Consider the following 54468-nt stretch of genomic DNA (forward strand, 5'->3'; position numbering starts at 1 on the left):
ACCAGCTCGGTGACGTACAGGGTGTCCGGCAGGGCCGGGTCCTTGACGCCGGTCGAGGCCCAGAGCGGGCGCTGCGGCTTGGCGCCGGCGGCCTCCAGGGCCTTCCAGCGGTCGGTGCCGGCGGCCTTGCCGTCGACGCTGCCGAAGACCTCCTCGTACGCCTGGTAGGCGAGGCGGGCGTTGGCCAGGGCGGCCTTGGACCGCAGCTGACGGGCGTCGCCGCCGACCTTGTCCAGGCGCTTGTCGATCTCGGTGTCCACGCGGGACACGAAGAAGGAGGCGACCGACTCGATCTGGGAGAGGTCCAGGCCCTTGGCCTTGGCGGACTCCAGACCGGTCAGGTAGGCGTCGATGACCGCGCGGTAGCGCTCCAGCGAGAAGATCAGCGTGACGTTGACGCTGATGCCCTTGCCGATGACCTCGCTGATCGCGGGCAGGCCGGCCTTGGTGGCGGGGATCTTGATGAAGACGTTCGGGCGGTCGACCAGCCACCACAGCTGCTTGGCCTCGGCGATGGTGGCGGCCGTCTCGTGGGCCAGGCGCGGGTCGACCTCGATGGAGACCCGGCCGTCGCGGCCGTTGGAGGCGTCGTAGACCGGGCGCAGCACGTCGGCCGCGTCGCGCACGTCCGAGGTGGTGATCATGCGGACGGCCTCGTCGGTGGTGACCTTGCGGACGGCGAGGTCGCGCAGCTGGCCGTCGTACGAGCTGTGCCCGCCGCCGATCGCCTTCTGGAAGATGGTCGGGTTGGTGGTGACGCCGACCACGTGCTTGTTCTGCACCAGCTCGGCGAGGTTGCCGGTGTTCAGCCGCTCGCGGCTGAGGTCGTCCAGCCAGATCGCCACGCCTTCGTCGCTGAGGCGCTTCAGTGCGTCAGTCATGGTGCTTCAGTCCTTTTTTATCTTGGCAGTCTGTCTGTGGGGTCGTCAGACCGGGCCGCGCGCCCGACGTGCGGGCCGGGCGCGCGGCCCACGGTGTCAGCGGTTGACGGCTTCGAGCGAGCGAAGCGCGTTGTGGGCCTCGGCGACGACCCGCTCGGAGGTCAGGCCGAACTCCTCGTAGAGCACCTTGAAGTCGGCGGAGGCGCCGAAGTGCTCCAGGGAGACGATCCGGCCGTGGTCGCCGACCAGCTCGCGCCAGCCCTGGGCGATGCCGGCCTCGACCGAGACCCGGGCCTTGACGGTGGGCGGCAGCACGCTGTCGCGGTACGCCTGGTCCTGCTCCTGGAACCACTCGAAGGACGGCAGCGAGACCACCCGGGTGGCGATGCCCTCGGCCTCCAGGACCTCGCGGGCCTTGACGGCCAGCTGGACCTCGGAGCCGGTGCCGAGCAGGATCACCTGCGGGACGCCGTTGGACGCCTCGGCCAGGATGTAGCCGCCCTTGGCGGTGCCCTCGGCGGAGCCGAAGGTCTCGCGGTCGAAGGTCGGGACGTTCTGGCGGGTGAGCGCCAGGCCGACCGGGCCCGGGTGGGTGGTCTGCCGCTCGATCACGGTGCGCCAGGCGACGGCCGTCTCGTTGGCGTCGGCCGGGCGGACCATGGACAGGCCGGGGATGGCGCGCAGCGAGGCCAGGTGCTCGACCGGCTGGTGCGTCGGGCCGTCCTCGCCGAGGCCGATCGAGTCGTGCGTCCAGACGTAGGTGACCGGCAGCTTCATCAGCGCGGCCAGGCGGACGGCCGGGCGCATGTAGTCGGCGAAGACCAGGAAGGTGCCGCCGAAGACGCGGGTCTTCCCGTGCAGGGCGATGCCGTTCATGGTCGAGCCCATGGCGTGCTCGCGGATGCCGAAGTGGATCGTGCGGCCGTACGGGCTCGCACTCTTCAGCGGGTTGCCCTCGGGGAGGAAGGAGCTGTCCTCGTCGATGGTGGTGAGGTTGGACTCCGCGAGGTCGGCCGAGCCGCCCCACAGCTCCGGGATCACCGCGCCGAGCGCCTTGAGGGTCTCGCCGCTGGCCTTGCGGGTGGCGATCTCCTTGCCGGCCTCGAACGCGGGGACGGCCTTCTTCCAGCCCTCGGGCAGCTCGCCGGCCTGGATGCGGTCGAACTCGGCCGCGCGGTGCGGGTTGGCGGAGCGCCACGCGGTGAAGGACTGCTCCCAGTCGGAGCGGTCGGCCTTGCCGCGCTTGATCACCAGGCGGGCGTGCTCGATCACCTTGTCGCTGACCTCGAAGGTCTTCTCCGGGTCGAAGCCCAGGACCTTCTTGGTGGCGGCGATCTCGGCGCCGCCGAGCGCGGAGCCGTGCGCCTTGGCGGTGTTCTGCGCGTCCGGGGCCGGCCAGGCGATGATCGTGCGCATCGCGATCATCGAGGGGCGGGCGGTCTCGGCCTTGGCCGCGGCCAGGGCGTCGGCGAGGGCGGCCACGTCGATGTCGCCGTTGGACTTCGGGGCGACCCGCTGCACGTGCCAGCCGTAGGCCTCGTAGCGCTTGAGGACGTCCTCGGAGAAGGCGGTCTCGGTGTCGCCCTCGATGGAGATGTGGTTGTCGTCGTACAGGGCGACGAGGTTGCCCAGCTTCTGGTGCCCGGCGAGCGAGGAGGCCTCGGCGGAGATGCCCTCCTCCAGGTCGCCGTCGGAGACGATGGCCCAGATGGTGTGGTCGAAGGGGGACTCGCCGGCCGCGGCGTCCGGGTCGAACAGGCCGCGCTCGTAGCGGGCGGCCATCGCCATGCCCACCGCGTTGGCGATGCCCTGGCCGAGCGGGCCGGTGGTGGTCTCGACGCCTGCGGTGTGGCCGTGCTCCGGGTGGCCCGGGGTGCGGCTGCCGGCGACCCGGAAGGCCTTGAGGTCGTCCAGCTCCAGTCCGTAGCCGGACAGGTAGAGCTGGGTGTAGAGGGTCAGGCTGGTGTGCCCGGGGGAGAGGACGAACCGGTCGCGCCCCGCCCAGGCCGGGTCGGTCGGGTCGTGGCGCAGGAAGCGCTGGAAGATCAGGTACGCCGCGGGGGCCAGCGACATGGCCGTCCCGGGGTGTCCGTTGCCGACCTTCTGGACCGCGTCCATGGCCAGGACCCGGGCGGTGTCCACCGTCCGTTCGTCCAGCTCGGACCACTCGAATGCATTCGTCGGCGTCGTGCTCACCCTGTCTCAGGGCTCCTTCCGTATTGAAGAGTGACCCCGTGAAGGGGACCGGGTCGGCCACGTCGCTGTGGTCCGGACGCTTGGGTGGTGCCGGTCACGGAGGGTAGATCCCGCTTCTTCGGGCGAGCCTACCGTCCGGGCCGTGGCTCACCCTCCGTGCTGAGACAACGGGGAATTCCGTATGGCGATTCCCACGAGGGTTCGATGGGCGGTTTTGTCCCAGGCTCTCCCGGTTTCCCGGTGTCTGCCCGCCCGATGGTCAGGACGGGGGACCGGTGCCGCACGGGGCCGGGTTCGTCGGTTCACCCAGGGGTGTGCGTTCCGCCCCGCCGGGGGACCCCGGAGCCGGTGGGGAGATATGGAGCGTCTAAGGTGGCGTGGTACGCGCAGAGCGGACGATTCGGGAACTTCGTTCCCAGGGACGCCTGCGAAGCTTCATCTTCAGTTGGGGTGTTAGTGACCGCCGTCGAATCCCGTCCCGCCGGGGTCACCGGGGCGAAGCCTGCGCACCGGCCGTTCGGGGCCCGTGTCGGTGCGTTCGTCGCACTGACCAAGCCTCGGATCATCGAGCTGCTGCTGATCACCACCGTGCCGGTGATGTTCCTGGCGCAGCGCGGTGTCCCGGATCCGTTGCTGGTCCTGGAGGTGGTCGTCGGCGGCTACCTGTCGGCCGGCGGTGCCAACGCCCTCAACATGTACATCGACCGGGACATCGACGCGGTGATGTCGCGGACCGAGCGGCGGCCGATCGTCACCGGCATGGTCTCGCCGCGCGAGGCGCTGGTCTTCGGCATCACGCTGGCGATCGCCTCGACCGTCTGGCTGGGCGTCCTGGTCAACCCGCTCGCCTCGATGCTGGCGCTGGCCGCACTCCTCTTCTACGTCTTCGTCTACACGCTCGGGCTGAAGCGGCGCACCGCGCAGAACATCGTCTGGGGCGGCATCGCCGGCTGCATGCCGGTGTTCGTCGGCTGGGCGGCCGTCACCAACACGGTGTCCTGGTCCGCGCTGGTGCTCTTCCTGGTCATCTTCTTCTGGACGCCGCCGCACTACTGGCCGCTGTCGATGAAGGTGCGCGAGGACTACGAGCGGGCCGGCGTGCCGATGCTGCCGGTGGTCAAGGGCAACCTGGCGGTCGCCAAGCAGATCGTCATCTACTCCTGGGTGATGGTCGCCGTCTCGATGGCGCTCTGGCCGCTGGCCGAGACCAGCTGGCTGTACCCGGTCTCGGCGCTGGTGCTGGGCGCGGCCTGGCTGAAGGAGGCGCACGGGCTGTACGCCCGGGCGAAGGCCGGGGTGGTGGGCGCGAAGCTGAAGGAGATGCGGCTGTTCCACTGGTCGATCACCTATCTGACGTTGCTCTTCGTGGTGATCGCGGTGGACCCGTTCGTGAAGTAGTCGTCACCCGCAGTGTTCGCGAGGGGCCCCGGTCGGTGACCGGGGCCCCTCGGCGTTCCTCCGGGCCGGTGCTCAGCGGGGCGGTGCTCAGCGGGACGGCAGCTCGCTGGGCCCGACGTGGCCGTCCAGCCAGTCCTTGAGGGGTTGGGAGACCCGCAGGAAGCCGGTGATCCGGTCGTAGGCGGCGGGGGTGCCGAGCCAGGCCTCGGGCGGCCACTCCTGCCAGGCGACCAGGCCCTTGTGGCGCAGCAGCCCGATCCGCGGGTGGTCCTTGGGGTAGCCGCGCGGGGCGGTCTTCAGCGAGTCCCGGCCGACCACCTGCGGGCCGGCCCCGCTCACCCGGGCGATCACCCGCTCCAGCTCGGCGCCCGCGACGTCCTCGGCGACGGCGGACCGGTAGCGGTCCAGCTGGTCGGGGGCGAGCTGGTAGAGGCCGTTGCCGCAGGCCAGGCCGTCGGCGGAGAGCTGGATGTAGCCGCCCGCCTGGAGGTGGGCGCCGATGTGCGTCTTGTACGGGGACTTGTCGGCGCTGAACCGGACGTCGCGGTTGGGCCGGAAGACCTTGCCCGGTCCGAACTCCGGCTCCAGCCGGGCCAGCAGCTGCTCCATCGGCTCGCGGACGTCCTGCTCGTACCGGGCCTTGTGGTCCTGCCAGAAGGTCTTGGAGTTGTCGGCCTCCAGGTGCGCGTAGAAGTCGAGCGCCTCGGCGGGCCAGCCTTGAAAGGTCACCCCTCCAGTATGTGGTCCGGTGCACACGCCGCTCCCGTCGCCAGTCGCGCTACCGGTCGGTAGCATGCGGCTATGAGCAGCGCAGAGACCGCCACCACCGCCGCGCCGGACGCCCGCGTCGAGCGCCGCGCCAAGCGCATCGCCAAGCACCTCACCGCCTTCGCCAAGCAGCACGGGGGCAGCGCCGACGGCGTCGTCGAGTACGTCGGCGCCGTGGCCACCCGGATCGTCCTGGTCGGTGCCGACGGCGCCTGGGGCGACCAGGTCGCCCCGAGCTACGCCGTGGGCCGGCGGGCCGCCGAGCTGGCCGGGCTGACCCTGCACGACGACTTCGAGGGCGAGCTCGGGCTCCGGGTGAAGACCGGTGCGTACGAGTGGAAGCGGATGGCCGGTATCCAGATCGGCGGCTGACCCCGTCACGACGACGGCCCGGTTCCCCCGCGCGGGGGAACCGGGCCGTCGTGTGTGCCGTCGGGTGCCGTCCGGCGGGCCGGCCGGTCAGGCGGTGGCGGCCGCCGGGACGGGCAGGGCCTGGGCCGGGAGGGACTCCTGCTCCCTGGTCCGCAGCGCCAGCGGGATCCGCAGGGCGGCGATCCAGGTGAGCGTGGCGCCCAGCATGTGCAGGCCGACCAGGATCTCCGGGACGTCCGTGAAGTACTGGACGAAGCCGAGCACCCCCTGGACCAGCAGGACCAGGAACAGCTCGCGGGCCCGGGCACGGGCGGCCGGCGGCGCCTTCACCGCGGCGAAGACGAAGACCACCGCGATCGCCAGGCCGACCGAGACGAACGCCAGGTCGGCGTGCACCTGGGCGAGGCGGTCGTAGTCGAGCGGGATCCGGGGCACCAGCTTGTTGTCCTTGGGCGTGCCCGGGTGGTGGCCGGCGCCGGTCACCAGCGTCCCGGCGGCGACCAGCAGGCCGATCACGGTGACCAGGACGTAGGACAGCTGGACGATCGGGCGGGCCACCGCGGGCCGCGGCGGACCGTCGCCCTCCTTCGACCGCTCCCACATCTGCAGCGCGACCCAGACCAGGGCCATGGCGGCGATCAGGTGCAGCGCCACGGTGTAGGGGTTGAGCCCGGTCAGTACGGTGATGCCGCCGAGCACGGCGTTGCTCATCACCAGCCAGAACTGGGCCCAGCCGAGCCGGGTGAGGCCGCGCCGCCGCGGGCGGTGGCATCGGGCGGCGAGGATGGCCCAGCCGACCGCGGCGCTCAGGACGTAGGTGAGCATCCGGTTGGTGAACTCGACGACACCGTGGAAGCCCATCTCGGGCGTCGGCGTCAGGCTCTCGCCGGTGCAGCGGGGCCAGGTGGTGCAGCCGAGGCCGGAGGCGGTGAGCCGGACGGCGCCGCCGGTGACCACGATGACCACGCTCATCACCAGCGCGGTGAACGCGGCACGCCGGACCATGGCGGCGGAGGGCTGCCAGCGATCGGCGAGCAGGGAGAAGGGGGTACGCACGGGGTCAATCGTAGGCGGCCTTACAGCCGATCTTGGGGCGGGGCGGGCGGGTGCGCCGCGCCGCCCGGTGGGCCGGGGTCGTAGGCCGGCCCCTGTGGGTAAACGGGACTGTTCGGTCATATCGGATATTGGTCTTGACCAATCACAGGTCTGGCCGAGAGAGTGCGCTTGGTCCATACCATTTTCGGGCCGCCCCCACCCCCGCACGTCAAGCGGAGATCCTGCACATGCGCATACCCATGCCCGCCGCTGCGCTCGCACTCGGCGGATCCCTCGCACTGGCCGGTCTGGTCGCCCCGGTCGCCGCCCAGGCCGCCGAGCCCGGCCAGCAGTGCCTCAACCTCGGGGTCGCCAACCTCTACGGCGAGTTCATCGAGGGTGACGACACCCACACGCCGGACGCCGAGGGTGCGGTGGCGGTCGGCGGCAACGCCGACTTCACCGGCGGATTCTCGGTCGGCCAGGAGCTCACCGCCGCGCAGGTGGCGGCGCTTCCGGGCGGCAACGCGCTGGTCGTGGCCGGCAAGCTCACCGGGCACAACACCCAGGTGATGAAGGGCAACGGCGTCTACGGCTCGAAGGCCGAGGGCGCCGTGGTCGAGGCGCACCAGGGCAAGATCTCCCAGGGTGCCTCGCCGATCGACTTCGGTGCGGAGTTCGCCCGCCAGCGCGCGGTCTCCACCACGCTGGCCGCCCAGGCGCAGACGGCCGCCGCCAAGGTCGAGGCCAAGGGTGCGGACCTGTACCTGAGCAGCTCGGACGCCGGGATCAACAGCTTCACGGTGAGCGCCGCCACGCTGCAGGGCGCCACCAACGTCTTCCTCAAGGTGCCGGTCGGCTCGGTCACGGTGGTCACCGTCACCGGCGACGTGTACGACATGGCCGCCGCCAGGACCACCGGCTTCCACCTGTGGGACGAGGCCAAGAAGGCGTACGTCCTGGACGACAAGCTGCAGAGCGCGGCGGGCGGGGCCGTCCGCTCCAAGCTGCTCTGGAACCTCCCGACCGCCACCAAGGTGGTCAAGAACGGCGCGGCCGCCTGGCCCGGCACCGTGCTGGCGCCGAACGCCGCCTTCGACCTCGGCAGCGGCGGTCCGGTCAACGGCTCGGTGATCGCCAAGTCGCTGACCGGCAAGGGCGGCGCGGAGACGCACCACTACCCGTTCACCGGCTGCCTGACGGTCGAGGTGCCGCCGACCGCACCGCCGACGGTGCCGCCCACCGTGCCGCCGACCGTTCCGCCGGTGGCGCCGACCGGCACACCGTCCGCGAGCGTCACGCCGAGCGCCCCCGGTACGCCGGGCGGCTCGGCGAGCCCGAGCGGCTCCGCCAGGCCCAGCGGCTCCGCCTCGGCCAGTGCGTCGGTCTCCGCCTCGGTTGCCGCCTCGGCCTCCGCGTCGGCTTCGGCGGGCGTGCCCGCCGCCTCGGCCTCGGCGAGCCCGTCGGCGTCGGCCAGCGGCGGGGGCAACCTCGCGCACACCGGATCCGGTCCGGTCGTCCCGCTGGCGATCGGCGGTGCGGTGGTGATCGCCGCCGGTGCCGCGATCGTGGTGGCCACCCGCCGTCGGGCGGCCGGGAAGGCCTGACCGTCGCCCGCTGATCGTTTCGGCGCCCCCGGTGATTGAACCCAATCGCCGGGGGCGCCGTTCTTCATGTCGGTGTGACGAAGTCCGGTCAACCTTGCCCGATCCGCATCCTGCGAGGTGGCGGGTGTGATGGGCTGGCTCGTGCACCTCCTAGACAGGACGGACAGACGGATTCCGGTCTTACAGCGGGTGTGGAGAGGCGCGGGAGTGCCGGTAGAGTCCCCGGGACACTCGTAGCGGGCCTACCGCGAAGCACTCAAGATGCCTGCTGCACAAGACCGTTCGGAGGGACAACGAAATGGCGCGACAGCAGCGGCAACTCGGAATCAGGAAGACGGCACTCGTCGGGGCGGCGGCCGCGGCCGTCCTTCTGCCGGTGGCCCTGGCCACCAACGCCTCGGCCCACGCGCCGACTTGGCAGGTGACCTGTGACAAGGTCACGATCGATCTGACCAACTACAGCGACTCGAACGGCATAAAGAACTCGGTCAGCCTCACCATCGCCGGTGAGAAGGTGCTCGACCAGAAGCAGTTCGGCAAGGAGTACCACGGGAGCTTCCCGGTGAAGGACCACGCGGAGCCGGTCACCGCGACCTTCGTGGTGACCACCACCGAGGACCCGAAGAACGGCGACTGGAACAAGACGGAGAGCAAGACGATCCCGGTCTGCCACACGCCGTCCCCGACGCCGACCCCCACCAAGACCCAGACCCCGACCCCGACGCCCACCCCGACCCAGACCCCGACCCCGACGCCGACTCCCACGAAGTCGTCGACCCCGTCCCCGTCCCCGACGGTGGTGCCGAGCCCGAGCGCGTCGGCCACGCCGAGCCCGAGCGTGTCGCCCACCGCGGCCAAGACGCCCTCCCCGGTGGCCACCTCCGCGGGCCCGGTGCTCGCCCAGACCGGTAGCAGCGACTCCACCCCCGTCCTCGCGGCGGCCGGCGCCGGCGTCCTCCTGGTCGGCGGCGCCCTCGTCCTGCTCGCCCGCAAGCGTCGCAGCGGCAACCAGAGCTGACCCGTTCGCCTGGTGACGACGGCGGCCCCCTGCTCGGTCGAGCGGGGGGCCGCTTCGCTGTGCGGGCCCGGGGTCAGCGGTGCTTGAACTCCTCGATGGCCTCCCGGACGGTCCTGACCATCGCGTCGCTTCCGACGTGTCCCGAGTCCTCGAAGATGTGCAGCCGCGCGTCCGGCCAGGCCTTCGCCAGCTCCCACGCCGTCTGCACCGGGCTGCCCATGTCGTGCCGGCCGTGCACCAGCACCCCCGGGATCCCGGCCAGCCGGTGGGCGTCGCGCAGCAGTTGGTCCTCCTCCAGCCAGGCGCCGTTGCTGAAGTAGTGGGCGCAGATCCGGACGAACGCGATCCGCGCGTCGAGCTCCCGGTCGCTGTACATGCCGGGGATGCCGTTGGGCTCGTCGGAGACGACCGCGTCCTCCCAGGCGAGCCAGTCGTCGGCGGCCTTCTGCCGGACCGCCCGGTCGGGGTGCTCCATCAGCCGGGCGTAGGCCGCGAGCAGGTCGCCGTCCCGCTCGTCCGCGGGGACGCCCTCGCGGAACCGGTCCCAGGCCTCGGGGTGGAACCGCCCGGCGCCGCGGTAGAGCCAGTGGGTCTCCTCGGCCCGGGTCATCGTCACCGCCTGGATGATGATCTCGCTGACCCGCTCGGGGTGCTGCTGGGCGTAGGCCAGCAGGAGCGTCGAGCCCCAGGAGGCGCCGTTCAGCAGCCACTTCCCGATGCCGAGGTGGTCGCGCAGCCGCTCCATGTCGTCGATCAGGTGCTGGGTGGTGTTGAGCGCCATGTCCGCCGCGGGGTCGCTGGCGTGCGGGGTGCTGCGGCCGCAGTTGCGCTGGTCGAAGCGGATGACGCGGTAGCGCTCCGGATCCCAGGCCCTGGTCGGCCGCTGCGGGGTGCCCGCGCCCGGGCCGCCGTGGACCTGCAGGACGGGCTTGCCCTCGGGGTGGCCGAGCTGCTCGTAGTAGACGCGGTTGCCGTCTCCGGTGTCGAGCATGCCGTGGTCGTAGGGATGGGTCGGGGGATAGAGATCAACCATGGTCGTCGATCCTAGGCCGCGACCGCGGCCGGGTTCTCGGATTTTCGCCCCAAGTCGCCGTGCTACTGAGGAGTTTGACCGGGAGTGGGAAGTCGGCTGGTTCGACTTCCCACTCCTGGGAGGTGCTACGGGGCGGCGGTCGCGAAGACGCCCCGCACGGCCGTGCCGTCCGGCTGGACCCACCCGGCGACGAGGTCCACGGACGGGCCCTGCGCGGGCTCCGCCGGCCGCAGCACGCGGTTGAGCCGAACGTCGGGCGCGTCGCCGAGCCCGGTTCCGTGCACGGTGACGGTCGGGTCGGGGGTGCCGCTCGTGCTCTGGTGCTGCGGTACCGCCTCGCCGCGCAGCAGCGCCTGCAACTGCGCCGTCACCACCGGGTCGTGGGCGCCGTCGTAGATCCACCGGGTGCCGAGCACCCCGTGCTCGGAGGTGCCGATCAGGGCCTCGTCGTCGGCGCCCTCCAGCGCCGCACCGCGGTAGGCCAGCGGCACCAGGTACGCCACCGGCTGCGGACCGGCGGAGTCCACCACGACCATGAACTCGATCCCGACCGCACCCTCCGGATCGTCCAGGCGGAAGCCTCCGGCCCGTACCAGCTCAGGGGCCCCGGCGTCGCCCGCGTACCAGCTCTGCTTCGGCAGCCAGCCGGTGAGCAGCTCCAGCTTGGTGGGTGTCATCGTGGTGCGGTGGATGGTGGCCATGAGCTCCCCAATTGCGTTGGTCCGGGCCCGTCGTGCCACGGGATGTGCTCGAACCTATCGGACGCGCCCGCGCCGCCCGCGCAGCGGCGGAGGGACACCTGGCGGAGGAGCGGAAAGAAGGTGCCTCGTCCGCACGACATCCCGCCGACTCGCGTAGTCATGAAGGGTATGCACGGGGATCACGAAGCAAGCGAACAGGCGGGGACCGAGTGAAGTCAGCACAGGAGGATGCGTACCTGGAGTTCGTGGCCGCGCGGACGAAGCCGCTGTACCGCTCGGCGTACGTGCTCGCGGTCGGCGACGCGCACCTCGCCGAGGACCTGGTCCAGGAGACCCTCAGCCGGGTGTACGTGCACTGGAACCGGGTGTCCGGCGCGCAGAACCCGGCGGCCTACGCCCAGACGGTCCTGGTCCGCACCTTCCTCAGCCTGCGGCGGCGGCGAAGCACCGGCGAGCGCCCCACCGGGACCATGCCCGACGGCGCGGCGACCGCCCCGGACACCGCCCTGCGGCTCACCCTGCTGGACGCGCTCGGCCAACTGCCGCCCCGTGACCGGGCGGTGCTGCTGCTGCGCTACTGGGAGGACCGCAGCATCGAGGAGACCGCCGAGATGCTCAGGCTGAGCAGGAGCGCGGTCCGCTCCCAGGGCACCCGGGCGCTCGCCAGGGTGCGCGCGCTGCTCGGCGACAGCATCTCCGACCTGGTCCCGCACTGAGCACCGGTGTGCACCGGCCCGCACCGGTGCGCGGGCCACAACCGCCGCAAGGCCCTCCATCAGCGACCGAACAGCGACAGAACAAGGTGACGCCAGCATGCCGTTCGAAGCAGACCTCGCCCATGCCCTGGACCGCACGACCGACTCCCTCGAACCCGATCTGACCGCGCTCATGGGCCGGGCCGTCGAGCGCGGCCGCAGCCGACGGCGCCGGCGCACCGTCGGGATCGTCGCGGGTGTCGGCGCCTGCGCCGTGATCGCGGCCACCGTCGTGGCGCTGCCCGGCGTGCTTGCCGCAGGCCGCTCCGCCGGATCCGACTTCGAGCCGGCGGCGCTGGCGCTGCCCCGCTCCGCGATCACCGACACCCAGATGATCGAGGCCCTGGAACGGACCTTCCCCGGGGGCCGGTTCAGCCAGGTGACCGGTCAGAGCAACAACCCCTCGGACCCGTCCGGCGGGCTCGTCGCCAACGCCGGGCTCGTCCTCGACGACGGCCAGGGCGCGGCCTTCGTCGGCGTCTCGACGGTGCGGCTCAAGATGCCGCTCGGGGACGGCGGCGGGCTGAGCTGCAAGCAGACGCCCGCCCGCGCCGCGGGTGACACCTGCACCCTGCGTGAACTGCCGAGCAGCGCCGGGATTCCCGGCGGGGCCGTGGTGATGTCGGAGAAGAACGCGGCCGAGCACCCCGTCCGCGCCGACACCGCCCACCGCTGGACGGTGACGGTGACCCTGAAGTCCACCGGCGCGCAGCTCCAGCTGGTGGAGTGGAACAGCATCGGCGGCGGCACCGGCAGCGAGACGCCGAAGCCGACCCGCCCCGCTCCGCCGCTCTCCGAGCAGCAGGTGGTGGACGCACTCACCGGCGCCGTCTGGGCGCCCATCCTCGCGGCCGTCGCCTAGGCCCGGACAGGGCCTGGCCTGCCGAGGCCCCTGCTCAGGGAGTGGGCACCTGCTACCTCGTTCACCGTAACGCCGATGCGGCGATGCGGCGGTGCGGCGGTGCGGCGCGGGGTGTTCCCGGTGGGGCCGACCTGCCGTTCCGGCCGGTGGGGTGGGGGGAGCGGGGGCCGTGGCGGGGTGCGGTGTGAGACCCTTCGGTCGCGATCGGCGGGGGGCGCCGCGCAGGGCAACGATGGGGGAGACGTGGAAGCCGACGGGTCCGGGCGCGTGGGGCCGACACCGGTGGAGACCGCCGGGCACCTTCTGGAGCGGATCCGGGAGGGAAACCTCCACGTCCGGAGGAAGAAGCGGACCTTCCGCCTGGCCTCCTCGGCCCTGAAGGTGCTGACGCTCCTGCTGTCCGCCGCCTCGACGATCATCCTCGGCCTGCAGAACCTGGACTTCTGGGCAGGCCTGGGCTTCGCCCTCGTGGCCGTGGTGACCCTGCTGGGAGCCGTCGAGTCGTTCTTCAACTGGCGGTCGCGCTGGGTGCTGATGGAGGAGTCGCAGTACCGGTTCCAGCGTCTCGCCGCCGAGTTGGAGTACCTCATCGCCTCGACGCCCGCCGACGACCTCACCCAGGACCGGCTGCGCCCGCTCTTCGACGAGTACCAGGGAGTGTGGGCGCGGCAGAGCGAGCGCTGGCTCCAGGACCGCCGCACGCAGGACTCCCGGCCCGGCGGCGGTTGAGCCGGGAGCGGCTGGGCCGCCGGGCCGTTCAGGGCCTGCTGTTCCGCCATTTCTCCAGTCTCCGGAGGTGTGTCTCCTCGTCCACCGTCTGGGTGCTGTGCTGGATCAGGTCCTCGGAGGTCGGGGGAATTCTGGAGGCCAAGGTGTATGTCCGGGTTCTGGTTTCGGCAAAGACGTGCACGCCGATGACCTTTCCGTCCTCCTGGGACACGATGGCCGCACCGGAGTCCCCGTCCAGACCGTTACCGCCTTCGATCTGTATGCACGGGCCGAGGCTGATGTACCCCCGCCGGTCGTCTCCTCGGAACGCCGATGCGACGGTGCGGCGCGGGGCGTTCCCGGTGGGCCGTGTGCACCGTACGGGGGCGTGGTTCGGTCGCGCGCACACCGCCGGCGGGCCGCCGGAACGGTTCACCGCGTGCCGCCGTCGTGGCGGTCGCGCCGCACACCACGGGCCCGGGCCACCGCGAGGTGGACCGGGCCCGTGGTGCTGCGTCAGGCCGGGACCGGCTCAACCCTGCTGGGAGCCGTCGGAGGCGTCCCAGGGCTCCGTGTCGCGCGGGTCGCAGTCGATCCGGATCTCCAGGCAGTGCTCCTGCTCCACGTTCTGCGCGTGGTCGTCCGAGCGGTACTCGACCTCGTGGCGGCCGTCGCCACTCACCGTGAACGGCTCGGTGTAGCGCGTCCACTCGCCGCCGTCGACCCGGTAGTCGGTCATCGCGACGCCACTGATGTCGTCGGTGGCGTCGAGGGTGACCAGGACGTCCGAGTGGTAGACACCGTGCCGGTCGGGCCCGGGGTCGGTGCGCGCGGTGGTGACCGGCGGCAGGGTGTCGAGCGGCAGCTCCATGGCGGCCTCCTCCAGGGTGATCTCGTTCTCCTCGGTCGGTGCCGGAACCCCGGCCGCGCCCGAGTGTGCGATCGAGCCGCCGCGCAGCTGGATGTTGTCCCAGTCGCCGTGGCCGGGCAGCGTGGTCTGGGCCCCGTCGTTGTTGGTGTCGAACGCGACGGTGTTCGGGCTGATCATGCCGTCACAGTTCCAGTCGACCTGGGCGGCGCTCGCCTGGACGGTGACGAACCGGGAGCCCTGCTTGGTGTTCGGGCACCAGTGCATGACGTCGTAGCCGGCGGAGCTGGCCGGGAACTGGCGCTCGTTCAGCGTCGGCTCGGTCAGCGAGCCCACCGCCCGCGAGTAGTCCATGACCCCGGTGGTGGTGCCGATCGACAGGCCGCCCAGCTGGTAGGAGTAGTTCATCACGCTGAAGTACTGCGGCTGGTGGTTGGGCGTGTCGGTGCTTCCGCCGTGCTTCAGGCCCAGGTCGTGCCCCAGCTCGTGCATCAGCGTGCCGGCCTGCTGGTTGGTGTTGCCGACCTTGTTGTCGAAGCTCCCCAGGCTGATGATGAAGTCGCTGCCCGGCACGCCGGCGGCGATGCCGCTGTACGTGACGCCGGGCTGGAGGTTGTGCGCCGCGATGGCGTAGTGGAAGAGCGAGCTCCGCCCGGTGCTGATGAAGCCGTCCTTGGCCGTCTTGATCTTGTTGAAGTCGTTCCACAGGTAGCGCCCGTTGGCATCCACCGTGCCGAGGTTGGCCGCCTCGGTCTGCTTCTTCGCCTTGCTGAGCGTCCCCCAGGTGGTGTTCTTGGAGTAGTCGAGGAAGCTGTCCGGCCCGGCGTCGACGTGCAGGTTGATCCCCGTGGTGGGGCTGTGCCGGTTGAACGGGGAGTTCTTGAAGGCGTCGACGACCTTCCTGATCGCGTCGTTGGTGAGCGCGTGGCTGTGGGTGTCGTCGGCCATCCAGTCGACCTGGACGAAGATGTCCGGCTTGTTCACGTCGGCGCCCATCGCCTTGAGGTCGATGAACTGGTCGGGGCTGCCGTCACTGGGCTTGATCGTGACGCCGTTGCGCTTCCAGTCGTCCGGGATCCCGTCGCAGGTGGTGGAGTTGCAGTCGACGGTGAAGGTGACGGGGGTGAAGGCGTCGGTGCCGCCGGTGTGGCTCGCCACGTAGCCCGTGGGCACGGTCTCGGTGAAGGTGTTCGGCTGGTCGAGCGGGGCCGGGACGTTCCAGCCGAGCGTGATCAGGGTGCCCTGGCTCTCGCCGCCCACCTGGTAGCTGACGGTGCCCGAGGCGCCGTTGGAGCCCTCGCACACGCCGACGTTGAACTGCCCGGTGCCGCCGAGGGCGGCGAGTCGCGCCGGCGGGTTGGTGTAGGCGCAGCCGTCGGTGACCTGGAGGGTGGTGAAGGTCAGGTCGCGGTCGCTGCTGTTGACGAGGTTCACCCCGAGCAGGCCGCCCACCCGGCGCGCGGCCGCGGCGGGGGTGATGGTGGCGACGAGGGTGAGCAGGGCCAGGGCCAGCACGAACAGTGGCGCGAGGCCGGGGTGCCGGACGATCCGCGGGGGCGCGGCGGCACCGGAAGGATGATCTGCGGTCATTCCGTCACGCTAAGTGCCCACCCGTCGCGAACCTGTCACGACCCGTCGAACAGTCACCCCGTCGGCGGCCCCTTGCGAGCAGCAAGGGGCCGCCGGAGCGGCTCGCTACATGGGGGAGGAGTGGTGGTCGAACTCGCCGGCCTTGATGCCCTGAATGAAGGCGGCGAACTTGGCGGGGGTGGTGCGGACGATGATGTCGCCGTCGTCGGACTCGCGGAGCTCGACCAGCCCGTCGGTGGTCCGCACCTCGACGCAGTTGTCACCGGCACTGCTAAAGGACGACTTCTGCCAGTTGGCATCAGGCATTGTGGTTCTCCCATAGGTCTCGTGCTGCTGGTCCTCAGGCGCTGCGGCCGGCGTGGTGGTCGAACTTGCCGGTCTTGGCGTGGTGGAGGAAAGCGGCGAACTTGGCGGGGGTGGTGCGGATGATGACATCGGGGTCGTCGGACTCGCGGAGCTCTACCAGGCTGCTTGTGGTGCGGATCTCGACGCAGTCACCGCCTGAACCGCTGAACGACGACTTTTGCCAGTTGGTATCAGGCATCCTGGGCCTCTCAGAGGGCTCGTGCGATCTTGTGGATCAGCTCGCGGGAGTCGCTCTCACTCAGCGCTGACTTCTCGGTTCGGCTGAAGATAGTCCGGTAGCTTGTCAGCTCGCTCACAGCATCGAGGTAGATGGAGCCTCGTGACGACTCAAGCTCGACGGTGTCCAACTCTGCTATGGCGCCGAACGCGTAGGTGAGGTTTTCGACCGCTCCGGGAAACGTGCTGACGTCGAACGGCACCACTCTGATCGTCATCCACGGCTGTTCGGTGTCCTCAAGGAGCGACTGAAGCTGCTCCTTGAGGACCGGGGAGCCGCCGAATCTTGTCCACAGCGCCGACTCGTAGATAAAGGCGGTCAGGGGCTTCTGGTCCCGCCGGAGGTCGTTCTTCCGCTGCACTCTGAAGGCCGTTCGGGCCTCCAGCTCGTGGCGGGGTAGTGGTGGAATCAAGCGACCAAAGACCGCAGAGGCGTAGCCGATGGTCTGGCATGGCCCGGGGATGTGGGTGAGGACCCAGATCATGAGTTCGCGCGAACTCTTCTCCAGCTCGGCGTTTTCGAGGAAGCCGTCAGGGATGGTTCCCCGGTAGTCCTCCCACCATCCTTTTGATCGGTCCTGGAGCATTTCTTCAAGTGCATCGATAAGCGGTGCGTTCATGCACTTGCACGCGGCGGCGAACGACTTCAATCGTTCGGGACTCACGCCAACCTTGCCGGACTCCATCTGGCTGACCTGAGTCCTGTCGATGCCCAGCGCTTTGCAGAGTTGCGGTGCGGTGAGTCCGGCAGCCTCACGCATTCTCCGCAGCTCGGCACCAATGCGGCGCTGACGGAGGGTCGGGTTGCGTCGGGGCGGCATGGGTTCCTTCCTTGCCTCGGGTGATCCAAGTGTGCCGCGCGGCCTGCGGACGGGTCCACCTGCACCTCAAGAGTGAACCTAGCCCAAATCTGTATCACGGGTGATTCGGTTGCTGTAGCGTCATCTCATCGACTCACCGACGGTGCGTCAGTAACGCCTGTTTCCAAGGCAGTAGGCGCCTGCTGCCCTCGCACCGCAGAGCAGCCATGTCCTGGCCTGGCTCACGGTGGCGTATCCGCCGGTGATCGACGAACCCCACTCCACTGACCTCATCCGGAGGTTCCCCATGTGCGCCCTCAACCCCCCTGACTGGTCCGCCGCCCGGGAGGCGTTGCGCGACGTCCTCGCCGCCGTCGGCTGGCCGGACGACCTCATCCGCGACGCCGAACTCGCCCTGCATGAGTTGTTCGTCAACGCCTGGCGCCACGCGGGCAGCCCCGCGCCGACCGTGGTCGTCTCCCTCCTCGCGGACCGCACCGTCCGCGTCTCGGTCGCGGACGACAGCCCCGTCCTGCCCGAACCGCGCACGTCCGCCGACCCCTACGAGCTCTCCGGTCGGGGCCTGCACCTCGTCCGCTCGCTGACCGACCGCTTCGGCGCGGCGCCGCTCAAGCGCGGCAAGGGCAAGTTCGTCTGGTTCGAGCTGGACGCCGCCGCGTGAACGACAACCGCTCCCCGATCGCGCCCGACGACCCCCGGATCCGCGACTACACCGAGGCCCAGGTCACCGAACTCCTCCGTGAACTCCACGCCAAGGGATCCGAGTTCGGCATCCGGTGGGGCTCCGCCACCACCCACCACGGCCCCGTGGACGGCCGCATCCTGATCAACTTCGGCCACGCCCCCCTCGCCACCCTCGTCAACCTCCTCCAGCTGCTCCGCGACACCGGGAGGGGCGAGCCGTGGGAGTCGTGATCCCGATGGTGACGGCCTCCAGCCACACCGAGCGCACCACCGTCGCCTACCTCACCGTCGAAACCGTCCCCGACGCCGCCGTCCAGCTCCGGCTGGCCGTCGACCTCGACGTCCACGCCGGGCCCGGCGAGCAGCTCGCCCTCCCGCTCACCCGCGACCAGGCCGAGGAACTCCTCCACTCGCTCGCCGCCCACCTCGGGCGCCGCGTCATCGGGATCCGCCGATGAGGACCGGCACCGCGAGCTTCCTGGTCGGCGCGGCCCTCCTCACCCTCCTCGCGCTGGCCCTGGCCACCGTCGCCCTCGGCGTCGTCACCGCCCTCAGGGTCAACGACGACTCCCAGCCCCTCGCCCCGAAACCGATCACCCGCCACGGCCGCTGGGAACTGCGCCAACTCCCCGACGGCACCACCGAGTACGCCTGGATCGCCCGCCAGGCCGGCCACTACGGCCCCGAAACCCACCACCGCAACACCACCGCCAACACCAACCCCCAGGGCCGCCACCGCATACCCACCTGAGCGCGACACGAAGGCCCCCGCCCGCCCGGGCGGGGGCCTCGCCGCACCCCGCCGCCCTCGCGCGCCGGGCGTGCCGCCTACGCGGGTGGACCGGTACGGCCGCGTCACGAGCGCCCGCCGCGGGCCGGGCGGGCTACGCTCACAGCCAGGACAGGACCTCGGGGATCCAAGGAGCGCATGACGGCCCAGACCAGCCGCGAACGCGTCATCAGAACGCTGACGTTCTGGCTGCGTCCGGCCTTCGCCCTCCGTTGCTTCAGCCGCTTCCAGAGGCTCGTGGGCTTCGACCGCTCGATGGCCCTGGCCGCCGGGGCGCTGGCCGCGACGGTCCCGCTCTCGATCCTCGTCGGCAGCATCCTGACGCACACGGGACACCAGGACGCGGCGGACCGGATCATCAACCGCTACCAGCTCACCGGGGAAGGCGCCGAGGCCGTCCGGGAGGTCCTCTCGCTGTCGTCCGACACCAGTACGACCGTCGGCATCTTCGGGGCGGTGTTCCTCGTGATCTCGGTGCTGAGCTTCGCGCGTGCGGTCCAGCGCCTGTTCGAACAGACCTGGGAGCTCAGGCCGCTCAGTGTGCGCAACACGCTGAACGACCTGTTGTGGGTGGCCGGCCTCGCGGGCTACGGGACGGTCACCGGCCTGGTCTACGGGTTCCTCGGCCACGGGCGCCTGGGGGTGGCCGCGGCCGCGGTCGAGGCGCCGGTGACCGCGGCCTTCCTCGTCTGGAGCGGTTGGATCCTCACCGCGCGGCGGATCGCCTGGCGCGCCCTGATCCCGTTCGGAGCCGTCGGGGGCGTCCTGGTGGCGGTGTACTCGGTGGGCGCGACGGTCTACCTGCCGCACCTGTTCAGTTCCTCGGCCACCCGCTACGGCGCGGTGGGCGCCGTCTTCGCGACGCTCTCGGCACTCTTCGGCGTCATGGTCGTCATCGTCGGATCGGCCGCACTCGGGCGGGAGGTGCGCGAGGAGCTCGTCGGCATCGCCAGGGGCGAGCGCCCGCCCGACGACGAGATCCGCCGCGAATGGCACACCGTGATCGACCAGGCGCGCTCACGGTGGCACAGCACCCGGCAGCAGATCGCCCGCTACCGCCGGCCCAAGGAGCCCGACGGACCCTGAGCCGTAGATCGTGATCACGGATGGGAAGGTCAGGCCCGGGACGCTCCGAGGAACCGCAGCACGGCCAGGACGCGGCGGTGGTCCGCGTCGACCACGGGCAGGTCAAGCTTGGCGAAGATGTTGTTGATGTGCTTCGCCACGGCACTCTCGCCGACCACCAGCGCCTGCGCGATGCCGGCATTGGAGCGCCCCTCGGCCATCAGGCCGAGCACCTCCCGTTCGCGGGGGGTCAGCCGCGCGAGCGGGTCGCTGTCGCGCCGCAGCAGCAACTGGGCGACGACCTGAGGGTCCAGGGCCGTGCCCCCGTCCGCCACTCGCCGGACCGCCGCCACGAAGTCGGCGACATCGGCAATCCGCTGCTTGAGCAGGTAGCCCACACCGCTGGTGTTCGCAGACAGCAGGTCAGCCGCGTACCGCTCCTCCACGTACTGAGAGAGCAGCACCACCGGCGTCCCCGGCCAGCGCCGACGGATCTCCAGCGCCGCCCGCACCCCCTCGTCGGTAAACCCGGGCGGCATCCGGACGTCGATCAGGGCAAGTTCGGGCCGGTGCTCCTCCACCGCCGCCAACAGCCCCTCCGCGTCGCCGGCCTCCGCGGCGACCTGGAACCCGCCCATCTCCAGCACCTTGATCAGGCCGACCCGCAACAGCACCGAGTCCTCGGCGATCACCGCGCGCACGGCAGCTCCGCGGTGATGGTGGTCGGCCCGCCAACGGGGCTGCTGACATGGAAGGTCCCGTCGAGGGAGCCGACCCGCTTGGCCAGCCCGGTCAGCCCCGTGCCGGCGGCGGCGTCGGCACCGCCCAACCCGTCGTCGGTAACGCGCACGCGCAGCACCTCGCCGACCCGACGGACATTGACCTCTGCACGCATCGCCTTGGCGTGCTTCGTCGCATTGGTCAGCGCCTCCGAGATCACGAAGTACGCGACCGACTCCACGCTGGGCGCCAACCGCTCCTCCAGATCGACCCGCAGCCGCACCGGCAGGGGCGCGCGGGCGGCCAGTCCGGACAACGCCGCGTCCAGACCCCGGTCCTCGAGCACGGCCGGGTGCAGCCCCCGCACCAGGTCATTGAGTTCGGCGATCGCCTCCTTCGCCTCCAGGTGCGCTCTCGCGATCACCTCGCGGGCATCATCCGGCAGGTCCGGGCGGGTGGCGATGGCCAGACCCAGGTTGACCGCGAGAGACACCAACCGCTGCTGGGTGCCGTCGTGCAGGTCGCGCTCGATCCGGCGGCGCTCCGCGTCTCCGGCCTCGATCAAGTCGGTCCGGTTCACGGCCAGCTGATCGACCCGCTCCTGGAGCCGCTGCGCCCGGCTGGGCCCGAGCAGGCCCAACGCCAGCCGCGTCTCCACCCGGGCCACAGCCCGCGCGGTCCAGGGCAGGGCGCACAGCAGGAGGAGTCCAGCCGCTGTGTACGCCGGCAGCCGGGTCAGGTAGCCGAACCAGTCCTGGCGGACTCCGGTCGGCAGCGCCCATGACCAGGCACAGGCGACGACGCCCGCCAGGCCCGCCGCCGCGACCGCGAGCACCAGCAGCTCCAGCAGCGCGAACAGCGGGCCCAGCAGGAGGTGGTAGCCGATCTTGCGCCAGGGCCGCGCCGCCGCGAGCCTCCGGGCGGTCGAGGCCCACGTCCACTGTTCCGGTGCGACGGGGGCGAGCCGGGGGACGTCCACACCGATGAGCACCCGGTAGCGAGCCCGCTGAACGGCCGTCAGCACCGGGGATCCGAACAGGACCAGCGCGGCCGACACGGAAACCGTGAGGAGCCAGTTCCCCGTCCTGGCGGTGGTCGTCGCCGCCCAGGCCCACACGGGCACCAGCGCCAGGTGCGGCAGCACACCAGTGGCAAGAAAGCCGGTGTCCCGCTGCGCCCGGAGGACCGTGCGTCTCAGTCCAGCTGGAATCGTCATGGCACGACGCTAGGGCACCGCAGGAGGACGGTGCCATGAAACCTGTACCCGATCTCACGGTGAACCTAGTACCAGCTGCAGATCTTGATCCTGGCCTGTGGGCGGACGGCATCTCGGGTCGGGGTTCGTCGTTGGCCTCCAGGGCCCCAACTGTGTCCTCCGGTGAGGACATCACCCACCAGGCTCCGAGATTCGATCTCCCTGGCCCGATAAGGTCGTTGACGGGTGTGCCGGAGGGAGACGAGTGGTGTATCGAATGCGTGAGGGGACGTCTGCGGATGTCCAGGCCATCGCGGCGATGGTGCGGTCCCGGTCGGCCTGGTTGTCTGCGCGGGGCCTGGGCGAGTGCGCGAGCATGGCGCAGGAGTACGGTTCGCAGGCCGCGAGCCCGGACTTCCCGGTGTGGGTGCTGGAGCACGACACCGAGGGAGTCTTGGGGTGTACGACTCACTTCGGGAACGAGTCCCTTCCGCCCTGGGGGTTCACCGACGAGGAGCGGACCGAGTCGACTCTCTTCCTGGCGACGACGTTCACCGTTCCGAACCCGCACCGGCTTGGCCGACTGATCGCCTGGTGGTCGCTGGACCGGGCTGCCGAGCTGGGCTTGAAGTGGGTTCGGCGGGGGACCGGCCAGGAGCAGCTGGCCAGGTACTACCAAGAGACCCAGGGTTGGGACCTCGTACGGGTCGCCGAGCGTCACGGGACGAAGGTGTTCATGCTGCAGCGTGAAGCCGAGCGGATGCCATCAGTGGCCGACATGATGGCCGGCGAGGGTCTGTAGCCAACAGGCGGTGGTCACCGGCAGGGTGTTCCCGCTGGTGACCACCGCGTTCTCAACGCCGGGTGAGCGCGGAGTCCGCGAGGAGCGCGAACACGACCTCGTGGTCACCGTCCGCCGTGGTACCGGCCTCCAGTCGGCCCGCGACGGCGCCGAGGCCGTCCGGGTCGAGGAGCCCGACTTCGATCAGCGGTGATCCCTCGGCGAGGATCTGTCGGAGGCGGGGTACCCCATGGCGGCGCATCGCGAGTGTGATGACCTGTTGGAAGTTCTCGGCGAGCGGCGGGTGGGCGACCTGCGCGGGCAGGCCGGTGCGGGCGATGACCTCGCGAAGGAGGCGCTTTCTCTCCCGCCATTCCAGCGGCATCCACTCGCACAGCCGAACGAGTACCGGGTCGGTGAGCGGATGGATCGGCCAGATGCCGCGTCGCAGGAACGCGGGCCCGCATACGGTCTTGGCCATGAGCGCGGTCTCGGGAACGACGGCAGCCGGGGTGATCGCGGTGTCGATCTCCAGGAGGGAAGCGAGGGCGGCGGGGCCGAGCCACGGCGGCGTGTCTGCGGGTTCGAACCCGCCCCAGCCGCCTACGTCCTCGGCGGCGGTCGTCGCCATCAGCTCGTCGCCGCCGATCCCGGTGAACACGGCATTGATGCCACGGTCGGTGAACCGCCCGGAGAGTGAGCCGAGGGCATCGGCGTAGATGTCATCGTACGGGGAGGTCCACTGGGGACGGCTGTAGCGGGAGGCCGGCCCGTATGGCAGCTGGTCGAGGGCGTTGACGGTCACGCTCGACCAGCCGGAGGCGATGTACTCCAGGATCAGTCTTCGACGTTCGGCCTGTTGGAGTCCTCGCTCGGCGTCCAGCAGTACGGTTCCGGCGGTTACTCCGATGCGCTGTGGGGTTGTCCGCAGGGCTAGAGCGACGACGGTGGAGTCCATGCCGCCCGACAACTGCACGGCGGTTCTGGAGCCCGTCCAGGGCAGCCGGGCGACGGACCGGCTGAGGAGGTCAAGGAACAGCGGGACGGGATCCCTGCCCTTCTGAAGGGAGCGTGCACGGGAGTGGGTCGCAGGCCGTGGGAACTGGATGACGAGTGAACCGTCCCGCCCGAAGCGAGCGGTGGCCCGCTCGGTGAGGAGCCGGATGCCCTGCCAGAAGGTGGCGGCCGTGTATCGCGCGCGCAGGGCGAGGTGGCGGGTGACGGCCAGGTGGTCGAGGCGGTCCGGCCTTTGGTGATCGCGCAGGTGCGCGAGGTCCCACGAGCCGTGCAGCACGCCGTCGGCGGCAGCGAGGTACTGCGGTGCTGTGCACTCGGTGCCGGTCCTGACCCGGACCTCCTGGCCTGGCCTGGTTTCAACTGTCACCCAGTCGTTCCAGGTTGTTCGGAGATCGCAGAGCCTGTTGTCGTATGCGCTGGTGGACATGCGCGCGATTTCGGGGCGGCCGGGGCCGGTACCGGTTCTCCTGGCGGCGGAGATGAAGACGGTGCGGAGCCCGTCGGTCAATGCGGCCTGGTGGGTCAGCTCGTGGCGGTACGGCTCGATCCAGGACGACTTGCACCGCCAGTGGTCGCCCGCCCACGTCCAGGTATCGCCGAGCGTGAGGTCATCGTGGGAGATGCGCAGGTGGAGCATCGGCAGCCTGCCCTTCGTGCGTCTGGGGTATGGGACGCGTACCGGCCGCAGCAGCCGAGGCTGCTGCGGCCGGTACGAGGGCTGTCAGACGGCCGTGGTGTCGTACGTCTGGACGGAGTCACTGGACCCGGCGATCTTCTTGTACGAGTACCGGTCGGTGGTGTCCATGACCTCGTACGCCGGCTCGTCACCGAAGATCCGGTCGGCGGCCTCGATGAGCATCGCTTCGTCGGTGACGTTCACTGGGTTGTTCCCTTCGTCTGCGATCGGATGGCCTCCCCTTAGTTGCGGGGGAGGCCCGGCGTCGGCGGGACTGCCGGTGCCGGCTCGGCCCAAGGGTGTGCCTGTCTGCTCGGGCCTTACGGGAACAGACAACTGCCGGGTGGGTGCGCTCGGTAACTGCCTGGTTGTGATCAGGAGTTGAAAGCGCTGAACCATCGGGCAGAATGCCCGACATGTCGACTATGGATCGTCAGAACAGTGCGCTTGCAGGGCTGTTGTATGAGTCGGGCTGGCAACACGGCCAGTTCGCCAGGGCCATCAATGCGGCCGGCACCCGAGTCGGCCTTGCACTCAAGTGCGACGCCTCGTCGGTCAGTCACTGGTTGATCGACGGCACCAGTCCGCGTGTGAGGACGCAGGAGCTGATCCTCCAGGTGCTGTCCGCGCGGTTGAAACGGCCGGTGACATCGATGGAGGCGGGGTTCGGTGGCCCGAGGCTTGACGCGGGCGGTGGGAATCCGGTTACTGGGCTGATGGATCTCGCACGTGCGGACATGGACCCGTCCCGGCGCGCGGTGCTCGGCGCCGGCCTCTACTCGGCGGTGCTGGCGATCCCCGGCTGGCAGGACGTCATCGGGCGGATCGACATGATCCAGACCGATCCGAACCTGCGTATCGGTCGCGGAGAGGTCGAGTCGGTCATCGCGATGACCGACCTCATCAGCGGCATCGACGACCGGCAGGGGGGTCGGTATGCACGACCCATGGCGGCGTCCTACCTGGTCAATGCGATTGGGCCGTTTCTGCGGGCCGAAGCTCCGGACGATGTTCGGAGGGCGATGCTGTCCGCTGCGGCCGACCACTGCTACCTGACCGGTTACATGGCCATGGACGAACGCCTTGACGGCCTTGCCAATCAGTACTACGTCAAGGCCCTGGAGCTGGCCCGGCTCGCGGGCGACGAACTGACGTACTGCACGACACTGCGTGGCATGAGCGTCATGCACGGCGACCTTGGTGACGGCGCCACAGCCATGAGACTGGCCGAGGGGGCATCCGCTGCGTCGCCCCAGGCCGGACCTCGGATGCGGGCGTTCCTGGCGGGACAGGAAGCCCACGCGGCAGCCCTGGTCGGAGACCGGCCGCTCGCACTTCTGCGAATCCAGCAGGCTGAGACGGCGATGGAGAAGGCCGAGTCGCAGGCCAAGGCCATCGGTTCCTACGACCCATCGGCCCTGCACTATCACCTTTCCCAAGTCCATTATGAGCTAGGTGACTTGAAAGGCGCCATCGAGTCGATGCAGGAGTCCCACCGGATTCGCGAGCCCGTCTACCGGAGGACGAGGGTTCGGTACGGGGCCATGCTCGCCGAGCGGAAGTTCACGGCCGGCCGCGTCGAGGAAGCCTGCGCGGACTGGCACCTGGTCCTCGATGAGTACCCGCTGGTTCAGTCCGGTCGAGCCGACGACCGATTCCGCCGGATGCAGGCGATGATCAAGCCGTACCTCGGTAGCCCTCACGTCCGCGAGCTCGACGACCGGGCCCGGTCCATGGCCAGGTGAGCCCTGGCGGCCCGAAGGAGGATCGTGGTGGCCGGTGTGCGCGGCCGCCGGGGTCACTCCCAGCGGAAGAAACGGGCCGCTGCGGCCAGGCCGAGTACCGACCAGCCGGTCAGGATGCCGAGGTCGGCCCACGGCACGCCCGCGCCGGTCTGGAGGACGGACCGCAGGCCGTCGGACAGCGCCGCGATCGGGGTCAGCTCCAGCACCGACTGGACCGCCGCGGGGAACCTGCTCAGCGGCACGACCACGCCGCCGGCCAGCAGCAGCAGGATGAAGACCAGGTTGGCCGCGGCCAGCGTGGCCTCCGCCTTGAGCGTCCCGGCCATCAGCAGCCCGAGGCCCGAGAACGCGGCCGTCCCGAGCGCCAGCAGGGCGACGACGCTGAACGGATCCCCCTGCGGGGACCAGCCGAGCGCCAGCGCGATCACGCTCAGCAGCGCCACCTGCAGCGCCTCCGTCACCAGCACGCAGCCCGTCTTCGCGGTCAGCAGCGCCCAGCGCGGCAGCGGGCTGGCGCCGAGCCGCTTCAGCACGCCGTACCGCCGCTCGAAGCCGGTGGCGATGGCCTGCCCGGTGAAGGCGGTGGACATCACGGCCAGCGCGAGCAGGCCCGGCGCCAGGAAGTCGACCCGCTTGCCGGGGCCCTCCACCGCGACGATGTCGACGGAAGAAAAGAGGACGAGCAGCACCGTCGGGATGATCACCGTGAGCAGCAGCTGTTCGCCGTTGCGCAGCAGCATCCTCGTCTCGAAGGCGGTCTGCGCGAGCAGCATCCGGCCGACGGACGCGGCGCCCGGCTTCGGGGAGTAGTCCACGGAGGTCATGAGCGGAGGTCCCGTCCGGTCAGGTCGAGGAAGACGTCCTCGAGGCTGCGGCGCTGCACGGAGAGCCGCTCGGGGAGGATGCCGGAGGCCGCGCACCAGCCGGTGACGGTGGCCAGCAGCTGCGGGTCCACGGGCGCCCCGATCAGGTAGCCGCCGGGGGTGGGCTCGGTGGCGGTGGCGCCCTCGGGCAGTTCCTTGAGCAGCGGGCCGAGGTCCAGCCCGGGCGGCCCGTCGAAGCGCAGCGTGGACTCGGCGCCGCCGCGGCAGAGCTCCTCGGGGGTGCCCTCGGTGACCACCCGGCCGCGGTCGACGATGGCGACCCGGTCGGCGAGCTGCTCGGCCTCGTCCATGTGGTGGGTGGTGACGACCACGGTGACGCCGTCCCGGCGCAGGTCGCGGACCAGCTCCCAGGTGGCGTGCCGGGCCTGCGGGTCGAGCCCGGCGGTGGGCTCGTCCAGGAAGACCAGCTCCGGGCGGCCGACCACGGCCATCGCGAGGGCGAGCCGCTGCTGCTGGCCGCCGGAGAGCCGCCGGTAGGTGGTGCGGCCGCAGGAGCCGAGCCCGAGCCGCTCGACCAGGGCGTCCACGTCCAGCGGGTGGGCGTGCAGCTTCGCGGTGTGCCGCAGCATCTCGACGGCGCGCGCGCCCGCGTACACGCCGCCCGACTGCAACATCACGCCGATCCGCGGGCGCAGCTCGGCGCCCTGGGCGACCGGGTCGAGGCCGAGGACGCGGACGGTGCCGGCGTCGGGGCGGCGATAGCCCTCGCAGACCTCGATGGTGGTGGTCTTCCCGGCGCCGTTGGGGCCGAGGACGGCGGTGACGGCGCCGCGCGCGATGACGAGGTCGAGACCGTCCACCGCGGTCTTCTCGCCGTAGCGCTTGACCAGCCCGGTGATCTGGACCGCGGGTTCGGAGTGCATACCGGCGAGTCTAAGAGGACCGAACACGGCGGCCGGACGGGAGGCCGGGCCGCGGCGACGGCCCGGGGCGGCGGGGGTTTGCGGAGGGGCGGATTCCAGATGGGTGGGCTTCCCGCAGACGGGCCCGGGACGGCCGAAGTGACCGGCGGGGAACCGGCGGGGAACCGGGCGGGGAACGGCCTCCATTGATCGTTTTCGCAGGTCAGGTAAGCCTTACCTGCGTGACAGATGCCACGGATGAGGCGTGGGTCACGGCTTGTCCTCCCGGAAGTAATTACGCAACACTGGTGTTGTGAAAAACATGCGCGAGCACGCCACGCACCAGGAGGCCGAGTCGGCCCCCGGCTGCGCCGTGCCCGCGACGGCGGCCGAGGTGCTGCTGGACGGCCACCGCGCCACCCGGGACCGGGTCGCCCGATCGATCCTGGACCACGGCCCGTCCTCCGCCACCGACCTGGCCAACCGGCTCGGTCTGACCAGCGCGGCGGTCCGCCGCCACCTGGACGGACTGGCCGCCGCCGGGCTGGTCGACGCCCGCGAGCAGCGGGTGTACGGCAGCCGGGGCCGGGGCCGCCCGGCCAAGGTCTTCGCCCTCACCGACGCCGGTCGGGACGCCTTCTACCAGGCGTACGACCAGCTCGCCGCCGACGCCCTGCGCTGGATCTCCGACGCGGTCGGCGGCGGCAAGGCCGGCGAGGAGGCGGTCGCCGCCTTCGCGCGGGCCCGCTTCGGCAAGCAGGGCGAGCGGTACCTCGACGCGCTGGACCAGGTCGAGGCCGCAGAGCGCACCGAGGCGCTCGCCCAGGCGCTGAGCGCCGACGGGTACGCTGCCACGGTGCGCAGAGTCCCGTCGGCCGCGGCGAAAGCCCCGGCGGGCGCCCAGCTCTGCCAGCACCACTGCCCGGTCGCGCACATCGCCGAGCAGTTCCCGCAGCTCTGCGAGGCGGAGACCGAGGTCTTCTCCCAGCTGCTGGGCACCCATGTGCAACGGCTGGCCACGATCGCCCACGGCGACGGGGTCTGCACCACCTATGTGCCGGCACCCGGTGCCGCATCGTCGCCCGCCCTGCGCTCCGCAGGCGGCTCCGATGCAGTGCCGACTGCCGGTACGTCCACCGATGATTCAGCCTCCGCGCGTTAGGAAGCTCGCATGACTGACACCGTTTCGCACCCGGAGCTCGAAGGCCTGGGCACCTACGAGTACGGCTGGGCGGACCCGGACACCGCCGGTGCCACCGCCAAGCGCGGGCTCAGCGAGGACGTCGTCCGCGACATCTCGGCGAAGAAGAGCGAGTCCGAGTGGATGCTGAACCTTCGCCTCAAGGGCCTGAAGCTGTTCGGCAAGAAGCCCATGCCGACCTGGGGCTCGGACCTCACCGGCATCGACTTCGACAACATCAAGTACTTCGTCCGCTCGACCGAGAAGCAGGCCGAGTCGTGGGAGGACCTGCCCGCCGACATCAAGGCGACCTACGACCGGCTGGGCATCCCGGAGGCGGAGAAGCAGCGGCTGGTGGCCGGTGTGGCCGCGCAGTACGAGTCCGAGGTGGTCTACCACCAGATCCGTGAGGACCTGGAGGAGCAGGGCGTCCTCTTCCTGGACACCGACACCGCGCTCAAGGAGCACCCGGAGATCTTCAAGGAGTACTTCGGCACCGTCATCCCGGCCGGCGACAACAAGTTCGCCGCGCTGAACACGGCGGTCTGGTCCGGCGGCTCCTTCATCTACGTGCCGAAGGGTGTCCACGTCGACATCCCGCTCCAGGCCTACTTCCGGATCAACACCGAGAACATGGGCCAGTTCGAGCGGACGCTGATCATCGTCGACGAGGACGCCTACGTCCACTACGTCGAGGGCTGCACCGCGCCGATCTACTCCTCGGACTCGCTGCACTCCGCGGTCGTGGAGATCATCGTCAAGAAGGGCGGCCGCTGCCGCTACACGACCATCCAGAACTGGTCGAACAACGTCTACAACCTGGTCACCAAGCGCGCCGTGGCGTACGAGGGCGCGACCATGGAGTGGGTCGACGGCAACATCGGCTCCAAGGTCACCATGAAGTACCCGGCCGTCTACCTGATGGGCGAGCACGCCAAGGGCGAGACCCTGTCGATCGCCTTCGCGGGCGAGGGCCAGCACCAGGACGCCGGCGCCAAGATGGTCCACATGGCGCCGAACACCTCCTCCAACATCGTCTCCAAGTCGGTGGCGCGAGGCGGCGGCCGCACCTCCTACCGCGGTCTGATCGAGATCGGCGAGGGCTCCAAGGGCGCCAAGTCCAACGTGCTCTGCGACGCGCTGCTGGTCGACACCATCTCCCGCTCGGACACCTACCCGTACGTGGACGTCCGCGAGGACGACGTGTCGATGGGCCACGAGGCGACGGTCTCCAAGGTCAGCGAGGACCAGCTCTTCTACCTGATGAGCCGGGGCATGACCGAGTTCGAGGCGATGGCGATGATCGTCCGCGGCTTCGTCGAGCCGATCGCGCGCGAGCTGCCGATGGAGTACGCGCTGGAGCTGAACCGGCTGATCGAGCTGCAGATGGAAGGCTCTGTCGGCTGATACGCAGCCGCACACGGTCCCGTCCGCATTCCTAGGAAGAGAGCACCACGACAGCCATGGCTGACGTCAACACCCCCACCGGCTCCACCACCGCCGGTTCGATCGAGGTCGGTACCGCCGGCGCGGGCGCGCAGCTCGCCGGCCCCGGCACCGGCCGCGCCACCGTCCAGCAGCCGATCGACGCCCGGGTCGCGGTCAAGCCCTCCTTCGAGGTGGGCGACTTCCCGGTGCCGACCGGGCGCGAGGAGGACTGGCGGTTCACCCCGCTGCACCGTCTCGGCGGCCTGCACGACGGCACCGCCGCCGAGGCCGAGAAGGGCGAGGACAAGGTCGAGCTGAGCCTGCCGGACGGCGTCACCGCCGAGACGGTCGGCCGCGACGACGCCCGCCTGGGCAAGGCCGGCAAGCCGGTCGACCGGGTCGCCGCCCAGGCCTTCAGCGCCTTCGAGCAGGCGCTCGTGGTCACCGTCCCCAAGGAGACGGTGCTCACCGAGCCGGTCAAGATCGACGTGCACGGCGAGGGCGGCACCCGCTTCGCCCACGTGGTGGTCGACGTCAAGCCGTTCGCCGAGGCCGTCGTGGTCATCAACCACACCGGTACCGGTACCCGGGCCGCCAACGTCGAGCTGCTGGTCGGCGACGGCGCCAAGCTGACCTTCGTCTCCGTCCAGGACTGGGACCGGGACGCGGTGCACGTGGCCCAGCAGACAGCCCTGGTCGGCCGGGACGCCTCGCTGAAGTCCGTGGTCGTCAGCTTCGGCGGCGACGTCGTCCGCATCCACCCGCGGATCTCCTACGCCGGACCGGGCGGCGAGGCCGAGCTCTTCGGCCTCTACTTCGCCGACGCCGGCCAGCACCTGGAGCACCGTCTGGTCATCGACCACGACACCCCGCACTGCCGCTCCAACGTGGTCTACAAGGGCGCGCTGCAGGGCAAGGACGCGCACGCGGTCTGGGTCGGCGACGTGCTGATCCGCGCCGCCGCCGAGGGCACCGACACCTACGAGCTCAACCGCAACCTGGTGCTCACCGACGGCGCCCGGGTGGACTCCATCCCGAACCTGGAGATCGAGACCGGCGAGATCGTCGGCGCCGGCCACGCCTCGGCGACGGGCCGCTTCGACGACGAGCAGCTCTTCTACCTGCAGGCCCGCGGCATCCCGGCCGACGAGGCCCGCCGCCTGGTGGTCCGCGGCTTCTTCGCCGAGCTGGTCCAGCAGATCGGCGTCGCCGAGATCCAGGACCACCTGATGGAGAAGATCGAGGCCGAGCTGGAAGCGGCGGTCTGATGAGTTTTCTCCGTGCCTGCGCGCTGAGCGAGCTGGCCGAGGACGTGCCCCGGCGCGTCGACCTCAACGGCGTGCCGGTCTCCGTCGTGCGCACCGACGAGGGGGTGTTCGCGATCAACGACACCTGCTCGCACGCGAACGTCTCCCTCTCCGAGGGCGAGGTCGAGGACTGCATGATCGAGTGCTGGCTGCACGGCTCCAGCTTCGACCTGCGCACCGGCAAGCCCTCCGGCCTGCCCGCCACCAAGCCGGTCGCTGTCTACCCCGTAAAGATCGAAGGGGACGATGTGCTCGTCTCCGTCAACCAGGAGTCCTGAGTACACATGGCAACCCTTGAAATCCGCGACCTGCACGTCTCCGTCGAGGCCGAGAACGGCCCCCGGGAGATCCTGAAGGGCGTCGACCTGACCGTGAAGCAGGGCGAGACCCACGCGATCATGGGTCCGAACGGCTCCGGCAAGTCCACCCTGGCCTACTCGCTGGCCGGCCACCCGAAGTACACCGTCACCGGCGGCTCGGTGCTGCTGGACGGTGAGGACGTCCTGGAGATGTCCGTCGACGAGCGCGCCCGGGCCGGCGTCTTCCTGGCCATGCAGTACCCGGTCGAGGTCCCCGGTGTCTCGGTCTCCAACTTCCTGCGCACCGCCGCCACCGCCGTCCGCGGCGACGCCCCCAAGCTGCGGCTGTGGGTGAAGGAGGTCAAGGAGGCGATGGCCGCCCTTCAGATGGACCCGGCGTTCGCCGAGCGCAACGTCAACGAGGGCTTCTCCGGCGGCGAGAAGAAGCGCCACGAGATCCTCCAGCTGGAGCTGCTCAAGCCGAAGATCGCGATCCTCGACGAGACCGACTCCGGCCTGGACGTCGACGCGCTGCGCATCGTCTCCGAGGGCATCAACCGGGTCCGCTCGACCGGCGAGGTCGGCACCCTGCTGGTGACCCACTACACCCGCATCCTGCGGTACATCAAGCCCGACTACGTCCACGTCTTCGCGGCCGGCCGCATCGTCGAGTCCGGCGGTGCCGAGCTGGCCGACAAGCTGGAGAACGAGGGCTACGAGTCCTACGTGAAGGGCGGCGCTTCCGAGTGACCCATACTCACGAGTCGGCGGTTCTGTCGGGCCTGCTCGACACCGATGCGATCCGCAAGGACTTCCCCGTCCTGCAGCGGCTGCTGCACGACGACAAGCCGCTGGTCTACCTGGACAACGCGGCGACCTCGCAGAAGCCGCGCCAGGTGCTGGAAGCCCTGAACGCCTACTACGAGCGGCACAACTCCAACGTCCACCGCGGCGTGCACGTGCTCGCCGAGGAGGCCACGGCGCTCTACGAGGGCGCCCGTGACAAGGTCGCGGCCTTCATCAACGCGCCGAGCCGCAACGAGGTGGTCTTCACCAAGAACGCCTCGGAGTCGCTCAACCTGGTCGCCAACATGCTGACCTGGGCGGACGAGCCGTACCGGGTCGACGCCGAGTCCGAGATCGTCATCACGGAGATGGAGCACCACTCCAACATCGTCCCGTGGCAGCTGCTCTCGCAGCGCACCGGCGCGAAGCTGAAGTGGTTCGGGCTGACCGACGAGGGCCGGCTCGACCTGTCCAACATCGACGAGCTGATCACCGAGAAGACCAAGGTCGTCTCGTTCACGCTGGTCTCCAACCTCCTCGGCACGGTCAACCCGGTCGAGGCCATCGTCCGCAAGGCCCAGTCGGTCGGCGCGCTGGTCGTCATCGACGCCTCGCAGGCCGCGCCGCACATGGTGCTGGACGTGCAGGCGCTGGAGGCGGACTTCGTCGCCTTCACCGGCCACAAGATGCTGGCGCCGACCGGCATCGGCGTGCTCTGGGGCCGCCAGGAGCTGCTGGAGGACCTCCCGCCGTTCCTCGGCGGCGGCGAGATGATCGAGACCGTCACGATGGGCTCGTCCACCTACGCCCCGGCGCCGCACAAGTTCGAGGCCGGCACCCCGCCGATCGCCCAGGCGGTCGGTCTCGGTGCGGCCATCGACTACCTGTCGGCCATCGGCATGGACCGGATCGCCGCGCACGAGCACGCGATCACCGAGTACGCGGTCGAGCGGCTGCTGGAGGTCCCGGACCTGCGGATCATCGGCCCGCGCACGGCCGTGGACCGCGGTGCGGCGATCTCGTTCACGCTGGGCGACATCCACCCGCACGACGTGGGCCAGGTGCTGGACGAGCAGGGCATCGCCGTGCGCGTCGGCCACCACTGCGCACGGCCGGTCTGCCTGCGGTACGGAATTCCGGCGACCACGCGGGCGTCGTTCTACCTGTACTCGACGCCCGGTGAGGTGGACGCCCTGATCGACGGCCTCCACCACGTCCGGAACTTCTTCGGCTGACAGGACGGCCCACGACATGAAGCTCGACTCGATGTACCAGGACATCATCCTGGACCACTACCGCAACCCCCACGGCAAGGGACTGCGGCCCGGTGACGCCGAGGTGCACCACGTCAACCCGACGTGTGGCGACGAGATCACCCTGCGGGTGCGGCTCGACGGCGCCACGGTCGCGGACGTCTCGTACGAGTCCCAGGGCTGTTCGATCAGTCAGGCCAGCGCCTCGGTGCTGAACGACCTGGTGGTCGGCAAGAGCGTCGGCGACGCGCAGGCCGTCCAGGAGGCCTTCCTGGAGCTGATGCAGAGCAAGGGCCAGGGCGAGGGCGACGAGGAGGTGCTGGAGGACGCGGTCGCGTTCGCCGGCGTCTCCAAGTACCCGGCCCGGGTCAAGTGCGCGCTGCTGAGCTGGATGGCCTGGAAGGACGCCACCGCCAAGGCGCTCGCCGAGCACCCCGCCGTCAACGACTAAGCAGAAGAGGAGGACAGACACATGAGTGACACCGAGACGCCCGCCCCTTCCGCTGAGGGCGGTCCGACCGTCATCGTCGGCACCACCGCCGGCACCGTCTCCGTCGAGGACCTGACCGAGGCCCTGATGGACGTCGTCGACCCCGAGCTGGGCATCGACGTCGTCAACCTGGGCCTGATCTACGGCATCCACATCGACGAGTCCGACGTGGCGACCATCGACATGACGCTCACCTCGGCGGCCTGCCCGCTGACCGACGTCATCGAGGACCAGGCCAAGACGGCCACCGACGGCCTCGTCCAGGACCTGCGGATCAACTGGGTCTGGATGCCGCCGTGGGGCCCGGACAAGATCACCGACGACGGCCGCGACCAGCTCCGCGCTTTGGGCTTCAACGTCTGAGACCGGTCGACCGTCAACCCGCTGCCGCGCGAGTCTCCCCTTCGGGGGAAGTATTCGCGCGGCAGTGGTCTTGAGCCCGAAACGCCGCTGCCCGGTACGGAGGTCCGTACCGGGCAGCGGCGTCTTGGGTGGTCAGGCGCGCTTGGGGGAGCGGGCCACGGCGATGGCCAGGGCCACGCAGGCGAGGGCGGCCAGGGTGGCGAACCCGCTGGTGGCCGGGAGCAGGCCGTAGTGCTGGACGAGGGCGCCGACGCCGACGATGGGCAGCGAGGAGCCGAGGTAGACGATGACCCACAGGGAGCTCAGCTCGGAGCCCCGGCGCTCGGGGTTCATCGCGGCGACGGCGGAGGTGAACAGGGACCGGAAGGCCACGCCCTGGCAGGCGCCGCCGAGGACGCTGCCGATGAACAGCAGCGCGGCGGTGCCGGTGTACTGGGCGGTGATGACCAGGGCGAGGCCCGAGGCGAGGCCGGCCATGCCGAGCGCGATGACCAGGCGGTCGGCGGTCGGCGGGACGAGCAGCTGGGCGGCCGCGGAGGAGCCGAGCAGCAGGGCCGCCACCACGGCGCCGGTCAGCCGGGAGTCGCTGTGCAGCACCTTGGCCGAGAAGGCCGGGGCCAGGCTCAGGTAGACGCCGAAGACCGCGTAGGAGACGAAGCCGGCCCCGGAGGCGAGCAGGAACTCGCGGCGGCCGGTGGCCGGCAGGGCGAGGCGCTGCGGGCGCAGGTGGGCCGGGGTGGTGATGCGCGGCGGGGCGGCCGGCGGGCGGTTGCGGCCGGGCATCCGGGGGTGGACCAGGGCCAGCGGCACACAGAGCGCCAGCAGGGCGACGGCGTGCAGCAGGAAGGGCGTCATCAGCGGGTCCGAGCCGCCGGCCAGCAGGGCGCCGACCACCGGGCCGAGGGCGACGCCGCCCGCCGAACAGGCCAGGGTGAGCTTGGCGGCCAGGGTCGGGCGGTCCGGCAGCAGGTCGCCCAGCGCCGCTCCGGCGGCGCCGGTGGACAGGCCGACCGCGATGCCCTGGACGGCCCGGCCGAGCGCCAGCTGCCAGAAGCTCCCCGCGGTGGCGAACACCACGTCCCCGGCGGCGGCCAGTGCCACGGCCGGCAGGATCAGCGCGCGCCGGCCGAGGTGGTCCGACCAGTGGCCGACCACGGCGAGCACCGGGACCAGCGCGAACACGTAGACGGTGAACAGCAGCGTGGTGTCGAACGGGCCGAGGGCCAGCCGCTGCTGGAGCAGCGGGTAGATCGGGGTCGCCAGGTTGGCTCCGACCAGCATGAACAGCAGGGCGGCGGCCACCAGGCCGACGCGGATGCCGCGCAGCGCGTTCCAGCGGCTGATCGCGGCGAGCTGGAGCTGGGCGCGGGGCGCGAGCTCCAGGGGAAGCAGGGCCTCCGACAGTCGGCGTCCGTCGAACTGCGCGGTGCGCAGGCCGGAGCCGGCAGGGGAGAGGTCCGCCATGGCAGGGGTCTCCTGTGGCCGGGCACCACCGGGGTCGGCGGGGTGTGCCGATGCGCCCGTCCTGCGGCGCTGTGGTGGTGGCCTCGGTGCGGGACTCCCTGGTGGAGCAGGTGAGCGTGGGGCCCCTCCGGCCCGGTGCCCGGGAGAGGAGGGAAAAGGGGGCGTCATTGCCCGGTGGCCCGCGCGGGGTGTGCACGGCACCATTTCGAAGGATAAGGGGTGGGCGCACGGTTGCGGCGCGCGCCCCTGGAGGCCGGGCATCGAGGGTGCCAGGCCTATACGCTGAGGTAATAGACCGGTTACACGGAGCCGATGCTCCGCGGACCGGTCGGCTGACCGCTCGCTGTAGGGAGAACGCGCAACGATGGCCGGACGACGTCGAAAGAACGCTGGGGCCGATTCGGCGGGCGGACCCGCCGAGGGGGCGGCCGAGGCGGTGCTCCCGGCCGACCTGGAGCTGCAGGACCTGTACGGGGCGTTCGCCGCGCACGGGCTGGACGACGACGACCTCGACGACTCCGCCGTGCTGGTACCCCCGGTGCGGCTGCCGTCCGAGGACGAGCTGGCCGCCCAGGCGAAGGCCGTACCGATGATCGGGTACGCGCTGCAGCTCGCCCGCTGGACCGCCCCGCACCGCCCGGTGGACGAGCTCGGGGACCTCACCGACCCGGACCGGGCGCCCGCCGCGCGGCTGCTCGGCCTGGCCCCCGAGGAGGGCGAGGCGCCGGAGGAGGCCGTGGTCGAGGCGATGCGGGCCTGGTCGCTGGCCTGCGACCTGGACCTGGTCGAGATCGGCACCACGGCCGCCGGCGAGCACGTGGCCATCCCCGGCCCCGATCTGGAGCCCGCCGAGCAGGGGGACGCGGAGACCGTCCTGGAGCTGTGGCTGACGGCCGCCGGGATCGTCCGGGAGCTGGCCGTGGAGGCGGACTCGCTGCCCGAGGAGGCGGAGGGCGAGGGCCCCGAGGACGGCGAGGAGGACGAGGAGCGGCTGGCCGAGGTCGAGGAGGCCCGGGAGGCGGCCGCCGAGCTGCTAGACGAGGCGCTGCAGGTGCTGTACGAGACCACCGCCTTTGCCGAGCCCGGTACCGAGACCGTGCCGCTGGGGGTGCTGGCCGCGCTGCTGGTCGTCCCGGAGGGCGAGGAGCCGAGCGAGGAGCTGCTCGGCGACATCACCGATGTGATGGTCACCCTGGACCCGATGCTCGGGGACCTCGCCGAGCTGGGCCTGCTGGACTACCGCCCGATCGACCCGGAGCTGTTCGACGAGGAGGAGGGCGAGGCGCCCGCCGAGGCCGCGCTCGGCGAGGAGCCGCTGGACGAGGAGGAGTCCGCCCGCTTCGGCCTGGTCCGGCTGACCCCGCTCGGCCAGTACGGGATCCGGCAGTGGCTGCTGGAGGACGGCTACGACGCCCCGCTGGTCGGCGAGCTGGCCCAGGGCGACGCCGCGGACCTGCTCCGCGGGATCTGCGAGGCGACCAATGTGCTGCCCGAGCAGGAGCTGCTGGCCTGGGTCACCGGCCGGGAGCCCGTGGCGGCGGCGCGCGAGCTGCTGGAGGCGGCGCGCGGCCATGACGCGTACGCCCCGATGCGGCGGATGCTCTGCCAGCTGGCGCTGGGCATGATCGGGCCGGAGGCCGAGCCCGCCGCCCGGGAGGTGCTGGACGACCCGGAGCTGGGCGGGGGCGTGCGGGCCTGGCTGACCTCCGTCGACGCGGCCGACGTGCCCGCGCCGGAGCGGTCGATGGCGCTGTGGACGGTGGTCGACACCTTCGCCGCCCAGCTGCTCGACACCGGCGGTGACGCCGAGCTGCTGCGCGAGCTGATCACCGGGCTGCCGGTGACGGACAACCCGGCGAGCTACTTCGGCGAGCTCTGGCGGGTGGACCACCCGTACACGGCGGACGTGCTGGAGGCGGTCGGGGAGCTGCACCTGGACCGGACCGTCGCCAAGGAGGCGCGCAAGGCGGCCTTCAAGGCGCGGTCGAAGGGGTAGCGGAGGGGCAGGGCGAGCAGGGGCGCAGGCAGCGGGCGGGCGCTGCGGCCGGTCGTGGCGGAACGTCGCCGCGGCCGGTCGTGGCGCCGGGTCGTGGCGGCCGGTCGTTACGGGGGGTCGTTACGGAAGGTCCAGCGAGCCGTCCTCGGTGAAGGGGAAGAAGGGGTTGTGGGCCAGCTCCCAGAGGTGGCCGTCCGGATCCTCGAAGTAGCCGGAGTAGCCGCCCCAGCTGGTCGCGGTCGGCGGCTTCACCACCGTGGCGCCGGCGTCGACGGCCGTCTTCAGGGCGGCGTCCACCAGCTCGGGCGACTCCAGGTTCACCGCGAGGGTGACGCCCCGGAAGGACGGCTCGCCGCCGCCGGGCACGCCCGCGTCGGCGGCCAGCTCGTCGTGCGGGAAGAGGCCGAGCACCGAGTCGGCCGTCCGGAACCAGACGATCTCCGGGCTGGAGGCGGAGGACCGCCGCCACCCGAGGTCCTCGTAGAAGCGGGTGCTGCGGTCGAGGTCGGCCACCCCGAGGGTGACGATGCTGAGGCGGGCCGGGAAGTCCTTGTGTGCTGTCATGCCCGACAGCGTAGGAAGGGTGACTGACAAACACCCGCGCTGACACGGCACGGGAACGGGCCGATCCGCGGTCCGGCCGGGAGGAGCTGATGACCCGGCAGGTCCCTCCACGTATCGTTTCCCGCAGGCGGCGCGAGCGCGGCAGGGCACGGCGAGTACTCGGGGGTGCGGCACAGGATGGTGCGGGAGAGCGACGGCAGGCCCCAGGAGCAGGACGAACTCCGGCGAAAGGCCCCCCGCCGCGGGGGTCTCCGGGAGGAGGGCCGACTCGACGACCGGCTCGCCGAACAGGAGGAGTTCTCCCGCCGGACCCTCGCCGCGGCGGACTTCCCGGTGTACGGCGTGGAGGGGGCGGACCCGGACGGCGACGCGCTGGCCGCGTTCGAGACCGCCAACGGCGAGCTGCGCTGGGTGGAGGTCCGCTCCGGCGACTGGACCTCCCCGGCCGGCCCGTACATCACCGTCCGCACCTACCGGCCCGGCACCGAGTACCACGACCCGCTGCCCGAGCTGGAGGACGTGGTCGAGGACGAGCGCGACCGGGTCTACGAGCAACTGGGCATCGACGAGGGCGACTGCCCCGGCCGGGTCCGGGCACTGCGCGAGTGGATCACCGTGGACGGCGAGCCCCGCGCGGTCGAGGTCCACGAGGACCGGCGGGCCCAGTGGGCCGGGCCCGACGCCACCGCGTCCGGATCGGGCCCGGTCTGGGCGGGCCGTCTGTGGGTGGACGGACTGACCGTCGTCGTCTGCGGGCGGGGCGTGCCGCCCGGCGCCGTCGAGCTGTCCCGGATCGGCGACTTCGAGCGGTACCTGCTCGGCCGGACCGACCTGCTGCGCCGGCTCGCCGCCCGGCGCGGCCGGAGCATCCCGGTCGAGGAGCGCGAGCTCACCCCCGCCGTCGGGCTGGAGGCGCACCGCGAGGTGATCCACCAGACCATCGCCGAGTCCGCCGCGATGGAGGCGCAGGTCCGGGCCGGGCGCACGCCCCGGCTGCCGCGCGCCCTGCGCGGGGAGACCGGCCTGCTGCGCTGGGAGGCCGCCGTCCGCCAGCAGATGCGGCTCGCCTCGGAGACCCGGGAGGAGGCGGTGGCCGCGGTGACGACGATGGTGAACCACCTCAACCGGCTCTCCCGGCAGACCCAGTGGGTGGTCGGCACCCCCGAGGGCGCGGCCGCCGTCGAGGAGGTCATCCGGTACACGGTGTTCGCCAGCGAGGTGGCGAGCCTGCCGGCGCAGCGGGCCTGGGAGCAGCTCTGGCGCGACCGGCCGGGCGGCTCCGGCTGGGAGGATCACCGGCTCGGCGAGCAGCTGTGGCTGTCGGCCTGGGAGCAGTGGCGGGCGGCGCGCAGCGGGAGGTGAGCGGGCCCCGCGGGCGGCCCGGGTTGTCGGAGGACGGCAAAGAGGAAGTCATGAGTTCGAATACGGTCGGCAAATGACCACCCTGACGAGGTGTCCGCTTCACCGTGCGTTCACCGGACGGGCGGAGTCTGCTGGGCGTCGGACACCTCCCTCGACACCTCGCACGCCACGCGCCGGGCCCCGCCCCGGTCGGCGGCCCACCTCTCAGGAGTGACTGCCATGTCGCTGTCCCGCCGGGACTTCGTCAACCGTTCCACCCTCGTCGGGGCCGGTGTGCTGATCGCCGGCAGCGCCGAGGCGCTGGCCAGCGCCCCCGGCGCGATCGCCGCCCCGGTCGGCGGCGAGGTGCAGGACGCCACCACCGCCGACGCCGAGCGTGCCGCCGTCGGCTACGGCGCTCTGGTGAAGGACCCGGAGAACCTGCTGTCGCTGCCCAAGGGCTTCAAGTACACGGTCGTGAACCGGACCGGTGTCACCAAGCTGCGCACCGGCGAGTTCACCCCGAGCAACCACGACGGCACCTCGGCCTTCGAGGACGAGCGCGGCGGCAACCTGCTGGTCGTCAACCACGAGCTGAGCGGCGCCCGCGCCAACTGGCCGCACCCCGTGCCGCTGATCGAGGGCCACGTCTACGACCCGGGCGCGGCCGGCGGCTGCACCATCGTGCACGCCAAGGCCAACGGCAAGGTCGAGCAGTGGGTCGGCATCGCCGGTACCTCCACCAACTGCGCCGGTGGCGTGAGCCCGTGGGGCACCTGGCTGTCCGGCGAGGAGACCGAGGACAAGGCCGGCAAGAACGGCTTCACCAAGGACCACGGCTACATCTTCGAGGTCGACCCGTTCGACGACGAGTACAACCAGAACCCGCAGCCGGTGAAGGCGTTCGGGCGCTACGCGCACGAGGCCGTCGTGGTCGACCCCAAGCGCGGCCAGGTCTACCTGACCGAGGACGCCTCCAACCCGAACGGCCTGCTGTTCCGCTGGACCCCGCCGGCCGGCTTCAAGCACGGCCGCTACCAGCTGCGCAAGCTCGCCGACGACGCCGGCGTGCTCGAGGCCTTCAAGGTGTTCGACGCGCAGGGCAAGTTCATCGACGACCTGTCGCGCGCCACCAAGGTCGGAACCACCTACGGCGTGGACTGGGTCAAGGTCCAGGACCGCGACGCCAGGACCGTCTCCGTCCGCAAGCAGTTCAAGGACGGCGAGGTCACCCGCGCCCGCAAGCTCGAGGGCATGTGGTGGGGCGACGGCGGCTTCTACTTCGTCTCCAGCTTCGCCCGCTCGGAGAGCCCGCTCCAGCACGACGGCCAGGTCTGGTTCTTCAACCCGGTCCGCCGCACCATCACCCTGAAGGTGCTGCTCGGCGTCAACACCGACGTCTTCGGCGACCACGACAACTACGACGGCCCGGACAACATCACCGTCTCGCCCTACGGCGGCATCGTGATCGCCGAGGACGGCGAGGGTGTCTCGCACCTGTTCGGCGCCACCGAGGACGGTCTGGTCTACCCGATCGCCCGCAACGACCTCAACATCGGCACCGCCGAGAAGCCCGAGTTCAGCGAGTTCACCGGCGTCACCTTCTCGGACGACGGCAAGACGCTGTTCGCCAACATCCAGGTCCCGGGCATCCAGCTGGCCATCACCGGCCCGTGGCACCGCCTGAACGAGCACAAGCGCGGCCAGGGCTACGGCGCCTGATCCGTCGCCGCCAGGCACACCGAGTCGCCGCCAGGCGCACACAGGGAGGGGTCCGCTTCGGCGGGCCCCTCTCCGCCGTCTTGCGCCGTCTTGCGCCGTCTTTGCCGTCCTCTGCCGTCCGGGCGGGTGCCCGGACCCGGCGGCTCAGTCCTCCGGCAGCCGCAGCTGGAGCATGGCCAGCAGCCGCTGCTGCGGCTGGGACAGGTCGATACCGGTCAGCTGCTCGGCCCGGCGCACCCGGTAGCGCAGCGTGTTGGGGTGGATGTGCAGGGCGTCCGCGGCGACCCGCACCTCGCCCAGCGCGTCCAGCCAGGCCAGCACCGACTCGGCCAGCCGGGTGCCGTGCCGCCGGTCGTACGCGGCCAGCGCCGTCAGCCGGGGGTCGCGCAGCCCGGCCCGCTCCTGCAGCAGCGCCAGCATCTCGCTGACCAGCACCTCCGCCTGGACGTCGATCAGCGCGGCGACCTCCAGATCAACCCCGCCGCGGCCCATCGCGTCCAGGATCCGGTCCGCCTGCGCCCGGGAGTCGGGCACCTGGGCCAGAGCCTCCACCGTCGAGCCGATCGCCGCGCGCAGCGGGATCCCCAGGTGGTCCCGGGCCGCCTCGACCACCTCGTGGGCCCAGTCGCGGACGGTGGTCATCGGCAGCCCGGCGGGCAGCTCGGGCAGCAGCACGTACACCCGGGAGTCGATCGGCGCGAGCAGCGCGCTGCGGTGCCGGGCGGCCGTGTGCACCGAGATCAGGCCGGTCACGTCGGCCCGGGCGAGCGCCTCGGTGGTGTGCGCGCTGTACGCCAGGACGGTCGCCGGGCGGCGCAGGTCCAGGCCCAGGTGGGTGGCGAGCGACTGCGGGCCGGTCGAGCCCTCCAGCAGGCCGGTGAGCAGGGTGCGGGTCAGCCGGACGTCCGCCGACAGCTCCCGGCGCCGGCGCACCAGCTGCGCGGCGGCCACCCGGGCCGCACCGACCAGCGCCTGCTCGGCCAGCGGGGCGAGCGGCTGGGCACCCTCCTGCACCCAGATGGTGCCGAGCGGCTGCGCCCCGGCCCGGATGCCGATCGCCAGCCGGCGGCGCAGGCCGAGCTCCGGGTGCGGATCGACCGCGATCGGGGCGTCCGAGCTGCGCAGGTGCTGGAAGATGCCCCACTCGCGGAGCTTCGACAGGTACGGCTCGGGGCCCTGCCAGCCGAGGATGGAGAGCCGGCGGAGGTCGTCCACCTCGTCGGAGTCGGAGGAGCGGGAGTAGGCCAGCACCCGGCTGGAGGTGTCCTCGATCGAGACGATGCCGCTGGTGAGGACCGCGACGGTCTGGGCGAGGGAGAAGAGGTCGCCGGCGTTGTGCTCGGGGGCGCCCGGCGCGTCCGGGGCGTCGGGCCCGGCGATGATCGCGCGGGCGAGCGAGTCCAGGTGCTCCCAGCGGGTCTCCCGGCGGACCGAGAGCAGGGCGACGCCGGCCTCGGTGGCCGCCTCGCGCAGCGCGTCGGCCTGTCCGGGACCGTCGAGCTTGACGGCGACCGCCGCCGCGCGGGCCCGGCCGGCCGCGCGCAGCGCCGGGAGGGCGGCCCGGCCGCGGGCGCCGATGGCGAGCACCAGCTCGCCGGGGGCGGCGGTCGGCGGATCCTCCGGGTCGAGGATCGCGACATCGCGCACCGGGACGTCCAAGCCCTGCGGTGCGGCCTGGAGTTCGACCAGCGGCTCGCCGAGGGACATCAGCAGCTGTCGGAGCGGGAGGCCCGGGGGCTGGGACATGCGGCCTTCCTTCATCCGCTCGGACAACGCCGTGGGGTCGGGTTCAGTGCTGCGGGCGAGGCCCGGAGGGGTGCGGGCGGAACGGTCCGGCCGGGAGGGTGCGGGGGCGGCGGCCGTGACCGCGCCGTAATCCCTTCGTCGGCCCGGACAACGCCGTACGGATGACTTTAGCCGCCCGGCCAATCATGTGGCCCCCGGTGCAGGAATAGCGTTCGTCCTGTGGCCGACGTGCGACCCACGTCGGCATCCCCCATGAACCGAAGGAGAGCGTGCGCTCATGGATGCTGTGACCCAGGTCCCCGCGCCGGTGAACGAGCCGGTCCACAGCTACGCCCCCGGCAGCCCCGAACGGGCCCGCCTGGAGGCCAAGCTGAAGGAGCTGGGCGGCCAGGAGCCGGTCCAGCTGACCATGACGATCAACGGTGAGCGCCGCATGGGCGCCGGCACCGAGATCCACGTCGTCCAGCCGCACAACCACGCGGCGAGGCTCGGCACCCTGCGCAACGCCACCCAGGCCGACGCGCAGGACGCCATCGACACTGCCCTGGCCGCGGCCCCGGCCTGGCAGGCGCTCTCCTTCGACTCCCGGGCCGCGATCTTCCTCAAGGCCGCCGACCTGCTGGCCGGCCCCTGGCGCGAGACCCTGGCCGCCGCCACCATGCTCGGCCAGTCCAAGACCGCCCAGCAGGCCGAGATCGACACCCCCTGCGAGCTGGTCGACTTCCTGCGCTTCAACGTGCACTTCGCCCGGCAGATCATGGCCGAGCAGCCGATCTCCTCGGACGGCGTGTGGAACCGCAGCGACCACCGCCCGCTGGAGGGCTTCGTCTACGCGATCACCCCGTTCAACTTCACCGCCATCGCCGGCAACCTGCCGACCGCGCCGGCGCTGATGGGCAACGTGGTGCTGTGGAAGCCCTCCCCGACCCAGCAGTTCTCCGCGCACCTGCTGATGCAGCTGCTGGAGGAGGCCGGGCTGCCCAAGGGCGTCATCAACATGGTGACCGGTGACGGCCTGGACGTCTCCGCCGTGGCGCTGAAGCACCCGTCGCTGGCCGGCATCCACTTCACCGGCTCGACCGCGACCTTCCAGCACCTGTGGCGCTCGGTCGGCGAGAACATCGCCGGCTACCGCACCTACCCGCGGATCGTCGGCGAGACCGGCGGCAAGGACTTCCTGGTCGCCCACCCGTCCGCCGACCCGGCCGTGCTCAAGACCGCGATGACCCGCGGCGCCTTCGAGTTCCAGGGCCAGAAGTGTTCGGCGCTGTCCCGGGCGTACGTTCCCGCCTCGCTCTGGGCCGGTCTGAAGGACGCGTTCCGCGACGAGGTCGAGGGCCTGACCATGGGCGACGTCACCGACCTGTCGAACTTCATGTCCGCCGTCATCGACGAGCGCTCGTTCGCCAAGAACAAGGCCGCCATCGACCGGGCCCAGGCGGACCCGAAGGTCGAGGTGCTGGCCGGCGGCACGTACGACGACTCGGTGGGCTACTTCGTCCGCCCGACCGTGCTGGTCTGCGAGGACCCGGAGAGCGAGTACTTCCGGGACGAGTACTTCGGCCCGATCCTCGCCGTCCTGGTGTACGAGGACGAGAAGTACGAGGAGATGCTGGCGCAGATGGAGTCGGCCTCGCCGTACGGCCTGACCGGCGCGATCATCGCCCAGGACCGCGCCGCGGCCCAGGACGCGATGCACAAGCTGCGCTTCGCGGCCGGCAACTTCTACATCAACGACAAGCCGACCGGCGCGGTGGTCGGCCAGCAGCCCTTCGGCGGCGGCCGGGCCTCGGGCACCAACGACAAGGCCGGTGCCAAGCAGAACCTGGCGCGCTGGACGTCGACCCGCTCGGTCAAGGAGACCTTCGTCCCGCCGACGGACTACCGCTACCCGCACATGGGCTGAGTGCCCCACCGCGCCCGGCCCCGCAGCCGGGCGCACCCGGGCGGCGGACCCTACCCCCGGTCCGCCGCCCGTTTTCTGCCACCCTTAGAAGCACCAGCTCCAGGAGTCACGATGCTCCGTTCCGCCCTCCTCGCGGCCTCCCGCTCCCCGCAGGTCCGCACCGTCGTCGAGAAGTTCCCGCCGACGCACGCCATAGTCGAGCGCTTCGTCGCCGGCGAGGCCCTCGACGACGCCGTCACGGCCTGCGACGACCTGGTCGCCACCGGCCGCAAGGTCACCCTGGACCACCTCGGCGAGGACACCCAGGACGCCACCCAGGCCGCGGGCACCGCCGAGGCCTACGAGCACCTCCTGGCCGCCCTCAAGGACACCGGCCTCGCGGCCGGCGCCGAGGTCTCGGTCAAGCTCTCGGCCGTCGGCCAGTTCCTCCCGGTGGACGGCGAGAAGATCGCCCTGGAGAACGCCCGCCGGATCTGCGCCGCCGCGGCGGACGCCGGCACCACGGTGACCCTCGACATGGAGGACCACACCACCACCGACTCCACCCTCGCCATCGCGCGGGAGCTGCGGGTCGACTTCCCGTGGCTGGGCGTCGTGCTCCAGGCCTACCTGCGCCGCACCGAGGCCGACTGCCGTGAGTTCGCCGGCGCCGGTTCGCGGGTGCGGCTGTGCAAGGGCGCCTACAAGGAGCCCGAGTCGGTCGCCTTCCAGGGCAAGCACGAGGTCGACCTCGCCTACGTCCGCGCGCTGAAGGTCCTGATGGCCGGCGAGGGCTACCCGATGATCGCCTCGCACGACCCCAACATGATCAAGATCGCCGGCCAGCTCGCCCAGTGGAACGGCCGCAAGCGCGACTCCTTCGAGTACCAGATGCTCTACGGCATCCGCCCCGAGGAGCAGCTGCGGCTGGCGGCCGAGGGCAACACCATGCGGGTGTACCTGCCCTACGGCCAGGAGTGGTACGGCTACTTCATGCGTCGGCTCGCCGAGCGCCCGGCCAACCTGACCTTCTTCCTGCGCGCCATGGCGACGCGCGGCTGAGGCCCCCGTAACGCGAACGGCCCGCACCCCTTGTGGAAGGGGGGTGCGGGCCGTTCGTCGTGCGGAGCAGTCAGAGGAAGTCCTTGGTGTCCAGCTCGAAGCCGAAGGGGGCAGGCAGTTCGAGCGGTTGGCCGAAGGGCGCGAGGTGAACCTCGGTGTACTCGTCGCGCAGCGGCCTGCTGAAGATGCTGACCTGGGACTTCTCGCGGTCGACGAGCAGGTAGAGCGGGATCCCGGCGCGGGCGTAGCAGTGGCGTTTGGCGATCCGGTCCTGGTCGGGCTTGGTGGACGTCACCTCGGCGACCATGGCCACGCCCTTCGGCTCCATCCAGGGCGGGGCGCCGCGGAAGAGGCGGAGCTCCATCGGAGCGAACGTCGCGTCGGGGATGACGTGGTTCTTCGGGCAGAGTCCGCCACTCGCGAGCCGGAGGCCTTTGCCGCCGGACACCTGCATATGGACCGCCGCGTGGCGGCTGACCTGGTCGATCAGCAGACCGATGTAGTCCTCGTGATCGCCGTCCGGCGGTGGTGCCACGATGATCTCTCCCTCGATGAGCTCGGCCCGGAAGCCTTCGGGGGAGTGCAGGCTCAGGAAGCCCTCCAGCAGGATGTCCTCCTGCGACGGGGAGTTCGAGATCGGTCGCTCATGCGCCACAGCACTCATGATGCCCCTCCTTCAGGTGTGGGTCACGCTAGCGAGGGTTTCGGTGAGATATGCCGTGCACGGCCGGTTTTCACTCGGTGGTGTGAGCGTGTCGGCCGCCCTAGGATCGCGGCGCTGGTGAACTGTGGTCGGATCACGACGAGTTGGGCAGGTGGCTGTGGTGCTGAAGGCCTTCGCGGAGCTGTCGACGCCGTTGGTGGCGGACGCGTGCGTGCGGTTGGGGGTGGAGCTGCGGGCGGCGCCCGCGGGGATCCGTGCGGTGGTGGCGGGGCACCGGGTCGCGGGGCGGGTGCTGCCGGTGCGGCACTACGGGAGCGTGGACGTCTTCCTGGAGGCGTACGGCGCGGCCGGGCCCGGGGACGTGCTGGTCGTCGACAACGGCGGGCGGGTCGACGAGGCGTGCGTCGGGGACCTGGCCGTGCTGGAGGCGCGGGCCGCCGGGGTGGCCGCGCTGGTGGTGTGGGGGCTGCACCGGGACACCCCGGAGCTGGTGGAGATCGGGCTGCCGGTGTTCAGCTACGGGAGCCTGCCGCTCGGCCCGACGCGGCTCGACGAGCGGGAGCCGCAGGCGCTGACCGAGGCCAGGTTCGGGCCGCACGCGGTCGGCGCGCAGGACGTGGTGTTCGCCGACGCGGACGGTGTGCTGTTCGTCCCGGCCGCGCGGCTCGACGAGGTGCTGGAGACGGCCGCCGGGATCGCGCGGACCGAGCGGGCGCAGGCCGAGCGGATCCGCTCCGGCGACACGCTGCGCCGGCAGACCGCGTTCGACGAGTACCTGGAGCGGCGGGCCGCCGATCCCTCGTACAGCTTCCGGCGGCACCTGCGGCGGGTCGGCGGCGCGATCGAGGAGTAGCGGGCGGGCCCCCGCGGGTCAGAGCGCGCGGTGCATGACGTGCAGGCCGACGTAGCCGTGGACGGGGTGGTGGAAGCCCTCGGGGAGGGTGCCCAGGATCTCGAAGCCGAGCGACCGGTACAGCCTCACCGCACGCTCGTTGGAGGCCACCACCGCGTTGAACTGCATGGCGCGGAAGCCCGCCGCCCGGGCCCAGTCCAGGGTGTACTCGGTCAGGGCGCGCCCGACGCCCCGGCCGGAGTGCGCCGGGTCGACCATGTAGCTGGCGCTCGCGATGTGCGAGCCGTTGCCCTGGTGGTTGCGGTTCATCTTGGCGCTGCCGAGGACGGTGCCGTCCTCGTCGACGGCCACCACGGTGCGGCTCGGGGCCGGGAGGAGCCACCAGTCACGACCCTGCTCGAAGGTCAGGTCGAGCGGGTAGGTGTACGTCTCTCCGGCGGCGGCGATGGCGTGGAAGAACGGCCAGACGGCCGGCCAGTCCCCGGGGGTGGCTTCCCTGATCAGCATCCGGACAGGATGCCAGGCCGGTCGGCCGGGTGACCAGCCGTTTTCGGGTGCCCGGGCGGCGGGCCCGGGCACCCGGAGGGTCAGAGCATCGAGGAGGCGGGCTTGACCATGGCGCGGGCGGTCTTGGCGTCGACGTACTCGCCGATCGCCGTCATCACCCACTCGCCGGAGAACTGGCGGACCAGCTTGCACATCACCACGCCGGTGTGGGCCTCGGACTGGGTGAGGTCGAAGCGGACCAGCTCCTGCCCGGAACCCGCGTCCACCAGACGGCAGTAGGCGTTCTTGACGTCGGTGAACTTCTGGCCGGAGAAGGAGTTCACCACGAACACCAGGCCGCAGACCTCGGGCGGCAGGCCGTTGAGGTGGACGGTGATCGACTCGTCGTCCCCGCCGCCCTCGCCGGTGAGGTTGTCACCGGAGTGGGCGATGGCGCCGTTGAAGATGCCGAGCTTCATGAACCAGGCGGTGTCGAGCTTCTCGCGCTTGGCGTCGAAGGCGATGCAGGAGGCGTCGAGGTCGATGTTGCGGCCGCGGCCGGCGGGCTCCCAGCCGAGGCCCATCCGGATGGAGGAGAGGAAGGGCTTGCCGTTCTTCTCCAGCGAGACCGAGCCGCCCTTGGTGAGGCTGACCCGGCCCTTGTCCAGGGTGACCTTGGTGAGGGACGGCGCGGGGGCCTCGGCGGGCGGCGCGGGCGGGGCCGGGGGAGCGAACTGCGGGGCCGGCGGGGCCTGGGCCGGGGGCGCGGGAGGGACGGGCGGCGCGACCGGGGCCTGGACGGGGGCGGCGGCCGCGGGGGCGGGCTCGTCCTCGACGGTGACGCCGAAGTCGGTGGCGATGCCGGCCAGGCCGTTGGCGTAGCCCTGGCCGACCGCGCGGACCTTCCAGGCGCCGCCGCGCTGGTAGACCTCGACCACGATCAGTGCGGTCTCGCGGCCGAGCTGCGGCGGGGTGAAGGTGACCAGCACCTGGCCGGAGTCGGCGTCGCGGACGGTGGCGGTGGGCTCGATGCCCGCGAAGGTCGCGCCCGCCTCGTCGGGGCTGGCCGTCACCACGATCTTGGTGATGCCGGCCGGGACGGCGGCGGTGTCGATGGTGATGGCGTCCGGGGTGCCGCCGGAGGCGGGGCGGTGGGTCACGCCCGGGCCGTGGGGGGCGTTGAAGAACACGAAGTCGGCGTCCGAGCGGACCTTTCCGGCGTCGGTCAGCAGCAGGCCCGAGACGTCCAGCGCCTTGGGCGCGGTGACCTCGACGGTCACCCGCGCAGCGGTCAGCGGGGCGTTGCCGCCTTGGGTCAGGACCGTGGACACGAGATCCTCCTCGGATGCGGTGGCGCGGTGTGCGGGGCCGTTGAGGTGCCACCGCGCCGAGTGGTACCCACAGTAACGAACGGGGTTGCTGAGAGGAGCCCGAGACGGCCCGTGACCTGTCGGGTTGTCGGATCGGGTCGGGGGTGCGGGCGGACCGGCGCGGCCCGCCGGGGCGGGTCGGCGGGCCGGGTCAGCGGGTCGGTGCGAAGGTGCCGAGCGCGGCGACGGCGCGGGGGTGGCGGATGCCGAAGGCGGCGGCGTTCCAGGTCTCCGCGGGGGTGGTCCGGCAGGGCCTCCCGGTGGGCCGGGCGGACGGCGATGCGGACGGCGACGCGGACGGGGAGGGCTGGGCGGAGGGCGTGGCCGGGGCCGCCGGGCGGGTGCCGCGGACGCCGAAGGTGTACTGCCCGGGCCGGACGTCGGTGCCGGGCGGGACGGTGAAGCGGTAGACGAGCGTGCCGCGCTCCTGGTGGGCGGTGACCACGGCGCTGGAGAGGTCGGTCCAGGCGGTGCCGGGACCGGCCGCCGCCTCACCGGGGGCGAGGCGGAACTCGGCCTGGAGGGCGGTGAGCGGCTCGGTGACGGTGAGGGTGAGCAGGTGCCGGGTGCCGTCGCGGCCGAGCGTCTGGACGAAGGCCGCGCCGGTCAGCGCGGAGTCGCCGACCTCGGCGGGGTCGGGTTTGGGGGCGTCGGGCTTGGGGCTGTCCGGCCTGGGCGCGGTGCCCGGCTCCGCGGCGTCGGCGGGTGCGTCGGGCACCGGGATGCCGGGTGCGCCGGTGAGCGGGCGGGAGGAGGGCGGCTGCGGTGCGGCCGGCTGTTCGGGAGGGATGCCGGCCAGCGGGGTGTCGGCGAAGGGGGTGTCGGCGGCCGGGGCGTCGGCGGCCGGGGTGTGCGCGGTCGGACCGGCCGTGGGCGAGGCGGGCGGCTCGGTGCCGGGCCGGGCCCGGGCGGGGCCGAGCGCCTGGGCCGACGGGTCGCCGCCGGCGTGCGGGGCGGTCGGGGAGGCGCCGGCCACGGGGCGGGCCGTCGCCGGGGCGGCGGGCGCCGAGGCGCGGGCGGTGGGCGTGCCGGAGGCGGCCGGGCGGGGTGCGGACGCCTTGGGCGAGGGGGCGTCGGCGGGGAGGGCGGGCGGCTCGGGCGCGGCGGGGGCGTGGTCGGCCGCAGCCTCGGCCCGGTCGGTCGCGGCCGGGCTCGGCGGGGGCGCGCTGGATCCGACCCGCGCGACGCCGGCCCGGCGGCCCACGCCCTGCTGCTCGTTGAGCAGCAGGGTGGTGGCGATGCTGATGCCGACGACGGTGGACATCGCCATCGCGGCGCCGGAGAACCGGAGGGTGGGCAGTCGCAGGCGGCCGCCGAACGGCCTGGGCCTGCCGTGCCGGCCGCGCCGCTCGTGGCACCGGGCCTGCTCGCCGTGCACGTCCCGCTCGGTGTCCTCGCGCAGAGCCACCGGACCCCCTCCCCGAAGTCGCCGTCGCAGTCGCCGTATTCTCCCACGCACCACAGGCGGGCCCGAATCACCGTCACGGACGGATTGCCGCCGGGCAGCGCCCGTGCGGGTCCGCCGGTGTACGCGCGCGTGTCCGCGCCGGCAGGGGCCTGAGCGTAGCAGCGGCCGGCGGCCACCCGGCCGGTCTTCGCGCAGAACCAGTCGAATTTATGTAAAGCCTTTTGGGAAAAGGAAGTTGACGTTCTGTCTGACAAGGCCGGGTAAGGGCCGTCGGGTGCCGACGGGGATTATTGCAACCTCCTTGCAACCCTTGCCCGCCAGGCGGGCGGTGGCGCAGGGTGGTGGAATCCCACGCCGTTCCGGAGAGACCGTCATGCCGTCCGACCCGCTGTCAGCACCTTCCAGTGCGCCTCTCGCCGCTACCCCCACGGGCGGCGATGAGGAAGGCTCCACCGCCGCTCCGGCGGCGGTGGAGGAGGTGCTGACCCTGCGGATCTCGTTGGGCGAGGAGGTGGTCGGCGAGGTCCGCACCAGGTTCCGGTTCGACGCCGAGCGCCCGTACGAGGTGCTGCTGACGTTCCATCTCGGCCGGCCGGACGAGGCCGACTGGGTGTTCTCCCGCGACCTGCTGCGGGACGGCCTCTGCTCGTTGAGCGGCCAGGGCGACGTCAAACTGTGGCCGGCGTACTGCCCGTGCCACGGTTCGACGTTGCACCTGGCGCTTGAATCGCCGCACGGCAGCGCCCTGCTGGAGGTCTCCAAGCCCAGGGTGCAGGCGTGGCTGGACCGCACGTACGCGCTGGTGTCGGAGGAGGCGGAGCGCGCCTACGGGCCGACGGACGCCCAGCTCTCCGCGCTGCTCGCCGGGGGCTGAACGGCCCGCGCCCGGGTGGGCGGCTGGACCCGCTGGGCGGGTAACGAGACCGCGCCCGGCAGGCGGACCGTGCCGGCCGCCAGGCCCGTGCGCAGCCGGCGGACCGCCGGGGCCGAGGAGACCGGCAGCAGGTTGTAGGGGTCGTCCGGCCCGAGCACGGTGACCAGCACCGACTCGGCGAAGCGGTACGGCCGGTGGGCCAGCAGGCCGCCCAGGTAGCGGCGCAGCCGGGAGAGCTCGGCGCGCACCGTGACCGTCCTGGCCGGATCCCCGAACAGCGCGTCGGCGAGCTGCGCGGCACTGTGCCCCTCGCGCTCGGTGGCGAGCAGGAGCAGCAGCTCGGCGTGGCGCGGGGTGAGCGTGTGGGACCAGCTGCCGGCCGCGCCCTGGACGGACAGTTCGGGGCGGTCGGGGCGGCGCAGGTCGAGCCGGAGCCGGGCGCCCTCCGCCTGTTCGGCGGTGGCGCCGGCGTCCGCCGGGTCGCCGTGGTCCAGGGGTTGCACCGGTCGGACCAGCCAGCCGTCGGCGAGCGGTTCTATCGCGCACTCGCCGAGGCCGGGCAGCCAGTGCACCGCGGCCGCGCCCCAGCCCTCGGCGGGCAGCCGCAGCCGGGTCGGCGGCGGGAATCCGGCCGCGGCGGCCGTCCAGCCGGCCGCGTCGACCACCAGGGCCGGGCCGCTCACCCGGGCCAGCAGCGGGGCGGCCAGGGTGCGCAGGTGGTGCAGGGACTCCAGGCGGCGGGCGCGCAGCTCGGTCTCGGCGAGCCGGGCGGCGGTGGCGGTCAGCTGCAGCAAATACGGCTGGACGTGGTGGGCCGGGCCGCTGAGGTTGACCACGCCGACCAGGCGGCCGGTGCCGGGGTCGTGCACGGGGGCGGCGACGCACGTCCAGGAGTGGTGGCTGCGCAGGTAGTGCTCGGCGGAGTGGACCTGCATCGGGCGCTGGGCGCGCAGGGCGGCGGCGATGCCGTTGGTGCCGACGCTCTCCTCGATCCAGCGGGCGCCGGTGAGGAAGCCGATCCGGTCGGCGCTGCGGCGCAGGCCGCGCTCGCCCTCCTGCCAGAGGATGTGGCCGTCGGCGTCGGCGATGGCGAGGATCAGCGGGGCCTGGCCGGACTGGTCGAGGAGGGTGTCGCGCAGGACGGGGAGCAGCGGGTCGAGACCGCTGGTGCGGCGCCGGTGTTCGAGCTCGGCGGGGCCGAGGTGGACGGCGGCGGCGCCGGCGTCGGGGTCGAGGCCGAGGCGGCGCAGGCGCGCCCAGGAGTCGCCGATCTCGGGGCGGGGCTGGGGGAAGGCCTCGGCGCCGGCGGAGTCCCGGGCGGCGCTGCGGGTGGCGGCCTCGGCCAGGGTGCGCTCGTGGACCTTGGCCAGCTCCGCCGCGCTCTGCGGGGTGCGACGCTCGGGTCGCCGGGTCTGCTGTCCGGTCTGCCGCACTCGGGTTGCTCCTCGCCGCCGTTCGAGGGCGCGTCGGGGTCGGCGCGCTGACGAAAGAGTACGGGGGAGGCCGGGGGATGGGGATGGGGTCCGCCAAGTCGGAACGGGGGGCGGAGCGGGGGTCGCGGCGGAGTCAGGGGGCGGCGGGCCCGCGCTGGGCGGCCTCGACGGCGTGGTGGAGGTCGGCGGTGGCGTCCAGGGTGGCGGCGGCGGTGAGGGCCAGGCACGCGGTGAGGGCCAGGGCGGCCGCGCGGCGGCGGGGGGCGGCGGCGGAGACGGGGCGCAGAAGGGCGGCCACCCGGCGGGGGACCGGGCCCGTGTGGGCGGCGGCGGCCCGCTGCGGGCGGGCCGGGCGGGGGGTGCGGCCGGCGGCGAGGGCGGCGCGGCCGACGGCGCGGGCGGTGGCGGCCCGGTCGCCGGTGCGGGCGGCGGCGGCCTCGTCGGCCCAGCGTTCCAGGTGGTAGGCGAGGGGGCCGCGCAGTGGGCGCAGGGCCGGGTGGACGGTGGCGGCGTGCTCGGCGAGGGCGAGGAAGAGGTGGTGGCGCCCGTCGAGGTGGGCGCGTTCGTGAGCGAGCAGGGCGGCCCGTTCGGGGGCGTCGAGGGCGCGCAGCATGCCGGAGGTGACCACGATCCGGCCCGGTTCGCCGGGGTGGCCGGGGCGGGGGAGGCGGCCGGGGAGGGCGAAGGCGTCGGCGCGTTCGTCATCCAGGACGGTGAGGGGGTGCTCAGTCGGGCGCAGGAGCGCACGGGCCCGGGTGAGCTGTTGTCGCGGGGCGTACGGGGGTCGGGCGCGCGCCCGGCGCACTGGTGCGTGGGTGGGGCGCTCGGTCGTGGCAGCGGGGTGCTCGGTCGTGGGGGCGGGGGCGGAGTGCTCGGCCAGGGCGGCGCGGGTGCGGCGGA

Annotated in this window: 54 protein-coding genes (2 of these 54 running past the window's edge); 29 read left to right on the forward strand and 25 right to left on the reverse strand. The window is 71.9% G+C overall.

Translation table 11 applies throughout. The features are described 5' to 3' along the window. Together tal and tkt are read right to left on the reverse strand one after the other, a co-directional pair. On the reverse strand, positions 1–881 hold the 5' portion of the coding sequence (tal, locus tag ACIGZJ_RS20335) for a transaldolase (RefSeq protein ID WP_396458503.1). 259 nt of this gene lie to the left of the window's left edge; 881 of the gene's 1140 nt are visible here — the first part of the coding sequence; its start codon is at positions 879–881; the stop codon falls past the left edge of the window. A 96-nt stretch (positions 882–977) separates the two neighbouring features. Next, positions 978–3077 carry a transketolase gene (tkt, locus tag ACIGZJ_RS20340; protein WP_396458504.1) on the reverse strand — a complete coding sequence of 700 codons (2100 nt, stop codon included), beginning with the start codon at positions 3075–3077 and terminating at the stop codon, positions 978–980. Between the two features lie 456 nt (positions 3078–3533). Between tkt and ACIGZJ_RS20345 the strand changes: the two genes are divergently transcribed. Next, positions 3534–4475, forward strand: a complete 942-nt coding sequence (locus ACIGZJ_RS20345; RefSeq protein ID WP_396458505.1) for a heme o synthase — start codon at positions 3534–3536, stop codon at positions 4473–4475. Positions 4476–4562: 87 nt separating this feature from the next. On the opposite strand, the gene ACIGZJ_RS20350 is transcribed toward ACIGZJ_RS20345, so the two are convergent. Next, positions 4563–5204, reverse strand: coding sequence for a DUF2461 domain-containing protein (locus tag ACIGZJ_RS20350; RefSeq protein WP_396458506.1), 642 nt, complete (start codon positions 5202–5204; stop codon positions 4563–4565). A gap of 72 nt (positions 5205–5276) precedes the next feature. On the opposite strand from ACIGZJ_RS20350, the gene ACIGZJ_RS20355 reads away from it, so the two are divergent. Further along, a complete protein-coding gene (locus ACIGZJ_RS20355; protein WP_396458507.1) occupies positions 5277–5615 on the forward strand; it encodes a hypothetical protein in 339 nt (112 codons plus the stop codon). Between the two features lie 87 nt (positions 5616–5702). Here ACIGZJ_RS20355 and ACIGZJ_RS20360 read toward each other — a convergent pair whose 3' ends face one another. After that, complete coding sequence (locus ACIGZJ_RS20360) at positions 5703–6671, reverse strand: heme A synthase (RefSeq protein ID WP_396458508.1); 969 nt, start codon at positions 6669–6671, stop codon at positions 5703–5705. Positions 6672–6898: 227 nt separating this feature from the next. Here ACIGZJ_RS20360 and ACIGZJ_RS20365 point away from each other — a divergent pair, with 227 nt between their 5' ends. Together ACIGZJ_RS20365 and ACIGZJ_RS20370 are read left to right on the forward strand one after the other, a co-directional pair. Beyond that, positions 6899–8257, forward strand: coding sequence for a choice-of-anchor A family protein (locus ACIGZJ_RS20365; protein ID WP_396458509.1), 1359 nt, complete (start codon positions 6899–6901; stop codon positions 8255–8257). A gap of 298 nt (positions 8258–8555) precedes the next feature. Next, positions 8556–9275 (forward strand): LAETG motif-containing sortase-dependent surface protein, encoded by a 720-nt coding sequence (locus ACIGZJ_RS20370; RefSeq protein ID WP_396458510.1) that lies wholly within the window; start codon positions 8556–8558, stop codon positions 9273–9275. Positions 9276–9348: 73 nt separating this feature from the next. Here ACIGZJ_RS20370 and pip read toward each other — a convergent pair whose 3' ends face one another. Both pip and ACIGZJ_RS20380 read right to left on the reverse strand, forming a co-directional pair. After that, positions 9349–10308 (reverse strand): prolyl aminopeptidase, encoded by a 960-nt coding sequence (pip, locus tag ACIGZJ_RS20375; protein ID WP_396458511.1) that lies wholly within the window; start codon positions 10306–10308, stop codon positions 9349–9351. A gap of 125 nt (positions 10309–10433) precedes the next feature. Further along, a complete protein-coding gene (locus tag ACIGZJ_RS20380; protein WP_396458512.1) occupies positions 10434–11009 on the reverse strand; it encodes a 1,4-alpha-glucan branching protein in 576 nt (191 codons plus the stop codon). A gap of 209 nt (positions 11010–11218) precedes the next feature. Between ACIGZJ_RS20380 and ACIGZJ_RS20385 the strand changes: the two genes are divergently transcribed. The 3 genes from ACIGZJ_RS20385 to ACIGZJ_RS20395 all read left to right on the forward strand — a co-directional run bounded on the left by ACIGZJ_RS20385 (position 11219) and on the right by ACIGZJ_RS20395 (position 13355). Next, positions 11219–11725 (forward strand): SigE family RNA polymerase sigma factor, encoded by a 507-nt coding sequence (locus tag ACIGZJ_RS20385; RefSeq protein WP_396458513.1) that lies wholly within the window; start codon positions 11219–11221, stop codon positions 11723–11725. Positions 11726–11822: 97 nt separating this feature from the next. Continuing rightward, positions 11823–12626 (forward strand): hypothetical protein, encoded by an 804-nt coding sequence (locus ACIGZJ_RS20390; protein ID WP_396458514.1) that lies wholly within the window; start codon positions 11823–11825, stop codon positions 12624–12626. 282 nt (positions 12627–12908) lie between these two features. Next, positions 12909–13355, forward strand: coding sequence for a DUF4231 domain-containing protein (locus ACIGZJ_RS20395; protein ID WP_396458515.1), 447 nt, complete (start codon positions 12909–12911; stop codon positions 13353–13355). Between the two features lie 511 nt (positions 13356–13866). Here ACIGZJ_RS20395 and ACIGZJ_RS20400 read toward each other — a convergent pair. The 4 genes from ACIGZJ_RS20400 to ACIGZJ_RS20415 all read right to left on the reverse strand — a co-directional run bounded on the left by ACIGZJ_RS20400 (position 13867) and on the right by ACIGZJ_RS20415 (position 17195). Next, positions 13867–15792 (reverse strand): OmpL47-type beta-barrel domain-containing protein, encoded by a 1926-nt coding sequence (locus ACIGZJ_RS20400; protein WP_396458516.1) that lies wholly within the window; start codon positions 15790–15792, stop codon positions 13867–13869. Between the two features lie 105 nt (positions 15793–15897). Further along, a complete protein-coding gene (locus tag ACIGZJ_RS20405) occupies positions 15898–16098 on the reverse strand; it encodes a DUF397 domain-containing protein (protein WP_396458518.1) in 201 nt (66 codons plus the stop codon). Positions 16099–16132: 34 nt separating this feature from the next. Further along, positions 16133–16336: a DUF397 domain-containing protein gene (locus tag ACIGZJ_RS20410; RefSeq protein WP_396458519.1), complete on the reverse strand. Its 204-nt coding sequence runs from the start codon at positions 16334–16336 to the stop codon at positions 16133–16135. 10 nt (positions 16337–16346) lie between these two features. Continuing rightward, positions 16347–17195 (reverse strand): helix-turn-helix domain-containing protein, encoded by an 849-nt coding sequence (locus ACIGZJ_RS20415; protein WP_396458520.1) that lies wholly within the window; start codon positions 17193–17195, stop codon positions 16347–16349. A gap of 286 nt (positions 17196–17481) precedes the next feature. Between ACIGZJ_RS20415 and ACIGZJ_RS20420 the strand changes: the two genes are divergently transcribed. From ACIGZJ_RS20420 to ACIGZJ_RS20440, 5 genes are all read left to right on the forward strand, one after another. After that, positions 17482–17856, forward strand: coding sequence for an ATP-binding protein (locus ACIGZJ_RS20420; protein ID WP_396458521.1), 375 nt, complete (start codon positions 17482–17484; stop codon positions 17854–17856). Beyond that, positions 17853–18110: a hypothetical protein gene (locus ACIGZJ_RS20425; protein WP_396458522.1), complete on the forward strand. Its 258-nt coding sequence runs from the start codon at positions 17853–17855 to the stop codon at positions 18108–18110. Before ACIGZJ_RS20420 ends, ACIGZJ_RS20425 begins: the two co-directional genes overlap by 4 nt. Continuing rightward, positions 18098–18337 carry a hypothetical protein gene (locus tag ACIGZJ_RS20430; RefSeq protein ID WP_396458523.1) on the forward strand — a complete coding sequence of 80 codons (240 nt, stop codon included), beginning with the start codon at positions 18098–18100 and terminating at the stop codon, positions 18335–18337. The genes ACIGZJ_RS20425 and ACIGZJ_RS20430 overlap by 13 nt, the downstream gene beginning before the upstream one ends. After that, positions 18334–18630 carry a hypothetical protein gene (locus ACIGZJ_RS20435; protein ID WP_396458524.1) on the forward strand — a complete coding sequence of 99 codons (297 nt, stop codon included), beginning with the start codon at positions 18334–18336 and terminating at the stop codon, positions 18628–18630. The genes ACIGZJ_RS20430 and ACIGZJ_RS20435 overlap by 4 nt, the downstream gene beginning before the upstream one ends. Before the next feature lie 177 nt (positions 18631–18807). Further along, entirely contained in the window at positions 18808–19755 is a 948-nt protein-coding gene (locus ACIGZJ_RS20440) for a YhjD/YihY/BrkB family envelope integrity protein (protein ID WP_396458525.1), read from the forward strand. A 29-nt stretch (positions 19756–19784) separates the two neighbouring features. On the opposite strand, the gene ACIGZJ_RS20445 is transcribed toward ACIGZJ_RS20440, so the two are convergent. Together ACIGZJ_RS20445 and ACIGZJ_RS20450 are read right to left on the reverse strand one after the other, a co-directional pair. Beyond that, positions 19785–20435 carry a response regulator gene (locus ACIGZJ_RS20445; protein ID WP_396458526.1) on the reverse strand — a complete coding sequence of 217 codons (651 nt, stop codon included), beginning with the start codon at positions 20433–20435 and terminating at the stop codon, positions 19785–19787. Next, positions 20423–21670 carry a sensor histidine kinase gene (locus tag ACIGZJ_RS20450; protein ID WP_396458527.1) on the reverse strand — a complete coding sequence of 416 codons (1248 nt, stop codon included), beginning with the start codon at positions 21668–21670 and terminating at the stop codon, positions 20423–20425. Before ACIGZJ_RS20450 ends, ACIGZJ_RS20445 begins: the two co-directional genes overlap by 13 nt. A gap of 355 nt (positions 21671–22025) precedes the next feature. On the opposite strand from ACIGZJ_RS20450, the gene ACIGZJ_RS20455 reads away from it, so the two are divergent. After that, complete coding sequence (locus tag ACIGZJ_RS20455; RefSeq protein ID WP_396458528.1) at positions 22026–22451, forward strand: hypothetical protein; 426 nt, start codon at positions 22026–22028, stop codon at positions 22449–22451. Between the two features lie 52 nt (positions 22452–22503). Here ACIGZJ_RS20455 and ACIGZJ_RS20460 read toward each other — a convergent pair whose 3' ends face one another. Together ACIGZJ_RS20460 and ACIGZJ_RS20465 are read right to left on the reverse strand one after the other, a co-directional pair. After that, positions 22504–24084, reverse strand: a complete 1581-nt coding sequence (locus ACIGZJ_RS20460) for an asparagine synthase-related protein (protein WP_396458529.1) — start codon at positions 24082–24084, stop codon at positions 22504–22506. Positions 24085–24168: 84 nt separating this feature from the next. After that, the gene (locus tag ACIGZJ_RS20465) at positions 24169–24327 is read right to left on the reverse strand and encodes a hypothetical protein (RefSeq protein ID WP_396458530.1); all 159 of its coding nucleotides are present in this window, start codon (positions 24325–24327) and stop codon (positions 24169–24171) included. Positions 24328–24539: 212 nt separating this feature from the next. Between ACIGZJ_RS20465 and ACIGZJ_RS20470 the strand changes: the two genes are divergently transcribed. Continuing rightward, on the forward strand, positions 24540–25868 hold the full coding sequence (locus ACIGZJ_RS20470) for a tetratricopeptide repeat protein (RefSeq protein ID WP_396458531.1): 1329 nt from the start codon (positions 24540–24542) through the stop codon (positions 25866–25868). A gap of 53 nt (positions 25869–25921) precedes the next feature. On the opposite strand, the gene ACIGZJ_RS20475 is transcribed toward ACIGZJ_RS20470, so the two are convergent. Both ACIGZJ_RS20475 and ACIGZJ_RS20480 read right to left on the reverse strand, forming a co-directional pair. Further along, positions 25922–26692, reverse strand: coding sequence for an ABC transporter permease (locus tag ACIGZJ_RS20475; protein ID WP_396458532.1), 771 nt, complete (start codon positions 26690–26692; stop codon positions 25922–25924). Continuing rightward, positions 26689–27615 (reverse strand): ABC transporter ATP-binding protein, encoded by a 927-nt coding sequence (locus ACIGZJ_RS20480; protein ID WP_396458533.1) that lies wholly within the window; start codon positions 27613–27615, stop codon positions 26689–26691. Before ACIGZJ_RS20480 ends, ACIGZJ_RS20475 begins: the two co-directional genes overlap by 4 nt. Positions 27616–27916: 301 nt before the next feature. On the opposite strand from ACIGZJ_RS20480, the gene ACIGZJ_RS20485 reads away from it, so the two are divergent. The 8 genes from ACIGZJ_RS20485 to ACIGZJ_RS20520 are packed head-to-tail and all read left to right on the forward strand — an operon-like array spanning position 27917 to position 34700. Further along, positions 27917–28756: a helix-turn-helix transcriptional regulator gene (locus ACIGZJ_RS20485; protein ID WP_396458534.1), complete on the forward strand. Its 840-nt coding sequence runs from the start codon at positions 27917–27919 to the stop codon at positions 28754–28756. A gap of 9 nt (positions 28757–28765) precedes the next feature. Beyond that, positions 28766–30181, forward strand: coding sequence for a Fe-S cluster assembly protein SufB (sufB, locus tag ACIGZJ_RS20490; protein ID WP_387941605.1), 1416 nt, complete (start codon positions 28766–28768; stop codon positions 30179–30181). A 56-nt stretch (positions 30182–30237) separates the two neighbouring features. Then, positions 30238–31470 carry a Fe-S cluster assembly protein SufD gene (gene sufD, locus ACIGZJ_RS20495; protein WP_392935943.1) on the forward strand — a complete coding sequence of 411 codons (1233 nt, stop codon included), beginning with the start codon at positions 30238–30240 and terminating at the stop codon, positions 31468–31470. After that, positions 31470–31787: a bifunctional 3-phenylpropionate/cinnamic acid dioxygenase ferredoxin subunit gene (locus tag ACIGZJ_RS20500; protein WP_209411713.1), complete on the forward strand. Its 318-nt coding sequence runs from the start codon at positions 31470–31472 to the stop codon at positions 31785–31787. Before sufD ends, ACIGZJ_RS20500 begins: the two co-directional genes overlap by 1 nt. Before the next feature lie 6 nt (positions 31788–31793). After that, on the forward strand, positions 31794–32558 hold the full coding sequence (gene sufC, locus ACIGZJ_RS20505; protein ID WP_392935946.1) for a Fe-S cluster assembly ATPase SufC: 765 nt from the start codon (positions 31794–31796) through the stop codon (positions 32556–32558). A 23-nt stretch (positions 32559–32581) separates the two neighbouring features. Next, positions 32582–33829 carry a cysteine desulfurase gene (locus tag ACIGZJ_RS20510; protein ID WP_392936339.1) on the forward strand — a complete coding sequence of 416 codons (1248 nt, stop codon included), beginning with the start codon at positions 32582–32584 and terminating at the stop codon, positions 33827–33829. Positions 33830–33845: 16 nt separating this feature from the next. Next, positions 33846–34298, forward strand: a complete 453-nt coding sequence (gene sufU / locus ACIGZJ_RS20515; protein ID WP_392935948.1) for a Fe-S cluster assembly sulfur transfer protein SufU — start codon at positions 33846–33848, stop codon at positions 34296–34298. A 21-nt stretch (positions 34299–34319) separates the two neighbouring features. Next, complete coding sequence (locus tag ACIGZJ_RS20520) at positions 34320–34700, forward strand: metal-sulfur cluster assembly factor (RefSeq protein WP_387941597.1); 381 nt, start codon at positions 34320–34322, stop codon at positions 34698–34700. Positions 34701–34832: 132 nt separating this feature from the next. On the opposite strand, the gene ACIGZJ_RS20525 is transcribed toward ACIGZJ_RS20520, so the two are convergent. Beyond that, complete coding sequence (locus tag ACIGZJ_RS20525; RefSeq protein WP_396458535.1) at positions 34833–36164, reverse strand: MFS transporter; 1332 nt, start codon at positions 36162–36164, stop codon at positions 34833–34835. Between the two features lie 364 nt (positions 36165–36528). On the opposite strand from ACIGZJ_RS20525, the gene ACIGZJ_RS20530 reads away from it, so the two are divergent. Continuing rightward, entirely contained in the window at positions 36529–38160 is a 1632-nt protein-coding gene (locus ACIGZJ_RS20530; RefSeq protein WP_396458536.1) for a hypothetical protein, read from the forward strand. Positions 38161–38280: 120 nt separating this feature from the next. On the opposite strand, the gene ACIGZJ_RS20535 is transcribed toward ACIGZJ_RS20530, so the two are convergent. Continuing rightward, a complete protein-coding gene (locus tag ACIGZJ_RS20535) occupies positions 38281–38724 on the reverse strand; it encodes a VOC family protein (protein ID WP_396458537.1) in 444 nt (147 codons plus the stop codon). Between the two features lie 177 nt (positions 38725–38901). Between ACIGZJ_RS20535 and ACIGZJ_RS20540 the strand changes: the two genes are divergently transcribed. Both ACIGZJ_RS20540 and ACIGZJ_RS20545 read left to right on the forward strand, forming a co-directional pair. Continuing rightward, entirely contained in the window at positions 38902–40086 is a 1185-nt protein-coding gene (locus ACIGZJ_RS20540; protein WP_396458538.1) for a hypothetical protein, read from the forward strand. Positions 40087–40305: 219 nt separating this feature from the next. Continuing rightward, a complete protein-coding gene (locus ACIGZJ_RS20545) occupies positions 40306–41787 on the forward strand; it encodes an alkaline phosphatase PhoX (RefSeq protein WP_392935963.1) in 1482 nt (493 codons plus the stop codon). A 144-nt stretch (positions 41788–41931) separates the two neighbouring features. Here ACIGZJ_RS20545 and ACIGZJ_RS20550 read toward each other — a convergent pair whose 3' ends face one another. Continuing rightward, complete coding sequence (locus ACIGZJ_RS20550) at positions 41932–43533, reverse strand: PucR family transcriptional regulator (protein WP_396458539.1); 1602 nt, start codon at positions 43531–43533, stop codon at positions 41932–41934. Positions 43534–43810: 277 nt separating this feature from the next. Between ACIGZJ_RS20550 and pruA the strand changes: the two genes are divergently transcribed. Next, entirely contained in the window at positions 43811–45439 is a 1629-nt protein-coding gene (gene pruA / locus ACIGZJ_RS20555; protein WP_392935967.1) for an L-glutamate gamma-semialdehyde dehydrogenase, read from the forward strand. A 111-nt stretch (positions 45440–45550) separates the two neighbouring features. Beyond that, a complete protein-coding gene (locus ACIGZJ_RS20560; protein ID WP_396458540.1) occupies positions 45551–46480 on the forward strand; it encodes a proline dehydrogenase family protein in 930 nt (309 codons plus the stop codon). Positions 46481–46550: 70 nt separating this feature from the next. Here the strand turns inward: ACIGZJ_RS20560 and ACIGZJ_RS20565 are convergent, their stop codons facing one another. After that, positions 46551–47144: a Uma2 family endonuclease gene (locus ACIGZJ_RS20565; RefSeq protein ID WP_396458541.1), complete on the reverse strand. Its 594-nt coding sequence runs from the start codon at positions 47142–47144 to the stop codon at positions 46551–46553. Between the two features lie 160 nt (positions 47145–47304). Between ACIGZJ_RS20565 and ACIGZJ_RS20570 the strand changes: the two genes are divergently transcribed. Then, a complete protein-coding gene (locus tag ACIGZJ_RS20570; protein WP_396458648.1) occupies positions 47305–47997 on the forward strand; it encodes an RraA family protein in 693 nt (230 codons plus the stop codon). 18 nt (positions 47998–48015) lie between these two features. Here the strand turns inward: ACIGZJ_RS20570 and ACIGZJ_RS20575 are convergent, their stop codons facing one another. The 3 genes from ACIGZJ_RS20575 to ACIGZJ_RS20585 form a co-directional block, all read right to left on the reverse strand. Continuing rightward, the gene (locus ACIGZJ_RS20575; RefSeq protein ID WP_396458542.1) at positions 48016–48504 is read right to left on the reverse strand and encodes a GNAT family N-acetyltransferase; all 489 of its coding nucleotides are present in this window, start codon (positions 48502–48504) and stop codon (positions 48016–48018) included. 80 nt (positions 48505–48584) lie between these two features. Then, entirely contained in the window at positions 48585–49802 is a 1218-nt protein-coding gene (locus ACIGZJ_RS20580) for a TerD family protein (protein WP_396458649.1), read from the reverse strand. Between the two features lie 202 nt (positions 49803–50004). Next, on the reverse strand, positions 50005–51261 hold the full coding sequence (locus ACIGZJ_RS20585; protein WP_396458543.1) for a hypothetical protein: 1257 nt from the start codon (positions 51259–51261) through the stop codon (positions 50005–50007). A gap of 373 nt (positions 51262–51634) precedes the next feature. On the opposite strand from ACIGZJ_RS20585, the gene ACIGZJ_RS20590 reads away from it, so the two are divergent. Continuing rightward, complete coding sequence (locus tag ACIGZJ_RS20590) at positions 51635–52135, forward strand: SsgA family sporulation/cell division regulator (RefSeq protein WP_392935977.1); 501 nt, start codon at positions 51635–51637, stop codon at positions 52133–52135. On the opposite strand, the gene ACIGZJ_RS20595 is transcribed toward ACIGZJ_RS20590, so the two are convergent. Continuing rightward, entirely contained in the window at positions 52087–53568 is a 1482-nt protein-coding gene (locus ACIGZJ_RS20595) for a GAF domain-containing protein (protein ID WP_396458544.1), read from the reverse strand. The genes ACIGZJ_RS20590 and ACIGZJ_RS20595 overlap by 49 nt on opposite strands. Before the next feature lie 133 nt (positions 53569–53701). Beyond that, on the reverse strand, positions 53702–54468 hold the 3' portion of the coding sequence (locus ACIGZJ_RS20600; protein ID WP_396458545.1) for a M56 family metallopeptidase. 331 nt of this gene lie beyond the right edge of the window; only the last 767 of its 1098 coding nucleotides appear in the window; the start codon falls outside the window, past its right edge; its stop codon occupies positions 53702–53704.

The organism is Kitasatospora sp. NPDC052868 (genome assembly GCF_044547105.1).
Classification (GTDB): Bacteria; Actinomycetota; Actinomycetes; order Streptomycetales; family Streptomycetaceae; genus Kitasatospora.

What these genes read in the sequence shown, in the direction of transcription:
- ACIGZJ_RS20355 (WP_396458507.1), top strand. Translation starts at nt 5,277, where the DNA reads ATGAGCAGCGCAGAGACCGCCACCACCGCCGCGCCGGACGCCCGCGTC.
- ACIGZJ_RS20365 (WP_396458509.1), top strand. Translation starts at nt 6,899, where the DNA reads ATGCGCATACCCATGCCCGCCGCTGCGCTCGCACTCGGCGGATCCCTC.
- ACIGZJ_RS20370 (WP_396458510.1), top strand. Translation starts at nt 8,556, where the DNA reads ATGGCGCGACAGCAGCGGCAACTCGGAATCAGGAAGACGGCACTCGTC.
- pip (WP_396458511.1), bottom strand. Translation starts at nt 10,308, where the DNA reads ATGGTTGATCTCTATCCCCCGACCCATCCCTACGACCACGGCATGCTC.
- ACIGZJ_RS20380 (WP_396458512.1), bottom strand. Translation starts at nt 11,009, where the DNA reads ATGGCCACCATCCACCGCACCACGATGACACCCACCAAGCTGGAGCTG.
- ACIGZJ_RS20390 (WP_396458514.1), top strand. Translation starts at nt 11,823, where the DNA reads ATGCCGTTCGAAGCAGACCTCGCCCATGCCCTGGACCGCACGACCGAC.
- ACIGZJ_RS20400 (WP_396458516.1), bottom strand. Translation starts at nt 15,792, where the DNA reads ATGACCGCAGATCATCCTTCCGGTGCCGCCGCGCCCCCGCGGATCGTC.
- ACIGZJ_RS20405 (WP_396458518.1), bottom strand. Translation starts at nt 16,098, where the DNA reads ATGCCTGATGCCAACTGGCAGAAGTCGTCCTTTAGCAGTGCCGGTGAC.
- ACIGZJ_RS20410 (WP_396458519.1), bottom strand. Translation starts at nt 16,336, where the DNA reads ATGCCTGATACCAACTGGCAAAAGTCGTCGTTCAGCGGTTCAGGCGGT.
- ACIGZJ_RS20415 (WP_396458520.1), bottom strand. Translation starts at nt 17,195, where the DNA reads ATGCCGCCCCGACGCAACCCGACCCTCCGTCAGCGCCGCATTGGTGCC.
- ACIGZJ_RS20420 (WP_396458521.1), top strand. Translation starts at nt 17,482, where the DNA reads ATGTGCGCCCTCAACCCCCCTGACTGGTCCGCCGCCCGGGAGGCGTTG.
- ACIGZJ_RS20435 (WP_396458524.1), top strand. Translation starts at nt 18,334, where the DNA reads ATGAGGACCGGCACCGCGAGCTTCCTGGTCGGCGCGGCCCTCCTCACC.
- ACIGZJ_RS20440 (WP_396458525.1), top strand. Translation starts at nt 18,808, where the DNA reads ATGACGGCCCAGACCAGCCGCGAACGCGTCATCAGAACGCTGACGTTC.
- ACIGZJ_RS20450 (WP_396458527.1), bottom strand. Translation starts at nt 21,670, where the DNA reads ATGACGATTCCAGCTGGACTGAGACGCACGGTCCTCCGGGCGCAGCGG.
- ACIGZJ_RS20455 (WP_396458528.1), top strand. Translation starts at nt 22,026, where the DNA reads ATGGCGCAGGAGTACGGTTCGCAGGCCGCGAGCCCGGACTTCCCGGTG.
- ACIGZJ_RS20460 (WP_396458529.1), bottom strand. Translation starts at nt 24,084, where the DNA reads ATGCTCCACCTGCGCATCTCCCACGATGACCTCACGCTCGGCGATACC.
- ACIGZJ_RS20470 (WP_396458531.1), top strand. Translation starts at nt 24,540, where the DNA reads ATGTCGACTATGGATCGTCAGAACAGTGCGCTTGCAGGGCTGTTGTAT.
- ACIGZJ_RS20475 (WP_396458532.1), bottom strand. Translation starts at nt 26,692, where the DNA reads ATGACCTCCGTGGACTACTCCCCGAAGCCGGGCGCCGCGTCCGTCGGC.
- ACIGZJ_RS20480 (WP_396458533.1), bottom strand. Translation starts at nt 27,615, where the DNA reads ATGCACTCCGAACCCGCGGTCCAGATCACCGGGCTGGTCAAGCGCTAC.
- ACIGZJ_RS20485 (WP_396458534.1), top strand. Translation starts at nt 27,917, where the DNA reads ATGCGCGAGCACGCCACGCACCAGGAGGCCGAGTCGGCCCCCGGCTGC.
- sufB (WP_387941605.1), top strand. Translation starts at nt 28,766, where the DNA reads ATGACTGACACCGTTTCGCACCCGGAGCTCGAAGGCCTGGGCACCTAC.
- sufD (WP_392935943.1), top strand. Translation starts at nt 30,238, where the DNA reads ATGGCTGACGTCAACACCCCCACCGGCTCCACCACCGCCGGTTCGATC.
- ACIGZJ_RS20500 (WP_209411713.1), top strand. Translation starts at nt 31,470, where the DNA reads ATGAGTTTTCTCCGTGCCTGCGCGCTGAGCGAGCTGGCCGAGGACGTG.
- sufC (WP_392935946.1), top strand. Translation starts at nt 31,794, where the DNA reads ATGGCAACCCTTGAAATCCGCGACCTGCACGTCTCCGTCGAGGCCGAG.
- sufU (WP_392935948.1), top strand. Translation starts at nt 33,846, where the DNA reads ATGAAGCTCGACTCGATGTACCAGGACATCATCCTGGACCACTACCGC.
- ACIGZJ_RS20520 (WP_387941597.1), top strand. Translation starts at nt 34,320, where the DNA reads ATGAGTGACACCGAGACGCCCGCCCCTTCCGCTGAGGGCGGTCCGACC.
- ACIGZJ_RS20525 (WP_396458535.1), bottom strand. Translation starts at nt 36,164, where the DNA reads ATGGCGGACCTCTCCCCTGCCGGCTCCGGCCTGCGCACCGCGCAGTTC.
- ACIGZJ_RS20530 (WP_396458536.1), top strand. Translation starts at nt 36,529, where the DNA reads ATGGCCGGACGACGTCGAAAGAACGCTGGGGCCGATTCGGCGGGCGGA.
- ACIGZJ_RS20535 (WP_396458537.1), bottom strand. Translation starts at nt 38,724, where the DNA reads ATGACAGCACACAAGGACTTCCCGGCCCGCCTCAGCATCGTCACCCTC.
- ACIGZJ_RS20540 (WP_396458538.1), top strand. Translation starts at nt 38,902, where the DNA reads ATGGTGCGGGAGAGCGACGGCAGGCCCCAGGAGCAGGACGAACTCCGG.
- ACIGZJ_RS20545 (WP_392935963.1), top strand. Translation starts at nt 40,306, where the DNA reads ATGTCGCTGTCCCGCCGGGACTTCGTCAACCGTTCCACCCTCGTCGGG.
- ACIGZJ_RS20550 (WP_396458539.1), bottom strand. Translation starts at nt 43,533, where the DNA reads ATGTCCCAGCCCCCGGGCCTCCCGCTCCGACAGCTGCTGATGTCCCTC.
- pruA (WP_392935967.1), top strand. Translation starts at nt 43,811, where the DNA reads ATGGATGCTGTGACCCAGGTCCCCGCGCCGGTGAACGAGCCGGTCCAC.
- ACIGZJ_RS20560 (WP_396458540.1), top strand. Translation starts at nt 45,551, where the DNA reads ATGCTCCGTTCCGCCCTCCTCGCGGCCTCCCGCTCCCCGCAGGTCCGC.
- ACIGZJ_RS20565 (WP_396458541.1), bottom strand. Translation starts at nt 47,144, where the DNA reads ATGAGTGCTGTGGCGCATGAGCGACCGATCTCGAACTCCCCGTCGCAG.
- ACIGZJ_RS20575 (WP_396458542.1), bottom strand. Translation starts at nt 48,504, where the DNA reads ATGCTGATCAGGGAAGCCACCCCCGGGGACTGGCCGGCCGTCTGGCCG.
- ACIGZJ_RS20590 (WP_392935977.1), top strand. Translation starts at nt 51,635, where the DNA reads ATGCCGTCCGACCCGCTGTCAGCACCTTCCAGTGCGCCTCTCGCCGCT.